We start from the raw sequence: 56,139 nt of genomic DNA, 5'->3' as shown, positions 1-56,139 counted from the left end.
GCCGCCCTGGAGCCGGCCCTCCACAAGCTGGCGGAGTGGGCCAAGGCCCACCTGCCGGAGGTGTCGGGATGCCCCGAGACCAGCCTGGAACCGCCGGCCGGGGCGCGGAGCTAGGAGCACGGGCAAGAGGCGGAACTCGACCGGGCCCTCGACACCGTCCTCACCCCCGGGCGCACCCGCCGGCTGAAGGGCCTGATCATCGACCTGCGCGTGAACGGCGGCGGCTCCGACGCCCTCGGCCTCCGCATCCGCACGGCTGGCCGACACGCCGTACACCGCCTACGCCGAACGCGTCCGCGACGACCCGGCCGACCCCGCCCGGCACACCCGCCCCGAACCCGTGCCCGTCGTCCCCGCCGACGCGCCCCGGTACACCGGCCCGGTCGCCGTCCTCACCGGCGGATCGGTCAGCGCCGGCGAGACCTTCACCAGGCCCTGCTCGACCGGTCCGGGCGCACCGTGCGGATCGGCCGGCCCACCCGGGGCGTCTTCTCGGACGTGATGGTGCGGCCCTGGCCGGCGGCATGCTCGTCGCCCTCCCGGACGAGGAGTACCTGACCCGCACCGGCCGCACCTTCGACGGCACGGGCATCCCGCCGCGGCTGACCGAACCGGTCCGCACCGAGGAGGAGTTGCCCCACGACCGCGACTCGGCGTTCGACAGGGCGGTCAGCGTGCTACGACCGCGCGGCTGAGCCCCGTCAGTCCACCGGCCAGGTGTGCACCGGCGCGTTGAGGTGCATGTAGTCGATGTACACCTGGGTCATCCGGCGCAGCGCCTCGTGCCGGCCGGCGTGCGTGGTGCCGGCGACGTGATGGAACATCTCCTTCTGCCACACCGCTCCGTTGCGTGCCGTCACACAGCGCTGCTCGATGACGCCGAGCAGCGGCTCCCGCCACGCCGCGTCCATGCCCGAGTGCTCCAGGCCGCGGTGCGCCAGCGGCAGCAGCCGCCGCAGCACCAGCTCCGGCGCCGGCACCTCACCCATCCCGGGCCAGTACAGCAGCGCGTCGATCCCGTGCCGGGCGGCGGCGTGCAGATTGTCCTCGGCGGCCGAGAAGGACATCCGCGACCACACCGGCCGGTCCTCCTCCACGAGGGCCCGGGTGAGGCCGTAGTAGAAGGCGCCGTTGGCGAGGGTGTCGGCCACGGTCGGGCCGGCGGGCAGCACCCGGTTCTCCACCCGGACGTGCGGCCGGTCGTGGGCGACGGCGTAGACCGGCCGGTTCCAGCGGTAGATCGTGCCGTTGTGCAGGGTCAGTTCGGACAGCTCGGGGATGTCGCCGCGGTCCAGCGTCTCCGCCGGGTCCTGCTCGTCGCAGAGGGGCAGGAGGGCCGGGAAGTACCGCAGGTTCTCCTCGAACAGATCGAAGACACTGGTGATCCACCGCTCCCCGAACCACACCCGGGGCCGTACCCCCTGCACCTTGATCTCCTCCGGGCGGGTGTCGGTGGCCTGCTCGAACAGCGGTATCCGCGTCTCGTGCCACAGCTCCTTGCCGAACAGGAACGGGGAGTTGGCCGCGAGCGCCACCTGGACCCCGGCGATGGCCTGCGCCGCGTTCCAGTAGCCGGCGAACTCCTCCGGGGACACCTGTAGATGGAACTGCGTGCTGGTGCACGCGGCCTCCGGGGTGATCGTGTCCGCGTAGGTGCGCAGCCGGTCGGCTCCGTCGATCTCGATGCGCAGATCCTCGCCGCGGGCCGCGAAGACCTGGTCGTTGAGCAGGCGGTAGCGGGGGTTCTCCGACAGGGTGTCCTCGCCGATGTCCTCCTGCCGCAGGGTCGGCAGGATCCCGACCATGAGCAGGCGGGTGCCGACCGAGCGGGCCCGCTGTTCGGCGTGGTTCAGCGCGGCCCGGATCTCCGACTCCCAGGCGTCGGGACCACCGGCCGTCAGCCGTCGGGGCGGGACGTTGATCTCCAGGTTGAACCGGCCCAGCTCGGTGGACCAGGCGGGGTCGGAGATCGCCTCCAGCACATCGGTGTTCCGCATGGCCGGCTCGGCGTCGTCGTCCACCAGGTTCAGCTCGATCTCCAGGCCGACCTGCGGCCGCTCCGACTCGAACCGTGCGTCGCGCAGCATCTGTGCCAACGCGTCCAGGCACTCCTGCATCTTGATCCGATACCGGCGGCGGTCCTCGCGGGTGAAGACGAGCGCCGGGACGTCACGCCCCATCGACCCTCCAGGGTCCCTCATCGAACACCTTCCCTCCCAGCGTGGCACCAGCGACCGAGGGCCACCAAGCGGACGGGGTGGGGGTGGAGCGGAGGATCGGGGGATCGGGAGTGGGGAGGGGTGGTGTAGGGCTGGGGTTGGTCCGGCGAGAAGATGCGTCGCCACCCCCTGCCGTCGGCCCGCGCACACCGCGAGGCTCGTGCGCGGGCCCGTCGGTCAGGACGTCTTGCGGGCCACGCCGCCGTAGAAGCCGATCTCTTCCGAGTGGGCCGGCGGCGGGGTGTCCGGGCGCCAGAAGGGGACCTGGGCCAGGCCCGGCTCGACGAGGTCGAAGCCCTCGAAGAAGCGCTCCACCTCGGCGTGGGTGCGCAGGTTCAGAGAGGCGGTCGCGTTGGAGTACACGGCCTGCGCGGCGCTGCGGTCGGCGAAGTCGCCCGTGGCGTGCGAGAGCACCAGGAAGCTGCCGGCCGGCAACGCGTCGCGCAGCGTGGCGACGATCTCGGCGGGCCGGTCCGCATCGGTGAGGAAGTGCAGGATGGCGACGAGGAGCAGGGCGACCGGCTGGTCGAAGTCGATGAGCTGGCGGACGTCGGGGTGGTCCAGGACGGACTGCGGCTCCCGCAGGTCGCCGAGGATGATGCGGGTCGTACCGGACCGGCTGAGGAGCGCGTTGCCGTGCGCGGCCACGATCGGGTCGTTGTCGACGTAGGCCACGCGGACGTCCGGAGCCACCGACTGGGCGACCTCGTGCACGTTCGGCGACGTGGGCAGCCCGGTGCCGATGTCCAGGATCTGGCGGACCCCGCTGCCGACGACGTACCGGACGGCGCGTTGCAGGAACGCCCGGTTGGCCCGTACGCCGATCCGCGCCTCGGGTGCCGCGGTGGCGAGCCGGTCACCGGCGAGCTGATCGACCTCGTAGTTGTCCTTGCCGCCCAGCAGATAGTCGTAGATCCGCGCGGGATGCGGTTTGCTGGTGTCGATGTTCACGGCCTCGAAGCCGTCCTGTGTCACGCTGAGCTCCTCTCGACGACCGTCACGGCCTAGGTCCGCACACGGCCGCGCACAGCTTCCCACACCACCGCTCAACTTCCGTCGCCGCGTCCGGAGTTCCCGCAGGCCGTCGGCCTCGCGGGGCGAGCGGGCCGCGTGTGCCGAGCGTGGGCCGCCTGTTCCGGGGCTGGGCCATCGGTGCGTCGCCTCACCCGGCCGGGCCCCTCCGGATGGCCAGCGCGTGCCCGGCGCCGCAGGGTCGGAACAGGATCGGAATCCGGACACGTCCGCTGAGGTCGTACCCCCTGGAACTCCCTGGACCGGCACGTCGCCTAGCCGCCCGGCGGCGGCGGGCCGACCGGCGGTGGCGGGGAACGGTGAATCCATGCGCTCGGGCCGTTCCCCGCCCCGCCGGACACTGCCGGCTCACGCCTGGCCGCTCCGGGGCCCGGGCGGCGCTCGGCGCACCGCTGTGCCGCGGAGCATCCCCTTCCCACCGGAAAGCCCGCCGATGGATCGAGCCCGATGGATCGAGCGCTCGATGGCGACCCGCTCCTCCCCGCCACCCCAGGCCGGGGTCATCCAGGCTTGCCGCGTGAAACCGATCGGTTTACAGTCGGCGTATACCGATCGGTTTCCCATTCTGGAGATACACATGACGTCGATCAAGAACTCTGTCGCGCTGGTCACCGGCGGCAGCCGCGGCCTGGGCAAGGCACTGGTGGAGGAGCTGTACGAGCGCGGCGCCGCCAAGGTGTACGCCACCGCCCGCGACCCGCGCACCGTGACGCACCCCGACGCCGAACCTCTCGCGCTGGAGGTCACCGACCCCGCGTCCGTCGAGGCCGCGGCGGCCCAGGCCCAGGACGTCACCATTGTGGTCAACAATGCCGGCATCGCCCTCGGCGCGAACTCCTTCCTCGACGCCGCGGTGGACGACGTACGCCGGGAGTTCGAGACCAACTTCTACGGGCCGTTGCTGGTCACCCGCGCATTCGTGCCGGTCATCGAGCGCAACGGCGGTGGACACCTCCTCAACGTCCACTCCGTCCTCTCCTGGCTCGGCGTCGCCGGCTCCTACAGCGCCACCAAGGCGGCCCTGTGGTCGCAGACGAACACCCTCCGCCTGGAGCTGAGCGCCCGGCGCATCGGGGTGACCGGCCTGCACGTCGGCTACATCGACACCGACATGGCGGCGGACGTGGACGCGCCCAAGTCCGCCCCTCGGGACGTCGCCGCGCTCGCCCTCGACGGCATCGAGGCCGGGGCGTACGAGGTGCTGGCGGACGACATCAGCCGGCAGGTCAAGGCAGGGCTCTCCGGAGACCTGGCCGCGCTGTACCCCCAGCTGGCGGCCTGACCCGAGGCCTGAGGACGAGGCGCCCGCCCCGCGCTGCCGGAAAAACGGCATGCGCCGGAGCGGGCGTCTGCGCGCCGGTGCCCACCTTCTGCTCGAAGGCTGCACGGCGAGGAGGCCGTCGACGCGCTGCGACCGGGCCTGGTGACCCTCGCCTGACACCTGGAGCGCTCTTGGTCCCGGGCCGGTCCCGGGGTCCGGGGTGATTGTCAGTGGGTGCCCTTACGGTGAGAAGCAGTTGAGGACCTGCTGGAACGGCCGCGGGTCCGTCTGGGGGAGGGGTCTGCCATGTCCACGGCGTCCGCGGTGTCGACGACGTACCTGGAGCTGTCGCAGGAGGGCGGCGGCGCCCACAAGTTCTACGAAGTCACCGTCGACGGTCAGGTGGTGACGGTGCGGTACGGCAGGATCGGCGCCGCCGGGCAGACGCAGACGACGACGTTCCCGACCGCGGAGAAGGCGCGGGCCGCCGCCGCGAGAAAGGTGGGCGAGAAGGTCCGCAAGGGATACGCCCCGGCCGTCCAGGGACAGCGGGCGCCCCGCGCGGTGACCCGCCGTCAGGTCAGCTCCGCGCCGTCCACCGCCCGCGCCGTCGCCCCGGTGCTGTGGCGCTTCCGCACCGGTTCCGCCGCCTTCGGCATCCATGTGGACGACGACCGCTGCTGGGTGGGCAACCAGGCCGGTGACGTCTACACCCTGGACCACCACGGCGCCGTCCTGGCCCGGTTCAGCCTGCCCGACGGGGTGAAGTGCCTGGTCGCCGACGACTTCTGGATCTACGCCGGCTGCGACGACGGCAAGGTCTACGACCTGTCCTCCAAGCTCCCCTTCGCGGCCTACGACATCGCCGCCGACGTCGACATCTTCTGGCTGGACATCCACGAGGGCGTCCTGGACGTCTCGGACCGTGCGGGCCGGCTCACCGTCATCGACCACGAGGACGAACACCAGTGGTCCCGCCGCAGCCAGGGCGAGCACGCCTGGATGGTCCGCGCCGACGACCGGGCCGTCTACCACGGTCACCACCGGGGCGTCACCGCCTACGCCCCGGACGGCGGCGGCGAGCTGTGGCACACCCCGACGAAGGGCGGCGTGCTGTTCGGCTGGCAGGAGGAGGACGCGGTGTACGCGGGCACCGCGCACCGCGTGGTCCAGCGGCTGTCGAAGGACACCGGCGCCATCGAGGCGACGTACGCGTGCGACAGCGCGGTCTACTCGTGCGCCACTTCGCCCGGCGGCCGGTTCGTCTTCGCCGGGGACGCGGCCTCGTCCGTCTACTGCTTCGACCAGGACGGCACCCGTCTGTGGAAGCTCGGCACGGGCAGCGGTTCGGCACTGTCGATGCAGTACCGCGACGAGCGGCTGTACCTGGTCACCACCGACGGTTCGCTGGTGTGCGTCGACGCGAGCGAGGCGGCGGTCTCGGCGGCCCAGCAGGGCACGGTGCCGGTGGTGCGGGACGTCAAGCTCGCCGCCGCCACGCCGACGTACGCCCCGGCCACGGCGGTCGCCGCGGTGGCCACGGTCGCCCAGGCACCCGCCGGCGCGGTGGTGGTCGAGTGCGTCCAGGACAGCGGCCGGCTGCGTGTGCACGTGGTCTCCGACGGCTACGACTCCTCCTGGAACGTCCAGTTCCCGCGCGCGATACGCGAACCCGGCGCGCGGTACGTCGTGGACGCCCTGCACCCGGCGGCGGGCGGCTTCTACCGCGTCCGCGGCGACATCCGCCGCCTGCTCTGACGGCGGATCACGCGGCCGTACCGAGCGGGCGACAGGGCACCGGGTGCTCGTGGACACGGCCCGGCTCCCCGGGCGTCCCCGGCCTGCCCGGCGTCCCCGGCTCGACCCGATCCCCCGGCGCCCCCGCCTTCCCAGGCTCCACCCGGTAAAGCCGGGCCCCCGGTCTCCGTGTCACCGCCTCCATCAGGCGCCCGTCCATGAACAGGGCGCCCACGCCGTCCTCCAGCGCCCAGCCGCCGGGCAGCCTTCCCTCGGCGACGGCTTGCCGGTAGGCGGGGCGGCGGCGCGGCTCGCTGTCGTAGTGCGGGCACACGGAACCCGGCAGCAGGCCGAGCCCGTCCCGCAGGGAGGCGAGCGGACCGAAGGAGTCGGTGTGCGAGGCGTCGGCCCAGCAGTTGGCGCCGGCGCTGATCCCGCACAGCAGGGTCCCCCGGTCGTAGGCCTCCCGCAGCAGCCGGTCCACCCCGTGTACGCGCCAGACGGCCAGCATGTTCGCGGTGTTGCCGCCGCCGACGTACACCACGTCCTGGGCGAGCAGGAACGCGCGCAGCGCGTCGCCGTCCAGCTCGCGCCGGAACAGCGGCAGTACGGCGGGCGCGCAGTCACGGGGGCGGAACGCGCTCAGAAACTGGTCGACGTATCCGGGGGCGTCGCCGCTCGCCGTGGGCACGAAGCACACCCTGGGGCGGGGGTTCCTCGCATGGGTGAGCAGCCAGTCGTCCAGCAGTCCGTCCTCGTCCATGGAGAATCCTCCGCCGAGGAGCACCACACGACGACCGGGAACGAGCACCACGGGACGACCTCCTTCGGCGGACCGGTGGTACGGGACGTGCCGAACGATGCCGGGACTGGGGGGCCCAGCGCAATCGAATACCGGGCGGGCAGGTGTCCCGCCCGGGCGCCCGGGTCAGGGACGCACCGGCGCCGCCCTGCCGAGGATCTCCCGGGCCGCGGGAAGCGCCTGGACGCGGTCGTCCGGGACCAGGCCGATGCGGGTGCGGCGGTCCAGGAGGTCGGACTCGTCCAGGGCGCCCTCGTGGCGCACCGCCCAGAGGAGTTCGGCGCGGGTGACGGGGTGGCCGGGGAGCACCGGCTCGGCCAGGGCGGGGTCCTGGGCGGCGAGGGCGTGGACCGCCGTGGCCTCGGTGCCGTAGCGGCGGACCAGCCGGCGCGGTGCGGGCAGCGCGCGCAGGCGTTCGGGGGCGGCGGCGCCGATCAGGGGCAGTGCGGCCGTGGGGGAGGGGGTAGCGCGCAGGCCCCGGGCCTCGGCGGCGGCGTCCACGGCGTCCTGCGCCATCCGCCGGTAGGTGGTGAGCTTGCCGCCGACCACCGTGGTGACACCGTCGGGCGAGGTCAGCACCGCGTGCCGGCGGGAGATGTCGGAGGTGCGGGCCGCCCCCTCGGTGCCCGCGTGCGCGGAGGTGTCCAGCAGCGGACGCAGTCCGGCGAAGGCACCGACGACCTCGTCCCGGGACACGGGGATGTCGAGCACCGATCCGAGCACGTCCAGGAGGAAGCCGATGTCGGTCTCGGGGGCCTCCGGTACGTCCGGTGTCCCGCCGTCGACGGGTTCGTCGGTGAGGCCGACGTAGACCCGGCCGTCCCCTTGCGGCAGGACCAGCACGAAGCGGTTGGTCTCGCCGGGGATCGGGACGTGGAGTCCGGCCGGCAGGGCGCCGAGCCGTTCCGAGCGCAGCACGAGGTGGGTGCCGCGGGACGGCCGTATCCGGATGCCGTCGGCGAGGGCGCCCGCCCACACGCCGGTCGCGTTGATCACGGCACGGGCCCTGATCTCGCCCTCCTCGCCGGTGAGTTCGTCGCGGATCCGGCCGCCCGTCCCGGTCAGCTCCAGCGCCCGCACCCGGGTCAGCACCCGGGCGCCGTGCGCGGCGGCCGTCCGGGCCAGCGCGGTCACCAGACGGGCGTCGTCGGTCACCTTGCCGTCCCAGGACAGCAGCCCGCCGCGCAGCCCCGCCGCGCGGACCGAGGGCGCGAGGTGCCGCGCCTCCGTCGCCGAGAGTCGGCGGGGCGCGGGCAGCAGCTGCCTGGGGGTCCGGGCGGCCAGCCGCAGCATGTCCCCGGCCCGGAGCCCGGCCCAGGCCAGCGAGGCCTGCGCCCGGGACACCAGCGGGGTCAGCGGCAGCACGAACGGCTGGGCGGCCACCAGGTGCGGGGCCGTACGGGTCATCAGCACCCCGCGCTCGACCGCGCTCTCGTGGGCGACGTCGAACTGCGCGGAGGCCAGATAGCGCAGCCCGCCGTGGATCAGCTTCGAACTCCAGCGGGAGGTGCCGAAGGCCAGGTCATGGGCGTCCACCGCGACGACGTCCAGCCCGCGGGCCGCCGCGTCCAGCGCGGCTCCGGCGCCCGTGGCGCCCAGCCCGACGACCAGGACGTCGACCGTCCGGCCGTCGGCGGCCTCGGCCAGTTCCCGGCCGCGCCGGTGTGCGCTGAGGGACGAGCCGGGCGCGGCCTCGGTGTGGCTCATGGCGTCAGGGTCCTCTCCAGAAGGGTGCGCAGCTCGCCGAGGAACGCGGCGGAGTCCAGCTCCGGATCGTCCTCGTCGGTCATCGTGCGCAGGGACAGGGCGAAGGACTGCACGGTCAACAGCAGGACGCGCGCCTGCCGTTGGGTGTGGCCGGGGCGCACGGACCCGTCCGCGTGGCCCTCGCGCAGCGCGGCGGCGAGCAGCGCCAGCAGCGCCTCCTGGCTCGCGCCGCGCCGGTCGAGCACGTAGGGGAGGAGCAGTTCCGGATCGACGTCGACGATCTTGCGGAACAGAGGGTGCCCCCGGAACGCCTCGACCCCGGCCACCAGCCCGTCCACGATCCGGGAGCGCGTGGCGGTGCCGGGCGCGGGCTCCGGTATGGCCCGGGTGGCCACGTCGATCCACTCCCGGGTCATCAGATCGCCCACCAGGGTCCGCAGGTCCGGCCAGCGCCGGTACAGGGTCATCCGGGAGACGCCGGCGCGGCGGGCCACATCGGCGAGCGTGGTGCGCCGTACGCCGACGGCCAGCACACAGTCGCGTACCGCGTCGAGCACGTGATCGTTGTCCGAGCCGTTGCCCGAACCATTGTGACGAATGGGCGTCATGTGTCACAGTGTAACGCCCCGAGGCCCGCGCGGAAGCGGCCAGGCCCCGGAGACGGCAGCCGAGCCGTGCGGACCGAGCACCCCGACCAGCACACCGACCAGCACACCGACCTGTGAGGACGACCGTTCAATGGACATGCTGTGGAACGGCTGGGGCGACCCGGCCAAGGCGGCGCCGCTGCCCGACTCGGTGACCGGGCTGCTGCGCGACCTGCTCGGCGTCAAGCCGCGCAGCACGCCCGCGCTCGGCCTGGAGGACATCCGCCTGCCCGCCCCCACGGCCCCCTCCGCCGCCCTGAAGGCGCTCGCCGCGGCCGTCGGCGGCGAGGAGCACGTCCGCACCGACACGGAGAGCCGCATCCGGCACACCCGCGGCAAGTCCACCCCGGACCTGCTGCGCCTCCGCGCCGGCGATGTCGCCGACGTCCCGCAGGCCGTCGTCCTGCCCGCCGGCCACGACGAGGTGCTCGCGGTCCTGCGCGCCTGCGCCGCGCACGGCCTGGCCGTCGTACCCTTCGGCGGCGGCACCTCGGTGGTCGGCGGACTGGCCCCGCAGCGCAGCGCGTTCGTCGCCCTCGACCTGCGCCGCATGGACGGCCTGCTCGACCTGGACCCCGTCTCGCGCACCGCCGTCCTCCAGCCCGGCCTGCGCGCCCCCGAGGCCGAAGCCCTGCTCGCCGGACACGGCTTCACCCTCGGCCACTTCCCGCAGTCCTTCGAGTGGGCCACCATCGGTGGCTTCGCGGCGGCCCGCTCCAGCGGACAGGCGTCCGCCGGGTACGGCCGCTTCGACGAGATGGTGCTCGGCCTCACCCTCGCCACCCCCGAGGGCACCATCGAGACCGGCCGCGCTCCCCGCTCCGCCGCCGGACCCGACCTGCGTCAGCTGATCCTCGGCTCCGAGGGCGCCTTCGGGGTCATCACCTCCGTCACCGTACGCATCCGCCCCCTGCCCGAGACGCGGGTGTACGAGGGCTGGCGGTTCGGCTCCTTCGAGGAGGGCGCCACCGCACTGCGCCGGCTCGCCCAGGACGGGCCCCGGCCGACCGTGCTGCGCCTGTCCGACGAGACCGAGACGCTCGTCGGCCTCGCCCAACCCGGTGCCATCGGCGCCGGCTTGACGCAGAGCGACGCCGGCTGTCTGGCGATCACCGGCTACGAGGGGACGGCCGAGGACACCGCACACCGCCGCGAACGGGCGGCGGCCGTCCTGACGGCCTGCGGCGGCACCCCGGCCGGCGCCGAGCCGGGCGAACGCTGGGCGCACGGCCGCTACTCCGCGCCCTATCTGCGCGACGCCCTGCTCGACGTCGGCGCCTTCGCCGAGACGCTGGAGACCGCCGCCTTCTGGTCCCGCGTCCCCGACCTCTACACGGCCGTCCGCACGGCGCTCACCGACACCCTCACCCAGGCCGGCACCCCGCCCCTGGTGATGTGTCACATCTCCCACGTGTACGAGAACGGCGCCTCGCTCTACTTCACCGTCGTCAGCGCCCAGGGCGAGGACCCGGTGGCCCACTGGACACCCGCCAAGCACGCGGCCAACGAAGCCGTGCTCGCCGCCGGCGGCACCATCTCCCACCACCACGGGGTCGGCACCGACCACCGCGACTGGTACGTCCGCGAGGCCGGCCCGCTCGGCGTCTCGGCCCTGCGCGCCGTCAAACGCCGCCTGGACCCCGAGGGGCTCCTCAACCCCGGCGTCCTGCTGCCCACCGACTGACCCCACCCGATCCGACCGCCTGCCTCGGAGGCCCACCGATGCGCCAGTTCACCGCCGTCGTCAACCCCACCGCGGGCGGCTCCACCGGGGCGGCGACCCTGCTCCGGCTGGCCCGGCTGCTCCGCGAGGCCGGGGCCGGACTGGAGACGGAGTACAGCCACAGCCTGGCCCACGCCCAGGACATCGCCCGCGCGGCCGGCGAGCGCGGCCGGATCGTGCTGGCCGTGGGCGGTGACGGCATCGCGGGCGGCATCGGCGGCGCGCTCAGCGGCACCGGAACCGTCCTGGGCCTCGTACCCGCCGGACGCGGCAACGACTTCGCCCGCGCGCTGAACCTGCCCGCCGACCCGGCCGCGCTCGCCGGCATCCTGCTGCACGCCGAGCCCCGGCCCGTCGACACCATCGAGGTGGAGTCGGCCGTCCATCCGCGCACGGTGGTCCTGGGCAGCGTGTACGCCGGCGTCGACGCGGAGGCCAACCGGCACGCCAACAACGCCCGGCTGCTGCGCGGCGCCGCCTCCTACTACGCGGGCGGCCTGCGCGCCGTCACCACCTGGCGACCGGCCGACTACCGCGTGACCGTCGACGGCGAGGAGCACACCCACCGCGGCTACACCGTCGTCGCGGCCAACTCCCCCTACTACGGCTCCGGCCGGCTCATAGCCCCCGGCGCGCGCGTCGACGACGGCCTGCTGGACGTCGTGCTGATCCGCGAGGCCCCGCGCCGGCTGTTCTTCGCCCTGATGAACGAACTCAGGTCCGGCGCCCACATCCACCGTCCCCAAGTACGCGTCCTCCAGGGCAGAGAGCTGCGCATCGAGGCTGCCCGGCCGGTCCCCTACGGCGCCGACGGCGAGGTCGAGGCCACCCTGCCGGTCACGCTACGGGTACGGCCCGGGGACCTGCCGGTGCTCTACTGACGCCCACGGTGCATCACCCGCTCACCCCTGGGTAGGCAAGGAGTGCCTGGGGAGGGGTGGTGGGCCATATGTCGCTGGAGCAGGCCGAGGGTGTGGTGCGGGCGGTCGTCGTGTACGACGGGCGGCTGCTGCTGGTGCCGGAGCCGGACGGCTGGGCACTGCCCTCGGGCACCCCGGAACCGGCCGAGACCGCCCAGGCCACGGCGGCGCGGATCGTCTACGAGGTCACCGGTTACCTGGTCGACGGCACCGAGCCGCTGGAGCCACGGGAAACAGCGGGGGAGACGGCCGTGGTCTGCCAGCTGCTGAGCGAGTCACCGTCGGACGGGGGCCGCTTCGCACCGGAGCGACTGCGCTGGGCACCGATAGAGGAGACCGCCGACACACCGCTGTCGGCGACCGTGCGCACGTACCTGCGGGGGCACACACCCGTGTGACCGTCCGAAGGACGGACCGATTCGACACCCGCCGCCGCGCCTGGCGGCGGCGCGAGACACGCTTCCGTTCCGTTTGCGGTGTCGTCCGTACGAGGGTTCAGTGATTACTGACCTCTCGGATTACCCACCTCTCGCGGACCCCCTCCGGGGATTGCTGTCTCTCCATGCGCCAGGAGCTCCCATGTCGATGTCGTTCGGTGCACCGTTCGGTTCGTCGGATCCGTTCAGTGAGCTGCTGAATCGTTTCTTCGGAATGTCGCCGGCGTCATCACCCCCCGCCGTGCAGCGCGTCCCCATCGGACGGCTGCTGACGGAGTCGTCGCGGCAACTGCTGAACCTGGCCGCGCAGCGGGCCGCCGCCGACGGCACCTCCGACCTGGACACCGAGCACCTGCTCTGGGCGGCCACCCAGGTCGACCCCTCGCGGCGGCTGCTCTCCCAGCTGGGCGTGGACCCCGACACGGTCGCCGCCGAGCTGGCCAAGATCCTGCCGCGCGAGTCCGGCGAGCCCTCCGCGCAACCGGGCCTCACCCCGGCGGCCAAACGCACTCTCGGCGCCGCCTACGCCCGGTCCCAGGCGGCCGGCGTCTCCTACATCGGTCCCGAGCACATCCTCAGCGCCCTGCTCGGCGACAGCGACACGGGCGCGGCCCGGATGCTGCGCGCCGAGGGCCTGGACACCCAGCGCCTCACGGGCCTGACCGAACAGGCGGCGCCGCGCGGCGAGGGAGCCCCCGCCGAACGGAAGAAGCCGGCCACGACCCTCGACGAATACGGCCGCGACCTGACCGAGGAGGCGAAGGCCGGCAAGCTGGACCCGGTGGTCGGGCGGGCCGAGGAGATCGAGCAGACCGTCGAGATCCTGTCCCGGCGCTCCAAGAACAACCCGGTGCTCATCGGCGAACCGGGAGTCGGCAAGACCGCCATCGTGGAGGGGCTCGCCCAGCGCATCGTGGCGGGTGAGGTCCCCGACGTCCTGAAGAACAAGCGGGTCGTCTCGCTGGACCTGTCGGGCATGGTGGCGGGCGCGCAGTACCGGGGACAGTTCGAGGAACGGCTGAAGAAGGTCATCGAGGACGTCCAGGCGGCGAGCGGCGACATCATCCTCTTCATCGACGAACTGCACACGGTGGTCGGCGCCGGTGCCGCCGGCGAGGGCGCCATGGACGCGGGCAACATGCTCAAGCCCGCTCTCGCGCGCGGTGAACTCCACGTCGTGGGCGCCACGACCATCGACGAGTACCGCAAGTACGTCGAGAAGGACGCCGCCCTGGAGCGCCGGTTCCAGCCGGTGATGGTCCCCGAGCCCACGGTCGAGGAGACGGTGCAGATCCTCGAAGGGCTGCGCGACTCCTACGAGGCGCACCACCAGGTCCGCTTCGACGACCAGGCGTTGGCGGCAGCCGCCGAACTGTCCGACCGCTACATCAGCGACCGCTTCCTGCCCGACAAGGCGATCGACGTGATGGACCAGGCCGGCGCGCGGGTACGGCTGCGCGGTGCCGGACGCTCCACCGAGATCGTCAGCCGCGAGGACCGTATCGCCAAGCTGCGCCGCGAACTCGAACAGGCCGTCTCCGCCGAGGACTTCGAGAAGGCCTCGGAGCTGAAGCGGGAGATCGCCGAGGTGGAGGGTGAACTGGCCGGCATCGAGGAGCGCCGGGAGGGCGTCGTCTGCGTCACGGCGTCCGACATCGCGGACGTCGTCTCCCGCCGTACCGGCATCCCGGTCTCCCAACTCACGGCCAGCGAGAAGGAGAAGCTGCTCCGGCTCGAAGAGGAGATGCACGCGCGGATCGTCGGCCAGGACGAGGCGGTCACCGCGGTCTCCCAGGCCGTACGCCGCAACCGCGCCGGCATGGGCGACCCCAACCGCCCCGTGGGCTCCTTCCTCTTCCTCGGCCCGACCGGTGTCGGCAAGACCGAACTCGCCAAGACCCTCGCCGCCCTGCTCTTCGGCGAGGAGGACCGCATGATCCGGTTCGACATGAGCGAGTTCCAGGAGAAGCACACCGTCGCCCGGCTGGTCGGTGCGCCTCCCGGATACGTCGGCTACGAGGAAGCGGGCCAGCTCACCGAGAAGGTCCGCCGCCAGCCGTACAGCGTGGTGCTCTTCGACGAGGTGGAGAAGGCGCACCCCGACGTCTTCAACACGCTGTTGCAGATCCTGGACGACGGACGGCTGACCGACGCGCAGGGCCGCACCGTCGACTTCCGGCACTGCGTGGTCATCATGACGTCCAACATCGGCGCGCGCCGCATCCTGGACCACAAGGGCGATGTCTCCGCGCTCAAGGACGAGTTGATGGACGACCTGCGCACGCGGTTCCTGCCGGAGTTCCTCAACCGGATCGACGACATCATCATCTTCCACGCCCTGACCGAGGACGACCTCGGGCAGATCGTGGACCACCTGCTGGACCAGAGCAGGCGCAAGGTGCGCGCGCAGGGCCTGGGCCTGGAGGTCACGGACGCGGCCAAGAAGCTCCTCATCGCCCACGGCCACCAGCCGGAGTTCGGTGCGCGCCCGCTGCGCCGCACGATCCAGGCGGAACTCGACAACCGCATCGCCACCCTCCTGCTCAGCGGCGAGGCCGGGCCCGGGGACACGATCGTCGCCGACGTCCGCGAGGACTCGCTGCACTGCTCGGTACGGAGGAGCGACTCCGGCGAGCCGCCGTCCCAGCAAGGCTGATACCGTACATACGCCGACATTCTCCGCATTCCAGGAGGAGGTACCCATGTCCTCGAAGCGACGCCGGAAGAAGAAGGGCCGCCGCAAGCACGCGGCCAACCACGGACGACGCCCCCAGTCCTGACAGGCGTCCCTCGGCGGCGGACATCGTCCGTGCCCTGAAGCAGCAGAAATGGCGCGTCACCATGTACGCCCCCGGAGCACATGCGCCGGGGGCGTCTCATGTTCAGCCGTCGGACCGCCCGGTGAGCGCCGGTGGGCCTCAGGGTGCTACTTCGGCAGATGGGCCGGGTCGGTCCCCCACCCGGTGTTGGGCTGTTCGGCCAGCCGGAAGTCGAGCGTGCCGCCCGAGAGCGTCAGGCCCGAGTCCGTCCAGGACCTCTGACCGGGGCGCCCGTCGAGGCGTACCGCGTCGACGTACATGTGCCTGTCGTCGGCCTCGGGTGCGGTGATCGTGATGTCCTTGCGGCCCGGCCGGTCCAGCACCGCCTTCGGGAAGACGGGGGCGCCCAGCAGCAGGTGCGCGCTGCCCGGGGTCTGGGGGTACAGACCCAGGGCGGAGAAGACGTACCAGGCGGACATGGTGCCCAGATCGTCGTTGCCGGGAAGGCCGGAGGGCCCGGTGCCGTACACCGTGTCGAGGATCTGACGGACCGTCGCCTGGGTCTTCCAGGGCTGTCCGAGCGCGTTGTAGAGCCAGGGGGCGTGAATGCCGGGCTCGTTGGTCGGGTCGTAGCGCAGGGCGTCGCCGCCGCGCACGGACCAGGAGCCGTCCGCCTTGTGGAAGAAGCCGTCCAGGCGGGCGGCGGCCACGTCCCGGCCGCCCATGGCATCCGCCAGGCCTTGCACGTCCTGCGGCACCATCCAGGTGTACGTGGCGCTGGTTCCCTGGGCGAAGCCGAGGTCGCTGCCCGGGCTGAAGGGCGTCACCCAGGAGCCGTCGAGCTTGCGTGCCTGGATGTAGCCGCCGTCGGCGGTGGCGTCCGGATGGAACACGTTGCGCCAGTAGGCGGCGCGTTCGGTGAAGACCTTGGCCTCCGCGTCCCGCCCCAGCAGCTTCGCCCACTTCGCGAGTGCGGAGTCGGCGACGGCGTCCTCCAGGGTCTCGGCGGCGCCGCCCCAGCAGTGGCACACATCCTGGGCGGCGTAGTGAGAGGTCAGATACTGCGCCAGGTTGGGGCGCTGTCCCACGCACTGGCCCGGGCAGCCCGCGTCCGAGAGTCCGTCCGGATGGGGCACGGTGGCCTGTCGGGCGAGCGAGTCGAAGGCGCCCTCGTAGTCGAAGTTGCGCACGCCCATGGCGTAGAAGGTGGCCAGTGTCGCCGCCGACGGGTCACCGGTCATGACGTGGGTGGCGCCACTGACGTGCACCCAGCGGTCCCAGATCCCGTCGTTCTGCCGTGCGAAGTTGTAGAGGGACTGGGCGAAGTCGCCCGCCACAGTGGGCTTGAGCAGGGCGAGCAGCTGTATCTGGGCCCGGTACTGGTCCCAGCCGGAGAAGTTGCTGTACTGGGCGCGCTGGCCGTGGGCCAGATGATGGACGGCCTGGTCCATGCCCCAGTAGCGGCCGTCGCCGTCGCTGATCAGGTTCGGCTGCATGAGGGCGTGGTAGAGCGCGGTGTAGAAGGTCCGGCGGCGGGCGGGGCTGCCGCCGTCGACCCGCACGGTGCGCAGTTCGCGGTCCCAGGCCCGTGCTCCCGCCTCGGCCACGTCGGCCACGCCCGCGTCCGGCTCGATCTCGTCACGGAGGTTGGCCTCGGCGCCGTCCAGGCTCACGTACGAGATGCCGATCCGCATGCGGACATCGTTGTCAGAGCGCGTGTCGAAGCCGACCCAGCCGCCGGAGCCGCGTCCCGCTCGGTCCGCGCCCGTCGCGTACCCCTCTCCGCCGGAGGCGGACGTCGCCCCCGGGGACAGCGTGCCGTCCTTCCAGGTGCCGACCGAGGAGAAGGCGCGGTCGAAGGACGCGCTGAAGTACAGCTTGTAGTAGCTCTTGCGGTTGTTGGTCCCGCCGTTGGCGCGGCGGCCGCAGAAGGCGCCGGTGAGCACCCAGCCGGTCACCTTGTTGCGGGCGGTGTCGATGTCGACGTGCGCGTCCTCGCTGCCGTTGAGGGAGTTCGAGACGCGGAAGAGCAGATTGGCCGGGCGGTCGCCCGGGAACGTGAAGTCGGCGACGCCCGCGCGCTTGCTGACGGCCAGGTCGGCCTTGGCGCCGGACTTCAGGCCGAGGGTGTAGCGGCCGGGCGCGGCCTTCTCGTCGGCGTGCGAGAAGTCGGCGGCGTAGACGGCGTCCTTGGTGTCCGCCGACGGCGAGGAGGTGACGTCACCGACGAACGGCATGATCGGAATGTCGCCCGCCGCGCCGGGGTTGCAGCCGGCGCCGTTGACATGCGTCAGGCTCAGGCCGCGGATGCGCGTGGTGTCGTACTGGTAGCCGTTGGCCGCCCCGGTGCTGGTCTGATCTCCTGTGGTGCTGGTCGGGGACCAGGCGATCATCCCGAACGGGAGGGTGGCACCGGGAAAGGTGTTGCCACCGTTCGCGGACCCGATCAGGGGGTCCACGAGTGAGGACGGCCGCTCCGGCGGGCCATCCGCCGCCACGGCGGGCAGGGGAGCGGCAAGCGTGAGCGCGGTGGTGACCAGCGCGGCGGCCGATCGGGTGGCGAACCGTCTTGGGACGCGCAGCCGATGAGAGGGCATGAGGGCAGTCGCCTTTCGACGAGGGGTCGGGTCGCGGACGGGACGCACCGAGCCGACAGCGCCTGCCGCTCGGAACGAGTTCGGACCGGCGTGAGGCTAGGAGGCCGCACGAAGGCAGGGAAGTGACCTTCGCGTCATGCCGGTGAAGGCGGGATGAACGATGCGGCCCCGAGCGGTCGTTGAGCGGCCCCGTGCACGGCGACGCGCACGGGCGGCGGCCCCGGGAAGCGGTGGGTGCCGCGTGAGCAGCGGACGCTCGATCGGTCGACCACGGTCGACAGCACCGCTGGGCTGCCACCGGCCGCGCGTCGGTGACCGGATCGTCTGCCTGTCCAGCGCACCGGCAGAGGGTTCCCCTTCGACCTCGCTCATGCGGCACGAAGCACGTCCAGGTCACCGTCCGTGCACGGCCTGGGCCGCCCGCTCAGCCCCGCACGGCGTCCTGGACGCTGGGATAGCAGGCGAGGAGGGGGGTGAGGCCGACGATCTCCAGCGTGCGCAGGACGGGGCGCCGTACGCCTGCCAGACGCAGCCAGCCCGCCGGACCATGGGCCTGATGGGCCGCGATGAGGACGTTGATGCCGCTGGAGTCCATGAACGGCACACCGCTGAGGTCCGCGACGGTGCGCCCCCCGACGGGGTCCGCCGGGGCGAGGGCCCGGCCAAGGACGCCGGAGGTGTGGTGGTCGACCTCGCCGGTCACCGTGACGACGGTGACACCGCCCACGTCGGTCCGGATGACCGACAGGGGTTCCGGCCCCGCCTCGTCGTTCGTGTCTGCCGTGTCTCCCACGCGTCCCTCGCCCACGCTCACCTGATCCTTACCCAGAGCTTCCCTCTCCGACAGGCTGCCCAGGATCGCCCGGAGGATGCGGGTCGACCCGCGACGCGCTCCGGCGCACACCCGGTGGCCGTCGGCGGCGAACGGAATGCCGCTCCCGGCCGTCTTGTCCCGCACCGCCCGACCCACTTCAATGCTCCCTACCCCCGCAGGAGAACACCTGTCCCACACCACCCAGTGAAGGGGTTCTTCTTGAGAGCCGTACGCGTCACCTCCGTCACCGCCGCCGCCTGCGCCACCGTGCTCGCCGCCGCGCTGCCCTCCTCCGCGATCAACTCGTACAACGCCACGCCCGCGCCCGAGCGCACCGAGGTCGGAGCCCTCGTGGCCGCCTGGGACGACGACGCCGATCCGGCGACCCCGGACCGCGTCGACTGGGTGTGCTCCGGCACGATGGTCGACGCCGACACCTTCCTGACCGCCGCCCACTGCACCAGCGACTGGCCGGCCGGTGTCCGCTTCTTCGTCTCGCTCGACCAGGACGTCCAGGCCGGACTCGACGCCGCCGCGAAGAAGTACCCGGGAGACCCGGCCGCCCAGGCGAACGCCGTCGCCGTCCAAGGCACCGCGCACACCCACCCCGACTACCCGGGCCCCGCCTCCGACCCGCACGACATCGCGGTCGTCGAACTGCCCGCCGCGAAGGTCGCCGCCCGCTGGTCCTTCACCCCGGCCGCCCTGCCGGCCGCGAACCAGCTCGGCGCCCTCGGCCCGCGGGGGCTGAACTCCACCGACTGGTTCGTCGCCGGGTACGGCACGCAGGAGGCCGCCAACGGGCCCGGCGGCCAGACCCACCCGGGCGGCGGCGTCCGTATGAAGGCCCCGGTGACGTTCGACGCCCTGAACGACTCCTGGGCCCGGCTGGCCATGACGGCTCCGCAGGGCAACGGCGGCGCCTGCTACGGCGACTCCGGCGGGCCCAACTTCGCCGTCATCGGCGGCAGAAACGTCCTCGCCGCCACGACCATCACCGGCGACACCCCCTGCTACGCCACGAACGTCACCTACCGTCTGGACACTCCCGGCGCCCGCGCCTTCCTGGCACCTTTCGTGACACTGCCGTAGTCCGGCGGGCCGGAACCCGGGGCAGCGGTCGAAGGGCCGCTGCCCGCTCCGCCCTCCCGGGACCCCCGCGACATCTTCCGCCACCGGCGGTTCGTCCGGCTCCCCGCGCACCCCCGGCGCGCTCGTCTGCCGTCCCGCCCACCGCCAGGCAGCCTCGACAGGTCGTACCGCATGGCGGAAGATGAGTGCCGCAATGTGGAAAACAGCAGAGCGGCAGGAGGGGTGGGACGTGCGACGGGCGGACGGTGGCCGGTGGCGGTGCAGGGGAGGCGGCGTCCGCTTCGTGCCGCCTTCGCTGCGCGGCGTCGCCCAGGTGATGTTCCTGGCCGATGCGCGCGCGGGCGCCGTCTTCTGTCTCGCCCTGTGCGCGGCCGACTGGCGCTACGGCGCCTACGCGCTCGGCGGCGCCGCCCTCGGTACCGGTACCGCGCGGCTGCCGCATGTGGTCCGCGACCGGATGGCGCCGGGTCTGGAGGGCCTCAACTCCTGCCTTCTCGCCCTGTGCCTCGCGGTGTTCCTGGACGCGGGCCGGCTGTCCACGGCGCTGCTCGCCGCCGTGGGCTGCGTCGTGACCGCCGTCGCCACGGCGGCCGTCGTGCGGCTGCTGCGCGTGTGGCACCTGCCGCCGCTGACCCTGCCGTACTGCCTGCTGGCGAGCGCGATCACGGTCGCGGCGCCCGCCTTCCGGCGGATCTGGCCGCACGGCGACAGCCTCGCCGCGCTGCCCCGCGTGGCCTCCGGGCCGACCGCGCTGCGCCCGGGCGACCTCTGGCGGGCGTTCTTCCGCAATGTGTCCCAGGTCTTCTTCATGGACGAGTGGTACGTGGGCGCGCTGCTCCTCGCGGGTGTCTTCCTGGCGAGCCGGGTGGCCGGGCTGGTGGCGTGCGCCGGCAGTGCGACCGGCATCCTGACCGCGTGGGCGCTCGGCGCGCCGGCCGAGCGGATCGCCGACGGCACGATGGGCTACAACGCGGTGCTCGTGGCCCTCGCCCTGTGCGGGGTGCTCCTGGCGGCAACCCCGGTCACGCTCCTGTACGCGCTGCTCGGCGCGGCGACGGCGACCGCCGTGACATCGGCCGTCACCCATCTGCCGGCCCCGTCCGGCGGGCACGCGTTCAGCTGGCCCTTCGTGCTGACGACGCTCGGCTTCCTCGCCGCCGCCCGTTCCTTTCCCCGGCTGACCGCCCGACCCCCCGCACGACGCGGCCCCGCGTGGCTCCGGCACCCCGGCGCCCGCCGGGTAGGACCGGACTTGCCCGCGTGTCCGCCGGTGCCCACTGGGCACGAGTACACCGGACTTGACTGTCGCCCTGCACAAGCGCGTGCCTCGGCGGCCAGGACCGGGTGCCTACACTGGGTGGGCGGGCGAACGTCGACGGTGACGAGGGTGGGGCGGGAGCGGCTGTGACGGAGAAGGGCGGGGGATTCCAGGACCCACCCGCCGAGGTGCTCGCCGAGGCCGCCGCCGCGTTCGGACTGCTCGCCGCCCCGGCCCGGCTGCATCTGATGTGGGTCCTGTCGCAGGGTGAGAGCGATGTCACGCGTCTCGCCGACCGCGTGGGCGGTGCGCTGCCCGCCGTCAGTCAGCACCTGGCGAAGCTCAAGCTCGCCGGCCTGGTCCGCTCCCGCCGCGAGGGCCGGCGGCAGATCTACTCCGTCGACGACCCGGACGTCGTGGCCCTCGTCCACGCCGTGGTGGGCAAGTTGACCGCGCGCTCAGGCCACGCCGCCATTCCGGCGCAGGACTCACGTCGGACCCTTACCAAGGGCACGTAGACTCCCGCTGCCGGTGCCGCCCGGGCGCGCGCGGCCCCGCGACGAGATGCCTCGTCTGTGAGTCGGCTGTGGATCTGTGCTGTTCCGGCAACGCGTTTGCTAGATTGCGCAACCACGCAACCGATGTGCCGCAGGCCCGACCTTTCAGCCGCAGGCCCGACCGTTCAGGGGAGTGGGAGATGAGCGACCCGTGGGACGGGCCGGCCGGCCAGGGCACGCGCAGCCGTGGCGCGCGGGTGCCCCGGCAGCGCGGGGCCGAGCCGGACGACGCGCGTCCGCCGGGCGGCCGGGCCGCGGCCCGGGCGGCCTCGCGGGCGCGCGGCGGCGGGCGGTCCCGCCGGGCCCGGCCGGTGCGGCGCGGCAGGCGGGCGCTGAAGATCCTCGGGATATGCCTGTCCGTCCTGATCGTGGTCACCGCCGGCGCGGGCTGGTGGTTCTACCAGCATCTGAACGGCAACATCCACAGCGTCTCGCTGGACGGCAAGGGCGGCGAGGAGAAGGCCGACGCCTTCGGCCGCACCCCCATCAACATCCTGGTCATGGGCTCCGACGGCCGTACCAGCAAGGCGGACTGCAAGCTCGGCGGCGGCTGCTCGAATACCGGGGTGCAGACCGGCAGCAACGCGGACGTGGAGATGGTGCTGCACATATCCGCCGACCGCTCCAACGCCACCGTGATGAGCATCCCCCGCGACACCATGACCAAGGTCCCGGCCTGCAAGGACAGTGCGTCGGGGCAGTCCACGAACGGCTACTACGGCCAGATCAACAGCGCCCTCCAGTACGGTCCCGCCTGCCAGGTCGCCACCGTCCACCAGCTCACCGGGATACCCATCGACCACTTCGTCAAGCTCGACTTCTCCGGTGTGGTCAAGATGTCCGACGCGGTCGGCGGCGTCTCCGTGTGCGTCAGCGACGACGTCTACGACACCTACTCGCACCTGAAGCTGTCCAAGGGCACCCACACCCTCAAGGGCGTCGCGGCCCTGGAGTTCGTCCGCTCCCGGCACGGCTTCGGCGACGGCAGCGACCTCGGCCGTACGATCTCGCAGCACATCTTCCTCAGCGCGATGATCCGCAAGTTCAAGAGCGCGGGCACGCTCACCGACCCCACCGCGGTCTACCACCTCGCCGACGCCGCCACCAAGGCGCTGACCGTGGACGACGGCCTCGGCACCGTGAAGAAGCTGATCTCGCTCGCCGACGACGTGAACAAGGTGCCCACCAAGCGGATCACCTTCACCACCATGCAGACGGCCCCCGATCCGGGCGACAGCGACCGGGTGGTGGTGGGTTCGGGAGCGAAGAGCCTGTTCGCCACCATCGCGAACGACCAGTCCCTGACCACCGGCTCCGGCAAGAAGTCCGCGGCGGCCTCCGCGACCGCCAAGGCGAAGGCCACGGCAACCGCCTCCGCCGTGCCCGCGGCCGACATCGCCGTGACGGTGGAGAACGGCACCGGCATCACCGGCCGCGCCTCCGCCCTCGCGACCGCCCTCACCAGTCAGGGCTTCAGTCCCGCCACGACCACGTCCAACGCCCCGAGCCCCGCCGGCAGCACCACCCTCACCTACGGCACCGGCGAGAAGGCCGCGGCCCGGACGGTCGCCAAGGCGCTCGGCCTGCCCTCCTCCCGTCTGAAGCAGGGCACCGGCAGCGGACTGACCCTGGTGGTCGGCACCGACTGGCCCAGCGGCACCAGCTACCCGGGCGGCTCGTCCTCGCCCGCGCCCGCCGACACCAAGGCCGCCGTCGGAGGCGCCCACGCCTCCACCGCCGACCAGGCCAAGACCTGCGCCAAGGTGAGCCCCTACAAGACGGTCACGTACGACGGCGTCTCCATGACACCGTCCCAGGCCTACGCGGCGGCGCGGAACAAGCCCGACTCCGACGCCTGAGCGCACTGAGGCCGGCCGTCGGGTCGTCGGGCCGTCGGGTCGTCGGTTCGGTTCGGTTCGGTTCGGGTCGGGTCGGGTCGGGTCGGGTCAGAGCTTGCGCCAGCGCGCGACGCACCAGGAGAAGACGCCGAACGCGGCCAGGCCGAGCGCGACCAGCGCGAGCAGCCAGGGCCCGGCCGGCAGATCCCGGAAACCCCGCAGCGTGTCGTCCATGCCCTTGGCCTTCCCCGGCTGGTGCTGGACGGCCGCGACGAGAGCGAACACGCCGGCCGCGGCGAAGACGACGCCGCGAGCCGCGCCGCCCGTCACCCCGAGGCCCTCCACGACCGGCCGGACCCGGGCGGACATGGCGCTGGTCCGCAGGTTGTCGCGGAACTTCCGCTGGAGGGCCCGCACCGAGATCCAGATCCCGGCGATCACCACGGCGGCCCCCGCGACGCCGAGGAGCCATTGGCCGCCGGGCCAGTCCAGCACCCGTGCGGTGACGTCGTCGGTGTGCCGGTCGGAGGAACCGCTGCCGCTGCCCCGGTCCCCGGCCGCGTAGGAGAGCACCGAGTAGGACACGAAGCAGTAGAAGACGAAACGGAAGAGGGCCGCCGCCCGCCGGGAGATCCTGGACCCGTCGGGGCCGTAGCCGCCGAACACCGCCTCCGACAGCCGCCACAGCGCCATCCCGGCGAGGGCGACGCCCACGATCCACAGCATCGCCGACCCGAACGGCCGCCCGGCCAGCTGACCGAGGGCACCGCCGCGGTCGGCCTGGTGCCGTCCGCCGTCGCCGCCGAAGGCGATCTGCACCGCGATGACGCCCACGAGTACGTAGATCAGCCCACGTGCCGCGAAGCCCGCCCGGGCCGCCGCGTCCAAGACCGGGCTGTCCGCCACCCGCCGCGCCCGGAACCGTCCCCGCAGCGCCCATGTGTGTGCATCCATATTCCGCCGGTGCCCCGGGGTCCCGGTTCGATACCTGTCCGTGGGGGCGGGGAGAGGCATGCGGGCGGGTACCGGCCGGATGGTGAAGCCCGCCGACAGCGGGGCCGCGGGAACGACCCGCGCGCTCGACGCGGTGCCCGTGGCGAACTCGTCCAGCGCCGCCCGCGCTGACGGCCCCCTGAGTACCGGGACCGGCGGTTTGCGCTCCGCATGACGACCGGGCCCGGGATGCGAGGATGGCGCGCCATGACAGCAGGGTGGGGTGTGCGCACGGTACGGACCGCTGTGTTCGCGGCCGTCTGCGTCGTACTCGCCGCTCTCGGGCACGCCCTGATGTCCGGCCGTACGTCCCCGCGTGGGCGCTGCCCGCCGGCCTCGCCGCGACCGGCGGCGTGGGCTGGTGCGCCTCGGTACTCCCGTGTCAGCGTGCCGTCGCCCGCTGCCCGTGCGCGCGTCGTAGGGCCGTCTCCCCATGCACCGGACCGTCCGCGCTCAGGCGTCCCCCGGTCCGGTCAGGGTCGACCCGAGAAGGACACCAGGTGATCACTCCTGTCCTGCCCGCAGCACGAACCGCGTACGACCGGACGGCAACCGTCGATGAGCGGCGCAAAGGATTTTGATCAGCGCGCCTCCGCGTCGGCCCCCATGCCCCCGCGCAGACGTCCACCGACCAGCACCAGCCAAGCCCCAGCCGTCAGCAGTCCACCGGCCAAGAGGACCCCCCGGCGCACCGGTAGCGGCAGGATCAGCCCCCGGCCGCACCGGTCCCACCGCAACCGAATTGCGGGCCCGGTGCCACGCCCGGAGTGCCTGTGTCGGGCGCATGTGCCAACTCCGCGTCAACCGCCCTGGCCCACCTTTTCGTTGAGCGGCCGTGCGGTAGGGTACGAGCTGTTTGGTTTAATTTTCAGCTTGGGGGAGGGTCCATGGCTCAGCAGGAACGAGCTGTCCGGACCCGACGTGCTGTTCTGGAGGCGGCCGCCGCCGTCTTCGCGGAACGCGGATACGCGGCCGCCACCATCGCCGAGATCCTGAACCGGGCCGGCGTCACCAAGGGCGCCCTGTACTTCCACTTCGACTCCAAGGCGGCCCTCGCCCGGGGCGTGTTGCAGGAGCAGATGAGGACCGAGTACCACCTGCCCCGGGAACTGAAGTTGCAGGAGTGGGTGGACGCGGGCATGACCCTCGCCAAGCGGCTGCCCCAGGAGCCCATACTGCTCGCCGGTGTCCGGCTCTCGGCCGACCTCCAGGGCCGCGACGTGCTGGGCAGCGCCTGGCCGGCCTGGGCCCGGATGACCTCGTGCGTCCTGACGGAGGCGAAGGAACGCGGCGAGGTGCTGCCGCACGTGGACCCCGAGGAGACCGCCCAGGTCTTCCTCGGCGCCTGGATCGGCGTGCAGTTCGTGTCGCAGGCCGTGGCCGGCTGGGCCGACCTGGACGACCGCATGTCGGCGCTGTACGGCCACCTCCTCCCGGCCATCGCGGCCCCGGCCGTCCTGGTCCGGCTGGACACCGCGCCGGACCGGGGTGCCCGGGTGATCGCCGAGGTCCAGCAGAAGTCTGCGGCGTTCGCCGGCGTCTCCGCCTGACACGGACCATCGCGTCCGATTCCCGCGTGCGGCCGTCTCTCGGGCGGCGCGGGCGGGACACGTACAAGCGTGTATCAAACCGCTGAGACGGTTTATGACAGGGGGTGGATGGTGTCCATCGTGGCGGTGGCCTGAATACCCCCGGAGCCTCGTCGTCGGGGACCCGCTCGCTCCGGCACCCCTTCACGCGCGGTCGGCCGCGGGGACGAGGCCCGGGGCGAACCGGAAGGAGACCGCCTCCATCAGCGGCTTGCGCTTGGTGTTGTGGAAGGCGGCGATCCGCCACGCGTCGTCCGCCTCCCGCACCAGCGTGTACGTCTGCACCTTGCCGAGCCGGCGGGGCCGCCTGCCCTTGTACGTGTCGCCGCGCCCGCTGACCACCGCCGTGTCCGGCCCGAGGAAGCGGATGCCGACGACCTCGTCCGCGAGCCGGGTGTCCTTGAGGAAGGTCGTGAACAGCACGCGGTGGCTCTCGGTGATGTCCCGGCGCCCCTGGTAGAGGGTGCCGACATAGGTGGCGTAGGTGGCGTCCTCGGTGAACAGACGGCCGTAGGCGTCGGCGTCGTGCCGGTTCCAGGCGGCGACCAGGGCGTCCAGGACGGCGGTGACGGCGGCGGTGTCGTGAGACGTGGGCATGACGGAGGTCTTCCCCTCGTGGTTAGACTGGCGCAGAGTCTTACTGAAAACAGTATCTGCATGTGTGCAGCTATTTGGAAAGGGGTCCATCGTGCCGAATCCCGGGAACGGCAGGGACGACGAACACGTGGTCTTCCGTCAGTACCTGGACGCCGTGGGCCTTCAGGGCCTGGCCAGCGCCGAGGCCGCGGGGCTGCACACCTCGGAGTGGTACGCGCTCAGCCTGCTCACCCGCGAGGGCAGCCTGACCTCGGGCGAACTCGCCACCCGCACCGGCCTGACCACCGGTGCCACCACCCGCCTCATCGACCGCCTGGAGCGCGCCGGATACGCCCGCCGGACGCCCGACCCCACGGACCGCCGGCGCGTGCACGTCGAACCCGTCCCGGACGCGCTCGACCGCGTGGAGGAGGTCGTGGGTCCGGCCCGCCACCGTCTGGCCGAGGTCCTGGCCCACTACACACCCGACCAACGCGCCCTGATCTTCGACTACTTCGCCCGCGCGGCGCCCGCGTTCCGCGCCGCGACCGAGGAGATCCGGGCGGCGGCCCCGCGCAGGCGGACCAGGAAGTCCGGCTGAGCCGAGCGGACCGACGACCCGGACGGCTGGGCACACACCGCCCGCTCCCGGGCCCTGACATCATCACCGTCGTCCGTACGACCGCTCCCCACCGGAAGGGCACAGGCCACGATGACCGACTGGGAGTGGGACGAGACCCTCTTCGCGGGCGCCGCCCCCTACTACCAGCAGGGCCGGCTGCCCTACGCCCCCGGACTGGTGCCACGGCTCGCCGAGGTGCTCGCATCCGACGGCACCGGACGCCTCCTCGACGTGGGCTGCGGACCCGGCACCGTCACCCTCCCCCTGGCCCCCCTGTTCCGCGAGGCCGTCGGTGTGGACCCGGACCCCGGCATGATCGCCGAGGCCACGCGCCGGGCCGCCGCCGCGGGACTGACCGCGAGGACCCGCTGGCTACGGCTGCGCGCCGAGCATCTCCCGGCCGGTCTCGGCACGTTCGGCGTGGTGGTCTTCGCCCAGTCCTTCCACTGGACGGACCGCGAGCGGGTGGCGCGGACCGTCCACGGCATGCTCCGGCCCGGCGGAGCACTGGTGCACCTGGCCGACCTGAAGACCGAGCACCGTACGACCGCGGGCCTGCCGCACCCGGCCGTGCCGTACGCCGGCATCGCCGACCTGGTCCAGCGGTACCTCGGCCCCGTCCGCCGCGCCGGCCGGAGCCTGCTGCCGCAGGGCACCCCGGGCGGCGAGGCGGCGGTGCTCTCCGGGGCCGGATTCACGGGCCCCGAGCGGCACGTCGTCCCCGGCGGACAGGCGCTGGTGCGCACCACGGACGACGTCGTCGCCTGGACGTTCTCGATGTCCTTCTCCGCCCCGCACCTGTTCGGCCCGCACCGCGCGTCCTTCGAGACGGACCTGCGCCGTCTGCTCGGCAGCGCCTCCCCGGCCGACCGGTTCGCCGAACGGGTCCCGAGCACCGAGGTGTTCGTCTGGCGCCGGCCGTGGCGTGCGGGGTCACAGGACGGCGGCACTGGGTGACGCCGGATCAGGTCAGGGCTGTCCGCCGCGCTCCAGAGGGATGCGCTCGCCCGCCTCGATCGCGACCGGCAGCCGGTTCTCGGCGGGCGGCAGCGGGCAGGTCGCCAGGTCGGTGTAGGCGCACGGCAGGTTCGTCGCACGGTTGAAGTCGAGGACGACCGTGCCGTCGGGGCCGGGTGCGGCGATCTGGAGGGAGCGGTTCGCGGCGTACGTCGTCACGCCCGAGGTGCTGTCGGTGAACAGCACCATGAGACCACCGGGACCCTTGCCGTTGAACGCGGTGAGGCGGTGCCGTGTGCCGTTCAGCTCGAACTCCACCTGGCCGGGGGAGTCGTAGACGTGCTCCAGTCCCTCCACGGCGGCGCCGACCGTGACGGGCCGCGGCTCCTCGAACGGCAGGAAACGGCCGGTGACGGCCCAGCGCGGGTCCGGGGCGTAGGCGGGCGTGTACCGGAAGGAGGTGCGCAGCGCGTTGCCGGGGTGGCGGGGGCGCAGGATGTCGTGGCCGCCGCGCCGGGCGACTTCGAGCACGGCGTCGCCCCAGCCGGCGTACCGGCTGCCCCGCTCGGGGACGACCCCGAACGCGTACCGGCCGCGTACCACCGTGCCGTCCACGGTCAGCTCCTCGCCCTCCGCCAGCTCGACCACCACTCCGCCGGCGGTGGCCGACCAGTCGCCGGGAGCGTCCTCGAAGCGGGCCGGTTCGGGACTCAGCCAGTGCAGGCCGGTGATGGCGAGGAAGCCGTGCGGTCCGGCCAGGGCCTCCTCCTTGGCCCGGTGCCACTCCTCCCACTCCTTGACGAAGTCCACCCGGTCGATGTCCTGGACGGTCATGTCCGCTCCCTCGGTACGGCGCTGCCGGTCGGGTCCCGCCCTTGTGTCAACGACCGCGATCTCTCCGCTCATCCCGCCCTCGTCCGGAAAGTCGGCCGGTTTCCGTGTCCGGCCGGGGCCGCGTATATCCGAGGAGAAGATGTATGTCCACGGTCACTAGGATGTGAGGCCAAGACAACCATGCGACCGGCCGTTCGTTGCGGGCCGGTCGGGGTCGCCGATGCCAGGGACCGCTCCCCGGGCTGCGGTGATCTTCCTTCCCAGGAGGACCCTCCGCATGTTCCGACGAATAGGCAACGCCGTCGTCCGTCATCCCATTTGGACGATCGTGGCGTGGCTGATCGCCGCGGTGGCCATCGTCGCCACCGCTCCGAGCCTGCCCTCGAACAGTGACGAGAGCAGCTTTCTGCCCAAGAGTTATGAGTCCATCCAAGCGGCGCAGCTCCAGGAGAAGGCGTTCCCCAGCGCCTTCACCCCGTCAGCGATCGTGCTCTACCAGCGCACCGACGGCGGCAAGCTGACCGCCGCCGACCTGCGCGACGTCGCCCGGATCACCTCCGAGCTGAGTGAGAAGCACATCGACCAGGTACAGAAGGTCGTCCCCGGCCAGCCGTCCAAGGACGGCAGGTATGACCTGACCCTGGTCCAGATGGACAGCAAGAACGCCGGTCAGCCCAAACAGGCCGACGCGGCCAAGGAGTTGCGTGACGAGGCCAAGAAACTGGCCAAGGGCACGGATCTCGACGCCAAGCTCGGCGGCTCCGCCGCGCAGGCGCTCGATCAGCAGGACTCGTCCAAGCGTGGCGAGGCGTTGATCGGCCTCGGCACCTTCGCGATCATCCTGGTGACACTGCTGATCATCTTCCGGGCGCCGATCCTCGCCGTACTGCCCCTGGTGCTGATCGGCCTGGTGTCCGCCGTCGCCAACGGGCTGATCGCCTACGCCACCAAGCTGTTCGGCCTGGAGGCCAACAGCTCGATCTCGTCCATCCTGATCGTCGTGCTCTTCGGTGTGGGCACGGACTACTTCCTGTTCCTGATATTCCGTTACCGCGAGAGTCTGCGGGCCGGCGACGAGCCCAAGGAGGCCATGGTCAACGCGGTCGGCCGGGTCGGCGAGGCCATCGCCTCGGCGGCCGGAGCGGTCATCATCGCGTTCCTCGCCCTGGTGCTGTCCACGCTGGGCTTCCTCAAGCAGATGGGCCCGGCGCTCGCCATCGCGGTCGGCGCCACGCTGGTCGCGGGTCTGACCCTGATCCCGGCCGTGGTCTCGCTCATCGGCCCGAAGGTGTTCTGGCCCTCCAAGTCCTGGAAGACGGAGCCCGAGAACGCCCGCTTCGCCGCCCTCGGCCGGGGCGTCCAGCGCCGCCCGGCGCTGACCGCCGTCGTCTCCGGTCTCGTCCTGCTCGTGCTGTCGCTCGGCACCCTCGGCTACAAGGCCACCTTCGACCTGGCGTCGGGCTCCATGCCCAAGACCAAGGAGTCCATGGTCGTCCAGGACGAGATGCAGAAGGCGTACTCGGCGGGCGCCGCGGCACCCACCGACGTCTACCTGTCCAGCACCGACGGCAAGCCGCTGGACAAGTCCGCCTTCGACGCGTACGCGAAGAAGCTCGGCGCCGTGGACGGCGTCGCGAACGCTCGCTTGACCCAGGTGAACAAGGCGGGCACCACCGCGGACTTCACCGTCACGCTCAAGTACGAGGCGTCGACGGACAAGGCGATCGATGCCGTGGGCCGGGTCCGCGACGTCGCGCACTCCACGGCGCCCGAGGGCACCAAGGCGCTCGTCGGCGGCATGTCCTCGATCTACAAGGACATCAACGCGGCGGTCAACCACGACTACCGGACGGTCTTCCCCGTCGCCGCCGCCCTGATCATGGTCATCCTGGGGCTGCTGCTGCGCAGTGTGGTCGCGCCCTGGTATCTGATCGCCTCCGTGGGCCTCGGCTTCGGCGCCACCCTCGGTGCCACCGTGTGGATCTTCCAGGACGCGCAGGGGCACCCGGGCCTGATGTTCATGCTGCCGGTGATCATGTATCTCTTCGTGGTCGCGATCGGCACCGACTACAACATCCTGATGATCGCCCGGCTGCGTGAGGAGGCCCGCGAGGGCCGGGAGCCGCGCGAGGCGGCCGGCATGGCGCTCCGGCACGCGGGGCCGACCGTGGCCGCGGCGGGCTTCATCCTGGCGGCGACCTTCGCCACGATGATGCTGGCGGGCAACTCGCTGCTCTCGGAGATGGGCTTCGCGGTCTCCTTCGGTATCGCGGTGGCCGCGTTCGTCATGGCGATGTTCTTCACCCCGAGCCTCACGGCCCTGATCGGCCACGCGGCCTGGTGGCCGGGCCATGGGGACCGGGCGGAGACACCGGCCGCCGGGACGGGCGCCGGAGCCGTCAGCTCCGGGCCGGTACGGGGCGAGGACGACCGGGATACGGCCGGGCGCCGCCGTTAACGGCGGTCGGTGAGAACGGTCGGTTCCGCCGGGCGTCGCGACTGGCGGCGCTCGGTCTGATCCTCGGTCTGATCAATGGGTCCTGCCGGGCCGTGTGGCCCGGCAGGACCTTTTTCGTGTCCGGAGCGAGAACCGGCCGAGCTGGTCAGCCGGTGGTGGTGGCGGGGCCGTGGAAGTAGTGGCCCTTGTCCAGATCCGCGAGGAGGCCGGGCTGGACCGGTTCCCAGCCCAGCAGTTCGCGGGTCAGGGCGCTCGACGCGACGGCGTCGAGGCCGAGGGGGCCGCTCAGCCAGCCGAAGTGCTCGGCGACGGCCCCGGGTGCCACGGAGGCCACCGGCACCTCCAGATGACGGCCGATCACTTCCGCGAGGTCACGGAGCGCGACACCCTCCTCCGCCGAACCGTGCAGCACCGAGCCGGCGGGCGCCTTCTCGGTCGCCAGCCGGAACAGCCGTGCCGCGTCGAGGCGGTGCACGGCCGGCCAGCGGGTGGCGCCGTCGCCGGGGTAGCCGGAGACACCCTTGGCGCGGGCGATGGCGACCAGGCTCGCGACGAAACCGTTGTCCCCCTCGCCGTGGCAGGTGGGGGAGAGCCGCACCACGGACGAGCGGACGCCGTGCGCGGCGAGTGCCAGCGCCGCCTCGGCGGTGGTCTGCCGGATCGCGAAGTGCGAGCCCTGGAGCACGGGCCTGTCCCGCTCGGTCGCGAGCTGTCCGGGCGCGACCCCGAGCAGCCCGGAGGCCAGGACGAAGGGCCGGCCGGTGCCGGCGAGCGCGTCGCCGAAGGCGTCCACGGCACGGCGATCGGCCTCGGCCGCCTCCTGGAAGCCGCCGCTGAAGGCCAGGTCGTGCTTGAAGGCGAGGTGGATCACCCCGTCCGAGGCGGTGGCCGCGTCCCGCAGCACGTCCAGGTCGTCGACGGTGCCACGGACGACCTCGGCCCCGGCCGTGGTGAGCGCGGCGGCGGAGGCGTCGGACCGGGCCAGCCCGACGACCTGGTGTCCCGCCTCGATGAGGTCGGGCACGAGGGCGGAGCCGATCCAGCCGGACGCCCCGGTCACGAAGATGCGCATGGGAGAACCCCAGACTCTTGATGTCAGTAACTGTCATCGACCCTAGCATTCGATGTCAGTGACTGTCATCGCGTAGGATCTGCGCATGGGCAGATGGGAGCCGAACGCGCGCGAGCGCCTGGCGGAAGCGGCGTTGGAGCTCTACAGCGAGCGCGGGTACGAGCAGACCACCGTGGCGGAGATCGCCAAGCGGGCCGGGCTGACCGAGCGGACCTTCTTCCGCCACTACGCCGACAAGCGCGAGGTGCTGTTCGGCGGCTCCGGGGAGCTGGAGGAGCTGTTCGTGCGGGCGGTCGCCGGCGCACCGGCGCACGCCGCCCCGATCGAGGCGCTGGCGGCCGGACTCGACGCGGCCTCGGAGGTCTTCGCCGACCGCCGCGCGTACGCGCGCGCCCGGCACGCCGTGATCACGGCGAACGCGGAACTCAAGGAGCGCGAGCTGATCAAACTCGCCTCCCTGTCGGCGGCACTCGCCGGCACCCTGCGCGGACGCGGCGTGCCGGAGCCGGCCGCGAGCCTCGCCGCCGAAGCGGGTGTGGCCGTCTTCAAGATCGGCTACGAACGCTGGTTGGAGGCGGCCGAGGACCGCGACATGGCGCGACTCGTGCGGGAGGCGCTGACCGAGTTCAAGGCGGTGGCGAGGGGCGGCTGAGGACCCGCCGGTACTGCCGGACACATCGGAGCGGCCCGGCCCGTACGGCTCAGGGGGCGGCGTCCGCCAGACCCCGGAGGATGTCCATCGCGCGCTCGGCCTGCTCGTAGGGCACGAAGAGGTGGTCGTGGTGGAAGCCCGCCACGACATTGCAGCTCAGGCCCGCGTCGGCGAGCGCCCGGGCGACCGCGGCGGTCAGTCCGACCGCGTCCAGCGCGGAGTGGACGCGCAAGGTGATCCACCCGGCCACGTAGTCGTACGCCATCCCGGCCGCGTCCGCGTCCGCCTGCGGCAGCACGAGGGTGAGGCCCTCCTGCTCGGCGACCGTGACCACCGGGGAGCAACCGGAGGGTACGCCGCCCTCGGCCATGGTGAAGACATAGCGGCCCGGGTTCAGCTCCGGCCGCATGCCGCTGAGCAGCGTGCGCAGATCGGTTTCGCCTGTCACATGTCCCACCCTACGGGCCGTGCCGACGGTCGGCCGCTCAGCCAGGTGGCCCCCGGGCGGCCCCGGTACGGCGACGGTGCCGAGCGCGCGGCGCATGCACGTGTGAGCCCTGTACGCGCCCCCGTCCGTGCGACAAGACTGCGCTGTCGGCGGGCAGCGGCCGGGCGCCGCCCGCTCATCGTCCGAGTCCAGGAAAGGCAGGTCGGCCGCTGTGCTGTTGCGTCTGCCCACGTCCGTGACGGAAGCCCAGGAATGCCTGGCCGAGGGGGCCGTGCCGATAGGCGGGGCGACACTCGTGTGGGCGACCTGGCAGCGGGACGGATTCCCCGGACTGGCCATGTCCCTTCGTGAGTTGCCGGAGGCCAACGTCCTGGGCCGGGAGACCGTGGGCGGCGCCGTGATCCTGCACCGGATCGACGAGCGGGTGCCGGACGTCCTGCGGCTGGCCGCCGCCACGGTCGGCACCGGCGCCGTACGGCGGACGGCGACGGTCGGCGGCAACCTCGTCGGCAGCACGCTGCGCTGCCTGCTGCCCGCCGCGCTCGTGCTGGACGCCCGCGCGACGGTCCTGGAATCCGACGGCGTCCGCGAGGCGGACCTGACCGAGGTGGTCGCCAAGCGTCCCGTGCTGCTCAGCCTGCGCTGGCGCACCCCGATCGCCTCGGCGTACCGCAAGCTGCCCGGCGCGGCGGGCGGCGCGCCACCCCTCGTCGTCGCCTCCGCCCTGCACGCCGGGCACGGGGCGCCCCACCGCGTGCGTGTCGCCGTACGGGACGTCTACGAGGTGCTCAGCGGCACCGCCCCCGGTGACACCGACGCCGAAGCGGCCCTCGCCGCACTGCGCGGTACGGCCCTCGGCGAGCTGCCGGCCGACGCGTGGGACGTCGTACGCCCTCAGGTCGTCGGCCTGATGGAGAGCCACGGTACGGACTGAGGAGACCACTGCCCCCGCAGTCGTGAGCGTCGGTGGCGTGTCATCGTGGTGGGTATGGCGACGGAACCGGACGTGGCGGTGCTGGTCGGGTTGCAGGCTTCCGGCAAGTCCACCTTCTACGCGCAGCGCCTGGCCGACCGGTACGCGCTGGTCAGCAAGGACCTGTTCCCGCGTGGTGCCCGGAACAAGCAGGGCCGGCAGATGCGGCTGGTGGCGGAGCACCTGGCGGCCGGACGGGCCGTGGCCGTGGACAACACGAATCCGTCGCCGGAGGAATGGGGCCCGTTGGTGGAGGCGGCCCACGCCCATGGGGCGACGGCGACGGCCTACTGGTTCCCACCGGACGTGACGGGCTCCCTGCGGCGCAACGCCACCCGCGAGGGCCGTGACCGGGTCCCCGACATCGGTGTCCTGGCAACGCTCAAGCGGCTGCGCAGGCCGTCGCCGCGGGACGGCTTCGACGCGGTGCGCGAGGTCCGGTTCGACGGGCGGGGCGGCTTCGATGTACGGGCCTGAGCCCCGGGCCCACGGCCGACGGGACACCCCTGGAAAGGCGGTCTCCGCCGAGGCCGCACCCCGTGGAAGGAGTCCAGCGGTGGACGGATGGTACGTGGACGACCGCTGCGTCAACTGCGACGTGGCCCGGCAGTTCGCGCCCGAGCTGATCGACGAGGCCGACGGCAGGTCGCGGATTCTGCGCGCACCGGCCGACGAGGCGGAGAACCGGCGGTTGCACGCCGCCGTCTTCGCCTGCCCCACCCGCTCGATCCGGCCGGTGACCGGCCGCGCGGACCCGGCGCTGGACCCGTTCCCGCTGGCCCTGGACGACGGGGTGCTGATCTGCGGGCACAACTCGCCGCACACGGCGGGCGCCAACTCGTACCTGCTCCGGCGTCCGTCCGGCAGCATGATGATCGACACGCCCCGCTGGAGCCGTGAACTGGCCGAGCGCTGCGCGGCGTACGGCCCCGTCACCGATGTGCTGCTCACCCACCGCGACCACGCCGCGCACGGCCGCCGCTACGCCGGCCACTTCGGCGCCCGGCTGTGGATCCACGAGGGCGACCTGGACGCCGCACCGGACGCCGACCAGGTGATCCGCGGACTCGAACCGCTGGAGATCGCCGCGGGCGTCACCGTCCACCCGCTCCCGGGACACACCCGGGGCAGCGTCCTGTATCTCGCCGACGACCGGTACTGCTTCAGCGGCGACAGCTTCTACTGGTCGCGTACGACCGGTGATCTGGAGGTCGCCGAGAGCGTGACCTGGTACTCCATCGAGGCCCTGGCCGACTCCCTGGCCAGGACGGCGGGGCGGCTGCGGTTCGAGTGGGTCCTGCCGGGCCACGGAGACCGGCGCCGCCTGCCGGCCGACGAGATGTCCCGGCGGCTCCACGGCCTGACGGAACGCACACGCCTGCTGCGGCCCCGCCCGATCGACTTCACGGGCGTCCGCTGGTGACCGGACGCCGCACTGTTCCCTGACAGGCAACACCCGGGGCGCTGTCAGGATCACCGCCCCCGCGCCGGGTCCCTACCTTTGCGGTGCACAGGGTCCGACCGAAGGGGACGGGAATGAAGCGCAAGGCGACGGCATGGGTGCTGCCCGCGTTACTGGTGGCGTTCAGCGTGGTGGGCTCCGGGGCTCCGTCCTTGGCGCAGAACGAGAGCCGGGCGGCGGCCACGTCGACCACCGCGGTCGGTCCGCAGTACGACACCACGCACGTCTACGTCACCCCCGGCTCCACGGACGCGTTCGTCGCCAGTTGGGAGGCGACCTTCGGCGGGACCCACACGGCCAAGGTCCTCACGACCGTCACCCCGACGCCCAGCACGACCGAGTCCGAGCTGGTCTTCTCGCCGGTCGGCACCCTGTCCGTCTTCGACTTCAAGACGCCCGTCCCCTATCCGTTCGGCACCGAACGGACGGGCTGGCTCATGACCGACTTCGACACGGGTGTCCGCCTGGCCCGCAAGAGCGGGGCACAGGTCGTCGTCGCGCCCTTCGACGACCCCGTCGGGCGGGACGCGGTCGTCCAGTTCCCGGGCGGGATCAACGCCCAGCTGTACTGGCACACCAAGGTTCCGTCGTACGCGCCCCTGGAGTCGGTGCCGGACAACCGTGTCTATCTGACGCCGGACTCGGTGGACGCCTTCCTCCGCTCCTACCTGCGGTTCACCGGCGGCCGGATCGTCTCCGACCAGCGGGCGGCGGACGGCGGTGACCTCGGCCGGCCCGGCGAGACCTACCGCCGTATCGCCCTCCGGTCCCCGTTCGGCAACACGGTCGTCAGCGTCACCGACGGGCACCTTCCCCACCCGTTCGGCCGGGAGACCACCGGCTACGCGGTGAAGGACCTCACGGCGACGCTGCGCAAGGCCGAGGCGGCGGGCGCGAAGGTGCTGGCGGAACCGTACGCTGCGAGCGGCCGGTCCTCCGCGATGGTGGAGTTCCCCGGTGGTTATGTGGCCGAACTGCATGAAGGAGGGGAGCGCGGGTGACCGACGCGACGATGGGCGACGAGGTGTACCAGCCGGACGGATCGGAGGTGCAGGACGACGCCGGCCTGCTGGACGCGTCCGACACGCTGGACTACCGGAGCGGCGAGGAGGCCCTGGACGAGGGTTACTCACCCCCGGAGCGGCCCTGGGGCGTGGAGCACAGCGGCGTCACGGCGGCGGAGCGGTGGCGGGGGGAGAGCCTGGACGAGCGTCTCGCCGAGGAAGTGCCGGACCTCGGTGTCCCGGAGGGCGACGGCATCGGCGACACCTGGGGCACGGACGGTGAACTCATCGACGACGAGGTCGGCGACGAGCGCGCCGGACGGCTCGTCGCGCCGGACGAGGGCAGCCATGAGAACACCGAGTCCGACCTGTTCGCCTCCGACCGCGGACTGGACGGCGCCGGGGCCTCGGCGGAGGAGGCCGCGATGCATGTGATCCCCGAGTCCGAGAGTTACTGACGCCCACCGCGGCCCGATACGGAGGACCACCGAATGAGCACTGCTGAACCGGGGCCGGACCACAGCCACCACCTGCGGCACCTCAGGGAGCGGATGGCCGAGCATCACCGTCGTGCTGAGGCCGGGCGTGCGCAGTCCGCGCTGGAGGACGCGATCGACGGGGCGGCCTTCGACCTGGCGGCCGACATCGCCCACCCCACCGCCGGTGGGCCGGAGCCCGGCTACGACGTCGACACGGACCTCGGCGTCGACCGGCGGTAGCGGCATCCCGCACCTGACCACTCCCGGCCGGTCTCACTTCGAGGCCGGCCGGCGTCACTTGAGGGCTCCGCCGGTGATCCCGGCGGCCACATGGCGCTGGGCGACCACGAGCAGCGCCGCCGCCGGGACGGACGCCAGGACGGCGGTGGCCATGATGGCGTTCCACTGGTTCGTGTGGGCGCCGACGTACTCGTAGATGCCGACGGTGACCGGCCGCACCGAGTCCGTGGTGTTCAGGGTGAGCGCGAAGAGGAAGTCGCTCCAGGCGAACAGGAAGGTGAAGAGGCCGGCGGTGATCAGCGCGTTGCGGCTCACCGGGAGCACCACGGACCACAGGACGCGGAGCCGGCCGGCGCCGTCCACGCGGGCGGCCTCGATGATCTCCCGGGGGATGCTCCGCATGAACGCGCGCAGGACGAGGATCGCGAAGGGCACGCCCGTGGTGGAGTCGGCGAGGATCAGCCCGCCGTAGGAGTTCAGGAGTCCCAGGTCGGTGTAGGCGCCGTACAGCGCGTTGGCCACGACGATGCCCGGCACCGTCTGGGTGACCAGGATGCCGAACAGCACGACCGTCGTTCCCCGCAGGCGGAACCGCGCCAGCGCGTAGGCCGCCGGTACGGCGAGTCCGAGGCTCAGCACCACACTGCCGAGGGCCACGACGAGGCTGGTGACCAGATGGCGTCCCTGATCGCGCAGGGCGGTGGCGTAGCCGCCGAAGTCCGGGTGGAGCGGGAACCAGCCTGCCCGCAGGACGTTGCCCGCCGGTTGCAGGGAGGCGTTCACCATCCAGTACACCGGGAACAGCATCAGCGCGAGCAGGACGATGCCCACGACCGTTGACAGCCGGCCCCGTGCGGGTCTGCGCTTCACAGAAGGCCCCTCAGGGGTTCCGGGCGCGCCGGCGGGCGCGCAGGTGGACGAGGGCGAAGGCGAGCGAGACGAGGACGAGTACGTTGCCCATCGCGGCGCCGCGCCCGAACTCGAACTGCTGGAAGGACAGTTCGTACGACCGGGTGGCCAGGGTCTGTGTCGCGCCGGCCGGTCCGCCGCCCGTCACCACGAGGATGACGTCGAGCACCTTCACCGTGTAGACGACGCCCAGCACCAGCACCACTGCGGCCACGGGCCGCAGCAGCGGCCAGGTGACATGCCGGAACGACGCGATACGGCCGGCGCCGTCCAGCTCCGCCGCCTCGTACAGCTGGGACGGGATGTCCTGGAGGCCGCCGTACAGGATCGCGGTGTTGAAGGGGATGCCCACCCAGATGTTGACCAGGATCACCGACACGAGGGCCTGGGAGGTGCCGGTCAGCCAGGGGATGCCCGAGGACAGCAGGTGCAGGTCGCGCAGCGCCTGATTGACGACTCCGCCGTCCGTGTCGAGCATCCACCTCCACGTCGTCCCGGAGACGACCAGGGGCAGCAGCCACGGCAGCAGCAGGAGCGACCGCAGCAGGCCGCCGAGCGGGAACTTCCGCTGGAAGAACAGGGCGAGGGCCAGCCCGAGCACGAACTGTCCGACGATGGAACCGACCGTGAACAGGACCGTGGTCAGCAGGGCCTGCCAGAACACGTCCGTCGACAGGATCTTCGTGTAGTTCCGCAGGCCCACGAAGGGCGCGGCACCGGTGTAGAACGTCGTCGCCGAGTACTGCTGGAAGCTCATCACGACGTTCTTGACGATCGGGTAGCCGAAGAACAGCAGCAGGTGGACCAGGGCGGGCAGCAGGTACAGCCACCGGGAGACCCGCGCCCACAGCCGGGCCCGGGTCACCGCCCGGGCCTCCGGGGACCGGTCAGGAATCGGTCGCGATCCGCTGCGCATGCCTGAGCGCTTCCTCCGGCGTCTGCGCACCCGTCAGCGCGGCCTGTACGGCGGTGTAGATCCCGGTCGCCGCTTGCGGCCACCTGACGCCGAGCTTGCCGGTACGCGCCCGGGCCCGCTCCACGCTCTGGACGAAGGCGGCCATCGACGGGACCTGCTCGGCATACCGGGACGCCACCGAGGAGCGGGAGGGCACGGTGTGGTACTGCTCGGCCAGGGCCAGCATGTGCGAGGAGTCGTTCAGGCAGGCGAGGACGCGGGCGGCCTTCCGCTGCCGGGCCTCGGAGGAGTTCTGCGGGACCGTCCACACCTCACCGCCGAGCGGGGTGACCAGGGTCTGACCCGGCCGGCGGACGGGGAGGGGGGCCACACCCCAGTGCAGGTTCTCGGTCTTGTTCATCTCCGATATCCGCCAGGGGCCGTTGACCATCATGGCCGTCCTGCCGGCGACGAACTGGTCGTGGACATCGGCCTGCGTCCAGTTCAGCACCGACTTCGACATGGACCCGCTCCTGACCAGGTCCACCCAGAGCTGGAGGGCCTGCGCGGCCTGCGGGGTGTCCAGCCGGGTCTCGTCCCCGCCGTTGGACCACAGGAAGGGCATGAACTGCCAGGTGCCCTCGAAGGTGGCGTTGGCGTCCACCGCCATGCCGTAGCGGCCCGGGCGGGTCAGCTCGGCCGCGGCCGTCTTCAGCTCGTCCCAGGTCTTCGGGACGGCGACACCGGCCTCGGCGAGCATGTCCTTGTTGTAGAAGAGGGCGACCGTGCTGACCGTGGGCGCCAGCCCGTACACCTTGCCCTGGTACGTGCCCGCCGAGCGGATGCCCTCGGTGTAGCCGCCGGCGTCGATGCCGTACCGGTCCAGCGGGGTCAGCGCGCCGGTCCGCGCGATCTGCTGGAGGTCGGGGTTGTCGAGCATCAGCAGATCGGGCAGGGTCCGCGACGAAGCCTGCCGCAGCACCTGCGGGACGAGCGACGCCCCCGGCACGCTCCTGTGCTCGACGGTGACACCGGCGGCCTTGCCGCAGGCGGTGAGCCGCTCGCCCCATTGGGCGTGCTCGGTCGCGTCGGTGTAGTAGTCGAGGGCGGTGATGGAGGTCACCTTGCCGTCGGCGGATCCGGAGCCGGTTCCTCCACCGCACCCGGCGGCGGCCAGTACGAGGGCGACGGTTCCGGAGAGGGCGATGATCCGCCGCGCCGACGGTCTGGCCGCTGCGTTCATGGGGTGGTGCCTTCCCGAGCGATGTCTGGAGTTTCGGACTGTCGACCCGGGGGTTGGGCGAGGTGACCCAAACCGGCCTGTTCCGGTCCGAGCAGGGATGCTACCGGAAACAAACGATCGGAAGAGCAGCACATTTCCAGAAGTCAGTACCGGTACCCGTGATCACCGCACCGGTCCGCGGCTTCCCGGATCATCGCCGCCACGTCGTCGGGCCGTGACAGGACCACGGCGTGCGAACCGTCCACGACGTGTTCGGTGGCCGCCATGCGCTGGGCCATGAAGCGCTGAGCGGTCGGGTTGAGCATCCGGTCGGCGGCGGCGATGGCGTACCAGGACCGCTTGCGGGCCCACGCGGGCGGACCCGATCTCGCCGTCAGCGCGCTCCGCGCGATCGGACGCTGCGTCACGGACAGCACGCCGCCGACGCGGGGTGACAGATCGGAGGCGTACACGTCGAGGAAGCGGTCGCGGTGGATGTACAGCTCGCTGTCCGGATCCGCGGGAGACCGCGCGGGGATACCGGCGGCGACGGTCGGATCCGCCCCCGGCATGGGGGAGAAGCGGCTCGTGACGTCGAGGAGGCACTCGCCGGCGTCCAGCCCGAACCCCGCGACGTAGCACAGCGCCACGACGTCGTCGGTGTCGGCCTCGGTGATGACCGCGCCACCGTAGCCGTGGCCGGCCAGCACGACCGGGGTGCCGATCTGGCGCACCACGCTCCTGATGTAGGCGGCGTCGTGCGCCAGGCCGCGCAGCGGGTTCGCCGGGGCATGCGCCCTCAGCCCGGCCGCGTGCAGACGCCGGATGACCCCCGCCCACGACGAGGCGTCGGTGAACGCCCCGTGCACGAGCAGGACGGTCGGTGGTAAGGGCGTGCGTCCGGACACGTCGGCGACCTCCGGGTGGGTGGGGTTCCCAGCCAAGCCCATCCAGGTCACGCCGGCATCGCGCGAACGTACCAGGAGGCCGCTCACTCGTCGGGCCAGGCCATGACCAGGTTGGCCAGCTGCACCCGGGAGTTGACCGACAGCTTGCGGAAGGCGGACGTCAGATGCGTGTTGACGGTGTGCGGGGAGACGACCAGCACCTCCGCCGCCGTACGGTTGGTGTGCCCCTCGGCGACCAGCCGCGCGACCTTCTTCTCCGACGCCGTGAGGGCCTCCCAGCCCTGGACGGGGCGCTGCCCGCCCGCCCCCCGGCCGCGGCCCGCCCCCGCACGCCGCAGATCGCGCTGGACGTGGGCCGCGGCGGCGTGCGCGCCCGACGCGGCGAACACGGCCTGGGCCTCGGTCAGGGCGGCCACCGCCGCGGGCCGCCGGCCCGACGCCAGCAGCGCCCGTCCGAGGTCGGCGGAGGCCGCGGCCCGGACCAGCGGACGCGGGCTTTCCTTGAGCAGTTCGACGGACCGTTCCAGCAGGACCGGGTCGTCGCGCAGCAGCCCCCGGGCGCGCGCCGCGACACCCGTGGCGGTCGGAACCGCCGGGTTGCGCGCGGCGTGGGCCTCGGCCTGCGCGGCGAGATCCTCGGCGAGTTCCCGGTCCGCGCCGCGCAGGGCCATGCGGACCGCGGCGCCGACCCATGTGCGCAACAGCCGCCAGCGCAGGAAGGGCCCCTCCCGCTGCACCTCCCGGATCCTGTCGACGGCGATTTTCGCGTCCCCGTCCGCCTCGGCATGAACCGCCTCCAGGAAGCGCACCGCGGCCCTGTTGCCCGGGTTCGGCTTGACCGACAGCCGCTCCCGCGCCTCCGCCAGATGCTGCCGCGCCGCCTCCCGGTCGCCGCGCAGCAGCGCGATCCGGGAGCGGATCACCCGGCCGTTCACCTGCTGGACGTGCGCCTGTACGTCGTCCTCCAGGCGCTCCATCGTCACGAGGTCGGCCTCGGCGTCGTCCAGCCGGCCCAGCCCCAGATGCTGCTGTCCCTGCGCCCACAACAGCATCGCCTCACGGATACCGCCGGCGTCGTCAGCCGCCTTCGCCAGCAGCCGCTCGCTCATGACGAAGTCGTCCATGTGCTGGTACGCGACGATCTCCTCGGGGAAGAAGGCGGGGTCGACGGCGCTCAGCGCCGTGAAGCGTTCCAGCGCGAGGGCGTTCTCCCCCGCGTTCAGCGCGATCTCCCCGAGCGCGAACAGGGCCTGGACATGGGCCTCCCGGTCGCCGATCGCCACGGCGGCACGCAGCGCGTCCTCGCCGGCCTCCCGCGCCGGTACCAGGTCGTGCGCCCGGGACAGCGCCAGCGCGCGCAGGGCGGCCAGCCGCGCCCCCACCTCCGGGGCCGCGCCGCCCACCGTGAGGGCCGCCTCGGTCCGGCGGCGCAGCTCCTCGGCGAGGTCCAGATTCCACAGCGTGCCCCCGAGGGCGGCCTGGAGCCGGGCGAACGTCTCCATGGACGGCCGGCCGGCCAGCAGCCGGTCGCCGGTCGCGAGCGCCTCCCGGTCCCGGCCGGCCCGGGTCAGGGACACGACCGCCTGCTCACCCACGGCGAACCACAACGGCCGTGCCACCGGAACCAGTTCCAGCGCGCGCGTCACCAGGTCGGCCGCGAGGCCCGGCGTGACCGGCAGCACGTCGGCGGCGGCGCGCCTCAGCAACGCCACCGCCTCCTCGTCCCCGGGCTGGGCGCCCCTGAGGATGTGCGACACCACGTCGATCGGCTGGTGTCCCCCGGCGACGAGCCGGCCCGCCGCCTCCCGGTGCAGCGCCTTCCGGGCCGAGGGCGGGATGTCCACGTACACCGCCTGGCGCAGCAGGTCGTGCCGGAAGACGAGCTGGTCGCCGTCGTCGTCCAGAAGCCCCGCGCGCACCGCCTCCTCCAGCGCCGGGAGCAACGCGACGGAGGGGCGGCCGCAGAGCGCGGCGGCGTCGTGGAAGCCGAAACGGCGTCCCAGCACCGCTCCCATCTGAAGGAAACGCAGCGTGTCCGGGTGCAGGGAGCTGAGTCTGCCCCGGACGCCCACCACCAGCCCCGGGGGCACGGGCTCACCGGCGGCGTCGGCGGTCCGCAGTCCCGCGAGCATCTCGACGGCCAGAAACGGGTTCCCGCCCGCTCCGGCGAGCAGCTCGCGTACCCGCTCGTCGACGGCGGCCCCCAGGGTGTCACCGGCCAGCCGGCCGATGGCCGCGCCGGACAGCGGGCCCAAGGACACGGTCCGCACCGGGAGTTCGTCCCGCACGGCCGCGACGATCTCCTCCGCCGGCCCTCCGCCGCCCTGCCGCACGGTCAGCAGCCACAGCACGGGCGAGGTCCGCAGGCGGCTCGGCAACTGCTTGAGAGCGAACCGGCTCAGCGGGTCGGCCCACTGCGCGTCGTCCAGCGCGATCAGCATCGGTGCGCCGCCGGCTCGCTCCTCGATCACCTCCGCCAGGCGCTCCACCAGCCAGATCCGCTGATCGTGCCGGCGTGCGAGATCGACCAGCACGTCGCCGGACAACAACGGCCGGTCGCCGTGCAGGACGCACGTCGCCAACGACGACAGCGGCACGAGGTGGTGCAGCTCGTCGGCCTTGCCGAGACCGACGTTGAATCCCGCCGCCTCGGCCCTGGCGACGGCTTCGGTGAGGAGCGTGGTCTTGCCGATGCCCGGTTCCCCGCGGATCACGGCGAGTGCGCCGCCGCCGGTTCGGGCCACCGCGTCGATGAGCGTCCGCAGCTCCTCGACCTCGGCCTCCCGGCCGCGCAGACCGCGGCGCGACAGCGGTCCGCCTGACGCCGCCACCTAGGCCCTCCCTGTCCGCACCCGCCGGTCACAGGCCGGCGCCCCCCACTATGGCAAAAACGGCAGCTCGGCGCATATGTGGAAGCGGTGATGAGTGACCCAGCTCATGCCGGCGCGGCCGGTCCGACCGAAAGCGAAGCGGGGCCCTGGGCCGTCCGGCCCCAAAACAGCGGAGACCGCTCACGCAGGGCGGAGTGCCGCCACTGGGCGGGGGAGACCCCGTAGGCGGCCCGGAACACCCGGCTGAAGTGGGAGGCGCTGGTGAACCCCCAGCGGTGCGCCACCGCGGCGACGGTCAGGTCCGCCGACCCCCGGCGGGCCAGGTCGCGGCGGCACTGCTCCAGCCGGCGCTGCTGGATCCACCGGCTGACGGTGATGTCCTCCAGTTCGAACAGCTTGTGCAGACAGCGCACGGAGATGTGGTGTGCCCGGGCGATGGAGTCCGGCGGCAGATCCGGACGCGCGAGGTGCCGGTCGATGTATGCCCGGATCCGCACCAACGACGTCCGGGCGCCGCTCGCCGAGTCGTCGGCCCCCCGCCGAGCCGCTCCTCGGCCAGGGTCCGCACCAGGTCCACCACATTGCGGGCGATCAGCTCGCCCGTCCGCTGCGGATACGCCGCCGCGGTGTCCACCAGCCGGGACAGGAGCGGCGTCAGCAGGCCGCCGACCGCCGAGTCCGAGCCGAGAGGGGACGCCGTGATCTGCCGCAGTTCCGACTCGCTCAGCCCCAGGACCTCCCGGGGCAGCACGAGGGACTTCGTCCGGAAGCGCTCGGGGAGCGTCAGCCGGACGGGCCGCGCCATGTCGTGGACGAAGAGCTGCCCCGGCCGTAGGCAGGCCTCACGGTCGTCCTGCTCGATGCGGGCGACGCCGCTGCTCAGCAGCTTCACCACCACGTAGTCGTCGTTGTCGCTCCCCGCGATGAGCCGCTGGGTGCGCCGAGCCCGCAGCGGATCGCCGTCCACCGTGACGGCCTGCACCGGGCCCAGCGGCGACGCACGGACCGCGCCGCAGTCGACCTCGTCGGGAACCCCCATGTCCACGGCGCCGAACGCCTGGGACAGGGCCTCGCGCCAGTACGCCCGTCGTCGGCGCGGGGTGTCGATGGGTCCGACGCCACGATCTCCGCCCTTCGGCCGGTGCGCTTTCGAAAACGCAGTGAATGCGTGGGACCATGGTGTGGGTCGGGGACGGAGCGGTTCCGCCGGGGATCGTTGTCAGGACGGCCGGTTCAGCGGGCGCCCGCCCAGGTGCGCCGGGCCCAGTCCGCGAAGCGGGTCCAGGGGATCTGTGGGTGGGCGGCGTGCAGTGCGGGGATGTCGACGCGATAGCCGGGTCCGTTCAGGAACGCCCACATCGCGTGCATGTCCGGATTTCCGATCGCCGCCAGCGGAACCTGCTCGTGCCGCACCTCGCGCCCGAGCGCCGCACCGAGCGCGGTCGCCATCTGCGCGGGAGTGGGCTCGTCACCGGCCAGCTCGATGCGCTGTCCGGTGTAGGGAGCGGGGTCGAGCAGCACCTCCGCCGCGAACGCGCCGAGGTCGGGACGGGCCAGCTGCTGCAACGGCCGCTCGGGCGGCAGCGGCAGATCGAGTACGCCGTCCAGGATGCGCTCCGCACCGCCCAGCGCGTTGTCGAAGAAGTAGGTCGGCCCCAGGATCGTGTACGGCACGTCGCCGGCGGTCAGCTCGGCCTCGATGCGCGCCTTGCTCTGGAAATGCGGCACCCCGCTGTCCTGGTCGGCCCCGGCCACGGAGCTGAACACGAGATGCGGAACGCGTTTCTCCGTCGCGGCGGCGAGGATGGCCCGCCCCTGGTCCACCTCCGCGTCGACTCCGGCCTCGAAGGGAGTGGTGAACGCGAAGACACCCGCCACCCCGCTCATCGCCGCCGCCAGCGACTCACGGTCGCTCAGCGATCCCGCCACCACCTCGACGCCCCGCTCGGCCAGTTCCCGGGCGGATCTCCGGCCCGGGTCACGCACCAGCGCGCGGACCCGGGCCCGGCGGCCCAGCAGCGCGTCGGTCACTGCCCCGCCCTGCCCGCCGGTCGCCGCGAGCACCAGAACCGGTTGGTCGGTCATCGAAGATCTCCCTCTCTCGTATGCGGTGACGAAGCGTCGGCCGGAGTGAGCCGGCCCTCCGGCAACCTTCCCTCCCGGATGCCGTACCCGGCGTCACGGCGCGCGGGAAGCCGTGGCGGTACGCGACGACGCCACGGCGGCGAGGTCGTCCCCGAGGCGGACGACCTCGGTCGGTGCCCGGTCAAGCAGGTCGACGTCCTGGTCCTGGAGCGCGATCACCAGCGAGGTGTCGGGCAGCGCCCGGGGCAGCGCGGCCAGCACGGCCCGGGCGGTGGGGCGGTCCAGACCGGCGACGGGTTCGTCCAGGAGCAGGACCGGAGGACGTCTCAGTACGGCCCGCGCGAGGGCGAGGCGCCTGCGCTGCCCCTGGGACAGCAGGCGCCCGCCGGGGCCCACGGAGGCGTCGAGCGGCAGGACCGACAGGCCGACCACGTCCAGTGCGGCCCGTAGGGCGGCGGTGCCGGCCGAGGGCGCCGCCTGCCGCAGATTGGCGGCCACCGTGTCGTCGGCCAGCCAGTCGTCGGCCTCCACGAGGGTGACGGTCTCGGCGACGGCCCCGGCCGACAGCTCGTGCACCGGGGTGCCGTCGAGCAGGACCGTGCCGGCGGGCACCGGGAGCCGCCCGGCGAGCAGGCCGAGCAGCGTCGACTTCCCGCTGCCGTTGGGACCGGTGATCAGCGTCAGGCCAGGACCCGACAGGGTCGTGGTGAGGGTCGCGGACGAACCGAGCAGCGGGAGACCGGACGCTTCCAGACAGCGGGCGGCCGACCGCCGCCGGTCCATGGGCTGGTCCACGGGCTGCTCCAGCCGGTCCACGGGCCGGTCCATGGGCTGGTCCACGGGCCGGTCCAGGGGCTGCGCCATGGGCCGCTTCGCAGGTCGCTCGTCGCCCGCGAGCGGTGCGAGGCGTGCGGCGGCGTCACCGGCCCGGGCCAGGTGTTGCAACAACCGAGGCAGTCGCTCCAGCAGTTCCCATCCGGCGGCCAGCAGCAGGACCTCGCCCACCACCACCGCGACCGGCTGGGCCGGGGCCGTGCGCAGGGCGATGACCAGCACCGCCGCCTGGCCCACGGCGGCCAGGAGACGTAGCGTCAGCCGGCCCAGCCGTTCGGCCCGGGCGGCGGCCCACTCGGCCGACTCGACGGCTGTCACGGCGGTCGTCGCCACCCGGCGTGCCTGGGGAACGGCGTCCAGGCAGCGCAGTTCGTTGAAGGCGGCCCGGTTGCCGAGCAGCACGGTACGCAGTGCCGCCCTGGCCTCGGCGGCGCCGGCCAGCTGGGCCCGCGCCCGCCGGTGGGCGCGCCGCGCGCACCAGAGGCCGGCCGCCCAGACGACCAGTTCGGCCAGCCCGAGCCGGGGCATCGCCGCCAGCAGCAGGATCTCCACCAGGCACCCGGTGGTGACCGCCGCCACCAGCGGCGCGCAGACGTTCGCGGGCAGGCCCGCCACGGTCTCCACGTCGGTGGTGAGCCGGGCGAGCAGCGTCCCGTCGCGCTGGGCGCGCAGCTCACGCGCGGTGAGCCGGGCGGCACCCCGGGCCAGCCGGGCGCGCAGGGCCACCTGGGCGGACAGCAGAGCCCGGTGGCTGACCAGGCGTTCCTGGTACCGCAGACCGGTACGGCCCAGGGCCAGCGCTCGCACGGCACCGGACGGATACATCCATGACCAGGTCGTGTTGGCCTGGAGCGTCACCACGGCGCAGGTCGTCAGGAACCACCCGGAGACACCCAGCAGCGCGGCACCGGCGAGTTCTCCGGCGGTGGCCAGCAGCATGCCGGTGACCAGAGCCCGGCGCGGCACGGCCGTCCGCAGCAGCCGCCAGGCGGAGTCCGGCCTCATCGGGAGCAGTGGCCTGGCGGAGTCCGGTCTCGCGGGGAGCAGTCGCCAGGCGCGGTCCGGCTTCATCGGGAGCAGTGGCCTGGCGGAGTCCGGTCTCGCGGGGAGCAGTCGCCAGGCGCGGTCCGGCTTCATCGGGAGCAGTCGCCCGGCGCGGTCCCGCCGCGTCACGAGCAGTTGCCCGGCGCCGTCCCGCCTCAGCGGGCTCTTCCGTGGTCGCCTCATCGGGCTCTCCCATGGTCGAGCGTGATCACCTGGTCGGCGAGGGCCAGCAGGGCGGGGCTGTGGGTGGCGAGCAGGACCGTCCGGTCGCGGGTCAGGGTGCGCAGGGCGGACATGACGCGCCGCTCCGCCTCGGGGTCGAGGTGGGCGGTGGGCTCGTCCAGGCACAGCAGGGGAGCGTCCCGCAGCAACGCGCGGGCGAGGGCGAGTCGCTGCGACTGCCCGGAGGACAGGCCGGTGCCGCGCTCGCCCACCGGTGTGTCCAGCCCCTGGGGCAGTACGGCCAGGAGATCGGTGAAGCCGAGCGAGGCGAGGGCGTCCAGCAGGTCGTGGTCGCTCGCGGTGGGCCGGGCCATCAGCAGGTTCTCGCGGACGGTGCCGGGCAGCAGGTGTGCCGGCTGGCCCACCCAGGCGACCCGGCCGGGCTCGGCGGGGACGGGCCGCCCGTCGTACACGTGGAGCGCGCGTCCGCTGTGCGGTGCGTACAGCCCGGCCGCCACGGCCAGCAGGGTGGACTTGCCCGCCCCGCTGGGACCGGTGACGGCCAGGCACCTCCCGGGCGCCAGGTGCACGCTCACCCCGTCCAACGCCGGGGTGGTGCGGGCGGGGTGACGGACCGTCACGGAGTCCAGGCGCACCCCCGGTGGCGCCGCCGCCGACCGCGCTGGTGGTCCGGCCGGTGTTGCCGTCTCGTCGTGCGCGTCCAGGAGCGGGGCCAGCAGCCCGGCGGCGGCGGTCGCCCGGGCCCGGGCGTGGTAGCCGGCGGCCAGGTCGCGGGCGGGCGCGAAGTAGGCGGGCACCAGGACCAGGACGAACAGCGCGGCCGACAGGCTCATGTAGTCCGGTACGAGGGGTAGCCGCAGGTAGTCCAGGAGGGCCAGTCCGCAGTAGGTGGCCACCACGGCGAGGGTGCCGGTGATGAGCAGTTCGACCCAGGCGGTCGACAGGAAGGCGATTCGCAGCACCTTCTCGGTGCGGCCGGCGACCTCCCGGTCGGAGCGGGCCAGCGCCCCGGCCGCCTCGTCGTGCGCGCCGAGCCCGACCAGGGTGGGCAGCCCGCGCAGATGGTCCAGCAGCCGTGCCCGGTGGGTGCGGATGGCCGACAGCTGGGCGCGTACGGCGGTCTGCGTGCCCAGGCCGATGACCTTCAGGTTGGCCGGCAGCAGCGGCGTCGCGGCCAGCACGAGCAGGGCGACGAACCAGCTGCGCCAGGCGATGGCGGCCATGGTGAGGCCGCTGCCGAGCAGCATGGTGGTCCGCGCGGGCACGTACTCGGTGAGCCAGTCGCTCAGCTCGTCGACCTCGCCGTCGACCGCCTCGGCCGGCGCCGTGTCCTCCACGTCGGTCCGGGCCGGGCCGTGGATGGGCAGCGCCGCCGCGATGAGTCGGGCGCGCAGGGCCTCACGCACGGCGCGGGCACCCCGGGCGGCGGCGGCCTCGCCCGCGGACAGCAGTACGGCCCGCAGGGCGACCCCGGCCGCCGTCACCAGGGCGGGCGCCAGTACGGCGGACGCGGGCGCGCCGTGCAGCGCGTCCAGTCCGGGCTGGGCCGCCCAGGCCAGACCGCCCGCCCAGACGACGGTGCCCGCCTGGGCCGCGCCGCGCAGGAGTCCCGCGCGGCGCAGCTCCGGCCGGCCGACGCAGGCCCATTCCCGCAGCCGTTCGGCCACCGGGGTGCCCGTGCGGTCGGTGGCCAGTTCGTCCAGCAGCACGGTGGTCGCGGTGCTCACGGGGTGCGCTCCGCCTCCGCGTCGAAACAGCCGGCCCGCAGGTCACGGCGGTCCCCGGCGATCCACGCGGCCAGCGCCGCGCCGGCCAGCGCGGTGACGCCGAGCGGGCCGATCCACTCGGCCACCCCGCCGAACACGTCCTGCGACAGGGCCGTCGCCAGGATGCCGAGCACCACCAGCAGGGTCCGGCGCAGGACAGTCCGCGCGGTGCTGGAGGGCGCGGGAGGGGCCACCGGCGTGCGCGGCACGGCCCGCAGCGGCGGAAGGACCTGCTCCACCGGCTCGGTGTACTTGCCCCGGAAGCTGCGCCACGCGTACACGTTGTAGGCCAGGACGAACGGCATGCACAGTCCCACGCCCAGCACCAGGAAGAGCTGGGAGGAGTGCGGACTCGCCACCTGGTGGACCGTCGAGGCGGGCGGGACGACGACCGGGGCGGTGAGCGCCACCAGGGCCGACAGACCCGCGGCCGTCAGGGTGGCCACGGCGGCGAACGGCCGCCAGTCCGGGGCCCGGCCGAAGCCGGACCAGGCGACGGCACCGGCCCCGACGGCCACCGCGACCGCGAGCCAGAACGGCACGGCCCGCAGCGGCTCGTCCAGCTGAAGGTGCTGCGGGTCGGCACCCGGCAGCAGCAGGCCGAGCACGACCGCCAGCGCCGCCGTGGCCGCGAGCAGCGCCCGCCCGGTGCGGCGGGTCCGCGACCGGGACCAGCCCTCGGTCTTGTCCTGCAACCAGGCGGCCCCGGCCAGCAGATAGACGACGACCAGACCGAGCGCGCACAGCAGGCTGTAGGGGCTGAGCCAGTCGAAGGTCCCGCCCGTGAAGCGTCCGCCCGCCTGCCGGGGGCCGGTGAGCACGGCGCCGAGCACGAGGCCCTGGCAGACGGCCGCCGTGAGCGACGCCCCGCCGAACAGGAGCGCCCAGCCGCGCCGGTAGCCGCCGGCCGCGCTGTGCATCTCGAGGCCGAGCCCGCGCAGGATGACGGCGATCAGCATGCCGACGAGCGGCAGGTAGACGGCGGGCAGTACGACGGCGTAGGCGCCCGGCAGACCGGCCCACAGGACGACACCGGCGAGGATGATCCAGCTCTCGTTGGCGTCCCAGGCGGTCGCGACGATCTCGCCGTACTCCCTTCGGCGTTCGGGCCCGGCGGCCAGGCTGAGCATGCCCACCCCGAGGTCGTAGCCGTCGAGGACGACGTACATGCCGAGCGAGAAGAGGGCGAGGGCGTAGGCGGCGTACTCAAGCAACGAGGGCCTCCGGGACGTCGGGCGCGGCGGGTCCGGTGGGCAGTGGCTCGGGGCCGGCCTTGACCGTACGGACGATGTAGCGGGCCCAGATGGCCAGCAGGGTGAGGTAGAGCAGCACGAAACCGGCCAGGGTGGCGCCGACTTCGAGGGTGCTGAGGTGGGAGACCGCGTCGGCGGTGCGCAACTGGCCGTAGACGACCCAGGGTTGGCGGCCGGTCTCGGCGACGATCCAGCCGCCGGTGATGGCGATGATCCCGGCCGGGGTCATCCACACCATCCAGCGCAGGAAGCGGGGTGAGTCGAACAGGCGCCGCCGCAGGCGCAGGACCACACCGGCGAAGGCCGTGGCGAACATGAGCAGCGCGGCGAAGTACATGGCGCGGAAGCCGTAGAACGTCGTCCACATGTTGGGGCGTTCGTCGGGCGGGGTCTGGAGCAGTCCGGGCGTGTTCGTCTTCCCGCTGAGGTCCTGGGCGATGACCGAGCCGAGGTAGGGGACCTCGACGTGCAGCCGGTTCTCGCCCTGCTCGGGGTCGGGGACGACGAGGAGGTTGTAGCCGTTGTTGTCGCTCTTCCAGTTGCCCTCGAACGCCTCCAGCTTGGGCAGTTGGTGCCGGCCCATGAAGACCGCCGTGCCGTCTCCCACGTACAGCTGGATCGGCATCAGCACCCCGAGCACCCCGAGGGCGACGGACAGGCACCGGCGCGCCATGGGCTGTGCGGACACGCGGTTCCTGACCAGGTACCAGGCGGAGATGCCGCCGACGAACCAGGCGGCGCTGATCAGCACGGCCAGCAGCATGTGCGGGAAGCGGTGGGCGAAGGCGGGGTTGAGCAGCACCCGGGCCCAGTCCTCGGCGTGGAACTGGCCGTCCACCTTCCGGTAGCCGACCGGGTCCTGCATCCAGCTGTTCGCCGACAGGATCCAGGTGGTGGACAGCAGCGTGCCGAAGGCGACCATCCAGCAGGCCAGGGCCATGGTGCGGGGGCGGATCCGCCCGTCGCCGTAGAGCATCAGGCCGATGAAGCCGGCCTCCAGGAAGAAGGCCGTGATCACTTCCATCCCGATGGTGACCCCGATGACCGGCCCGACCGCGTGGGCGTACGTCCCCCAGTTGAGGCCGAACTCGAACGTCATCACGGTGCCCGCGACGACCCCGAGGCCGAAGCCGACGGCGAAGATCTTCTTCCAGAACCGGAAGATCTGAAGGTAGAGCGGGTTTCCCGTGCGGACGTACACCGTGTAGACGACGGCGAGGAGCACGGACAGCCCGACGGTGAGCGCGGGGAAGGTCATATGGAAGACCGCGGTGATCGCGAACTGCCAGCGGGACAGCTCGACGACGGCAGGCGAGGCCATGGGTTCTCCGGGGAGCGGTGCTGACGGGGGTGTGGGGCGGGCGGGGGCGCGCGGACGCGCGCAGCGGGATCGCGGTCACGCGCTGACGGACGCCCCCGCCCGTTCCGCCGTGGGCGGTCCCCGCCGGAATCAGGAGCGGACGAGCGGGGTGTCCACCAGGTGTTCAGCCAGGAACCAGGCCTGGAGTTCGCCGGTCCGTATGATCTGCGACACCAGCAGGTCGTTGGTGCCGTCGTCACCCAGCTCGGCGGTGCGGGCGGCCGCGTCGTGGGCCTCGGTCAGGATGGTCTCGTGGGCCTCCAGCAGCCGCGAGAGCATCGCCGGGACCTCCTCCACACCGTCCGGCGGGCGCGGGATCGACGTGATCTCGGCGACGTGCCGGGGATCGCCCACCGCGACGCCGCCCAGGGTCTGGACGCGCTCGGCGAGGGTGTCGACCAGTTCCAGCTGCTCGCCGGCGTGCTTGTCCAGGAGCAGGTGCAGCTGGTAGAAGGTCGCGCCCCGCATGATCCAGTGGTGCTTCTTGTAGAGGCCGTAGAGGATCTGGGTGTCGGCCAGCACCTTGTTCAGGCGCTGGCAGGAGTACATGCGCGCCTCGTAGGACAGGGCGATGGGGAACTGCTTGACGGTTCCGAACTCCTGGATGACCGCGCCCTTCTGGTGCAGCCAGGGCTGGCTGCTCGGGGGCTGGGTGCCGGTGGTCATGACGTGCCTCCTGCGGATGTCGTGTTTGCGTACGCGGTCGACGCTAGGTGCCGGACCGGGAGGCGCGTTGCCCGGGAGCGCACGCGTTGGTGCTCGTCAGTGCACCGGGCGTCACGCCGGGCGGGTCACTCGCTGCCGGCCGTGAGCTGTTCCACGACACGGTCCAGGTCGATGTGCCGGTGCTCGGTGCCCGGCGGCACCAGCACCTCGGTGCGGTGCAGGAAGGCAGTGACGGAGGCGCTCGCCAGCTCCAGGAGGGCCGCACCGGCACGGGTCCTGAGCAGGACGCGGATCGAGTCCGGCCGGCCCTGGCGCCGCGGGAACACCACCACGTCCCCGGACCCGCTGGGCCGGCGCAGCCCCTGGGCGAGGAGCGACCGGGCGAAGACCCACTCGACACAGAGCGTGGAGGGGGCGCCCAGGGACAGGCGGACGGCGTAGGGGTCCGCCGCGGAGTACCGGAGTTCGGCCGGGACCGGTATCGGCAGTTCGTCGGCCACGGTGACGCGGACGCTGGTCTTGCATACGATCGGGTCCTCGTCCCCGGCCCCGGCAGGATCGTTTCTCATGCCGTCCCCCTGTCTGCGACGGTTCGGTGCGTCGGCCCGCGCTGTGACGGGCCATGGTGCTGATGACCGTACGGCGGGTCCGGGGGAGTGGCTTGCCGACGAGTGCACGGGTTGTTGCCCGAAGAAGAAGCGCTCCGGCAGTCCGCCTGTGCGCCTGGCCTCCGGCCGGTACGCCTGGCACTGGGGCTCTGTCCGCCTGGCCTCCGGCCGGTTCGGCCGGATGGTGGTTGAATGTAGAACAATTACTGGGTGGAGAGGTGGTCCCCGATGAGCAATGTCGAGACGGAGCCCGTCGAAGTGCGCTGCGGCGCCGAGGCGGACGGCGAGCCGCCGGCCGGGACGCCACGGGTCGACGTACTGACCCCGCGCGACGTACCCCTGGGCGGCCCGCGCGCGATGACCGTGCGGCGCACGCTGCCGCAGCGCGCCCGGACCCTGATCGGCGCCTGGTGCTTCGCCGACCACTACGGCCCCGACGACGTCGCCGAGACCGGCGGCATGGACGTCGCCCCGCACCCCCACACCGGGCTCCAGACCGTGAGCTGGCTCTTCAGCGGGGAGATCGAGCACCGGGACAGCCTGGGCAGCCACGCCCTCGTACGGCCCGGCGAGCTGAACCTCATGACCGGCGGGTACGGCATCAGCCACTCCGAGGTCTCCACGCCGCGCACCACCGTCCTGCACGGCGTCCAGCTGTGGGTGGCGCTGCCGGAGGAGCACCGCGCGACCGCCCGGGACTTCCGGCACCACGTCCCCGAGCCCGTACGGACCGACGGCGCCGAGATCCGGGTATTCCTCGGCTCCCTCGCCGGCGTCGACTCCCCGGTGCCGACCTTCACGCCCCTGCTCGGTGCCGAGATCGTCCTCGGGCCGCACGCGGCCGTCACGCTCGCCGTGGACCCCGGCTTCGAGCACGGTCTCCTGGTCGACCAGGGCGCCGTCCGCCTCGCCGACGTCCTCCTGAAACCCGCCGAGCTGGGCTACGTCCACCCGGGCCCCGGCACGCTGACCCTGACCAACGAGTCGGACGACATCGCGCGGACGGTCCTCCTCGGCGGAACACCCTTCGAGGAGGAGATCGTCATGTGGTGGAATTTCATCGGCCGGAGCCACGAGGATATTGTCAGGGCGCGCGAGGACTGGCAGAACTCCTCCGATCGCTTCGGCGCCGTCGAAGGATATCCGGGAGACCGTCTTCCCGCCCCCGTCCTGCCGAATGCCACCATCACTCCGCGCAGGAATCCGCCGCGTCACTGACGCCATTCGAAAGGCACCCCATGAGCCAGCCTTCCGCCGCCCCGGTCGTCGAGCGTGTGGACGCCAGGAATCGCTACGAAATACTCGTCGACGGCAAGCGCGCCGGGCTGACCGCCTACCGCGACCGCGACGCGCAGCGCGTCTTCTACCACACCGAGATCGACGACGCCTTCGCCGGACAGGGCCTGGCCTCCCGGCTCGTCCAGGAGGCGCTCACCGACGTGCGGGAGTCCGGGAAGCGGATCGTGCCCGTCTGCCCGTACGTGGCCAAGTTCCTCAAGCGGCACGAGGAGTTCGCCGACCTGGTCGACCCGGTGACGCCCGACGTCCTGCGGTGGCTCGAGACAGAACTGGGCTGACCGGTCACGCACCGGCCGCCGGCCGTCCGGACCCGGCGGCCGGCTGTGCGCGCAGCGCACCGCCTCTGATCCCACAGCGCACACTGCCTGTGTCTCCCTCGCCCCGCAGCCGCCATAGCGGTTAGTGTCCGAGCAGTCGAATTCCACCGGCGTGGGGGGGGGGGGGGGGGGGGGGGGGGGGGGGGGGGGGGGGGGGGGGGGGGGGGGGGGGGGGGGGGGGGGGGGGGGGGGGGGGGGGG

Annotated in this window: 51 protein-coding genes and 1 pseudogene (1 of these 52 only partly in view); 26 read left to right on the top strand and 26 right to left on the bottom strand. The window is 72.8% G+C overall.

Annotation, left to right across the window (positions count from 1 at the left end; all coding sequences use genetic code 11):
• Together ACZ4WH_RS34810 and ACZ4WH_RS34805 are read left to right on the top strand one after the other, a co-directional pair.
• Positions 1-114, top strand: partial view of a winged helix-turn-helix transcriptional regulator gene (locus ACZ4WH_RS34810; protein ID WP_468188354.1) — the 3' end only. Its footprint begins 279 nt before the window's first position; 114 of the gene's 393 nt are visible here — the last part of the coding sequence; the start codon falls outside the window, past its left edge; the stop codon is at positions 112-114.
• Positions 115-123: 9 nt separating this feature from the next.
• Positions 124-695: pseudogene (locus ACZ4WH_RS34805) on the top strand (S41 family peptidase); the annotation flags it as partial.
• A 6-nt stretch (positions 696-701) separates the two neighbouring features.
• Here the strand turns inward: ACZ4WH_RS34805 and ACZ4WH_RS34800 are convergent.
• Together ACZ4WH_RS34800 and ACZ4WH_RS34795 are read right to left on the bottom strand one after the other, a co-directional pair.
• The gene (locus tag ACZ4WH_RS34800; protein WP_468188352.1) at positions 702-2,180 is read right to left on the bottom strand and encodes a glutamate-cysteine ligase family protein; all 1,479 of its coding nucleotides are present in this window, start codon (positions 2,178-2,180) and stop codon (positions 702-704) included.
• A gap of 216 nt (positions 2,181-2,396) precedes the next feature.
• Entirely contained in the window at positions 2,397-3,194 is a 798-nt protein-coding gene (locus tag ACZ4WH_RS34795) for an SAM-dependent methyltransferase (RefSeq protein ID WP_468188350.1), read from the bottom strand.
• 634 nt (positions 3,195-3,828) lie between these two features.
• Between ACZ4WH_RS34795 and ACZ4WH_RS34790 the strand changes: the two genes are divergently transcribed.
• Together ACZ4WH_RS34790 and ACZ4WH_RS34785 are read left to right on the top strand one after the other, a co-directional pair.
• Positions 3,829-4,533: an SDR family oxidoreductase gene (locus ACZ4WH_RS34790; protein WP_468188348.1), complete on the top strand. Its 705-nt coding sequence runs from the start codon at positions 3,829-3,831 to the stop codon at positions 4,531-4,533.
• Positions 4,534-4,818: 285 nt separating this feature from the next.
• On the top strand, positions 4,819-6,270 hold the full coding sequence (locus ACZ4WH_RS34785) for a WGR domain-containing protein (protein ID WP_468188347.1): 1,452 nt from the start codon (positions 4,819-4,821) through the stop codon (positions 6,268-6,270).
• A gap of 7 nt (positions 6,271-6,277) precedes the next feature.
• Here ACZ4WH_RS34785 and ACZ4WH_RS34780 read toward each other — a convergent pair whose 3' ends face one another.
• The 3 genes from ACZ4WH_RS34780 to ACZ4WH_RS34770 form a co-directional block, all read right to left on the bottom strand.
• Complete coding sequence (locus tag ACZ4WH_RS34780; RefSeq protein WP_468188368.1) at positions 6,278-7,012, bottom strand: Type 1 glutamine amidotransferase-like domain-containing protein; 735 nt, start codon at positions 7,010-7,012, stop codon at positions 6,278-6,280.
• A gap of 165 nt (positions 7,013-7,177) precedes the next feature.
• Complete coding sequence (locus ACZ4WH_RS34775) at positions 7,178-8,758, bottom strand: glycerol-3-phosphate dehydrogenase/oxidase (RefSeq protein WP_468188345.1); 1,581 nt, start codon at positions 8,756-8,758, stop codon at positions 7,178-7,180.
• Complete coding sequence (locus ACZ4WH_RS34770) at positions 8,755-9,366, bottom strand: TetR/AcrR family transcriptional regulator (protein ID WP_468188343.1); 612 nt, start codon at positions 9,364-9,366, stop codon at positions 8,755-8,757. Before ACZ4WH_RS34770 ends, ACZ4WH_RS34775 begins: the two co-directional genes overlap by 4 nt.
• 130 nt (positions 9,367-9,496) lie before the next feature.
• On the opposite strand from ACZ4WH_RS34770, the gene ACZ4WH_RS34765 reads away from it, so the two are divergent.
• From ACZ4WH_RS34765 to ACZ4WH_RS34745, 5 genes are all read left to right on the top strand, one after another.
• On the top strand, positions 9,497-11,089 hold the full coding sequence (locus tag ACZ4WH_RS34765) for an FAD-binding oxidoreductase (RefSeq protein ID WP_468188341.1): 1,593 nt from the start codon (positions 9,497-9,499) through the stop codon (positions 11,087-11,089).
• A 38-nt stretch (positions 11,090-11,127) separates the two neighbouring features.
• Positions 11,128-12,009 (top strand): diacylglycerol kinase family protein, encoded by an 882-nt coding sequence (locus ACZ4WH_RS34760; protein ID WP_468188339.1) that lies wholly within the window; start codon positions 11,128-11,130, stop codon positions 12,007-12,009.
• A gap of 68 nt (positions 12,010-12,077) precedes the next feature.
• Positions 12,078-12,446, top strand: coding sequence for an NUDIX hydrolase (locus ACZ4WH_RS34755; RefSeq protein ID WP_468188337.1), 369 nt, complete (start codon positions 12,078-12,080; stop codon positions 12,444-12,446).
• Positions 12,447-12,627: 181 nt separating this feature from the next.
• Complete coding sequence (locus tag ACZ4WH_RS34750; protein ID WP_468188335.1) at positions 12,628-15,141, top strand: ATP-dependent Clp protease ATP-binding subunit; 2,514 nt, start codon at positions 12,628-12,630, stop codon at positions 15,139-15,141.
• Between the two features lie 46 nt (positions 15,142-15,187).
• Complete coding sequence (locus ACZ4WH_RS34745; RefSeq protein WP_466338761.1) at positions 15,188-15,265, top strand: 50S ribosomal protein bL37; 78 nt, start codon at positions 15,188-15,190, stop codon at positions 15,263-15,265.
• Positions 15,266-15,411: 146 nt separating this feature from the next.
• Here ACZ4WH_RS34745 and ACZ4WH_RS34740 read toward each other — a convergent pair whose 3' ends face one another.
• Positions 15,412-17,841 carry a GH92 family glycosyl hydrolase gene (locus ACZ4WH_RS34740; RefSeq protein WP_468188333.1) on the bottom strand — a complete coding sequence of 810 codons (2,430 nt, stop codon included), beginning with the start codon at positions 17,839-17,841 and terminating at the stop codon, positions 15,412-15,414.
• 424 nt (positions 17,842-18,265) lie between these two features.
• Positions 18,266-18,634 (bottom strand): STAS domain-containing protein, encoded by a 369-nt coding sequence (locus ACZ4WH_RS34735; protein ID WP_468188331.1) that lies wholly within the window; start codon positions 18,632-18,634, stop codon positions 18,266-18,268.
• 240 nt (positions 18,635-18,874) lie between these two features.
• Between ACZ4WH_RS34735 and ACZ4WH_RS34730 the strand changes: the two genes are divergently transcribed.
• The 4 genes from ACZ4WH_RS34730 (at position 18,875) to ACZ4WH_RS34715 (ending at position 23,421) form a co-directional block, all read left to right on the top strand.
• A complete protein-coding gene (locus ACZ4WH_RS34730; RefSeq protein WP_468188329.1) occupies positions 18,875-19,747 on the top strand; it encodes a trypsin-like serine protease in 873 nt (290 codons plus the stop codon).
• A gap of 283 nt (positions 19,748-20,030) precedes the next feature.
• A complete protein-coding gene (locus ACZ4WH_RS34725) occupies positions 20,031-21,155 on the top strand; it encodes an urea transporter (protein ID WP_468188327.1) in 1,125 nt (374 codons plus the stop codon).
• Positions 21,152-21,523, top strand: a complete 372-nt coding sequence (locus ACZ4WH_RS34720; RefSeq protein ID WP_468188325.1) for an ArsR/SmtB family transcription factor — start codon at positions 21,152-21,154, stop codon at positions 21,521-21,523. The genes ACZ4WH_RS34725 and ACZ4WH_RS34720 overlap by 4 nt, the downstream gene beginning before the upstream one ends.
• A gap of 179 nt (positions 21,524-21,702) precedes the next feature.
• A complete protein-coding gene (locus ACZ4WH_RS34715; RefSeq protein WP_468188323.1) occupies positions 21,703-23,421 on the top strand; it encodes an LCP family protein in 1,719 nt (572 codons plus the stop codon).
• A gap of 87 nt (positions 23,422-23,508) precedes the next feature.
• Here ACZ4WH_RS34715 and ACZ4WH_RS34710 read toward each other — a convergent pair whose 3' ends face one another.
• Positions 23,509-24,354, bottom strand: coding sequence for a DUF1206 domain-containing protein (locus ACZ4WH_RS34710; RefSeq protein WP_468188321.1), 846 nt, complete (start codon positions 24,352-24,354; stop codon positions 23,509-23,511).
• Between the two features lie 926 nt (positions 24,355-25,280).
• Here ACZ4WH_RS34710 and ACZ4WH_RS34705 point away from each other — a divergent pair.
• A complete protein-coding gene (locus tag ACZ4WH_RS34705; protein WP_468188319.1) occupies positions 25,281-25,943 on the top strand; it encodes a ScbR family autoregulator-binding transcription factor in 663 nt (220 codons plus the stop codon).
• A 183-nt stretch (positions 25,944-26,126) separates the two neighbouring features.
• Here the strand turns inward: ACZ4WH_RS34705 and ACZ4WH_RS34700 are convergent, their stop codons facing one another.
• Complete coding sequence (locus tag ACZ4WH_RS34700) at positions 26,127-26,579, bottom strand: SgcJ/EcaC family oxidoreductase (protein ID WP_468188317.1); 453 nt, start codon at positions 26,577-26,579, stop codon at positions 26,127-26,129.
• 91 nt (positions 26,580-26,670) lie between these two features.
• Between ACZ4WH_RS34700 and ACZ4WH_RS34695 the strand changes: the two genes are divergently transcribed.
• Positions 26,671-27,159 (top strand): MarR family winged helix-turn-helix transcriptional regulator, encoded by a 489-nt coding sequence (locus tag ACZ4WH_RS34695; RefSeq protein ID WP_468188316.1) that lies wholly within the window; start codon positions 26,671-26,673, stop codon positions 27,157-27,159.
• Positions 27,160-27,270: 111 nt separating this feature from the next.
• Positions 27,271-28,137 carry a class I SAM-dependent methyltransferase gene (locus ACZ4WH_RS34690; protein WP_468188314.1) on the top strand — a complete coding sequence of 289 codons (867 nt, stop codon included), beginning with the start codon at positions 27,271-27,273 and terminating at the stop codon, positions 28,135-28,137.
• A 12-nt stretch (positions 28,138-28,149) separates the two neighbouring features.
• Here ACZ4WH_RS34690 and ACZ4WH_RS34685 read toward each other — a convergent pair whose 3' ends face one another.
• Positions 28,150-28,971 (bottom strand): DUF1684 domain-containing protein, encoded by an 822-nt coding sequence (locus ACZ4WH_RS34685; RefSeq protein WP_468188313.1) that lies wholly within the window; start codon positions 28,969-28,971, stop codon positions 28,150-28,152.
• Positions 28,972-29,248: 277 nt separating this feature from the next.
• Here ACZ4WH_RS34685 and ACZ4WH_RS34680 point away from each other — a divergent pair, with 277 nt between their 5' ends.
• Positions 29,249-31,429, top strand: a complete 2,181-nt coding sequence (locus ACZ4WH_RS34680; RefSeq protein WP_468188311.1) for an MMPL family transporter — start codon at positions 29,249-29,251, stop codon at positions 31,427-31,429.
• Positions 31,430-31,574: 145 nt separating this feature from the next.
• On the opposite strand, the gene ACZ4WH_RS34675 is transcribed toward ACZ4WH_RS34680, so the two are convergent.
• Positions 31,575-32,501 (bottom strand): SDR family oxidoreductase, encoded by a 927-nt coding sequence (locus ACZ4WH_RS34675; RefSeq protein WP_468188310.1) that lies wholly within the window; start codon positions 32,499-32,501, stop codon positions 31,575-31,577.
• 85 nt (positions 32,502-32,586) lie between these two features.
• Here ACZ4WH_RS34675 and ACZ4WH_RS34670 point away from each other — a divergent pair, with 85 nt between their 5' ends.
• A complete protein-coding gene (locus tag ACZ4WH_RS34670; RefSeq protein WP_468188309.1) occupies positions 32,587-33,153 on the top strand; it encodes a TetR/AcrR family transcriptional regulator in 567 nt (188 codons plus the stop codon).
• A 49-nt stretch (positions 33,154-33,202) separates the two neighbouring features.
• On the opposite strand, the gene ACZ4WH_RS34665 is transcribed toward ACZ4WH_RS34670, so the two are convergent.
• Positions 33,203-33,601 carry an ACT domain-containing protein gene (locus ACZ4WH_RS34665; RefSeq protein ID WP_468188308.1) on the bottom strand — a complete coding sequence of 133 codons (399 nt, stop codon included), beginning with the start codon at positions 33,599-33,601 and terminating at the stop codon, positions 33,203-33,205.
• 211 nt (positions 33,602-33,812) lie between these two features.
• Here ACZ4WH_RS34665 and ACZ4WH_RS34660 point away from each other — a divergent pair, with 211 nt between their 5' ends.
• The 6 genes from ACZ4WH_RS34660 to ACZ4WH_RS34635 all read left to right on the top strand — a co-directional run bounded on the left by ACZ4WH_RS34660 (position 33,813) and on the right by ACZ4WH_RS34635 (position 37,759).
• Positions 33,813-34,535: an FAD binding domain-containing protein gene (locus ACZ4WH_RS34660; protein ID WP_468188307.1), complete on the top strand. Its 723-nt coding sequence runs from the start codon at positions 33,813-33,815 to the stop codon at positions 34,533-34,535.
• A gap of 54 nt (positions 34,536-34,589) precedes the next feature.
• A complete protein-coding gene (locus ACZ4WH_RS34655) occupies positions 34,590-35,051 on the top strand; it encodes an AAA family ATPase (protein WP_468188306.1) in 462 nt (153 codons plus the stop codon).
• 79 nt (positions 35,052-35,130) lie between these two features.
• Positions 35,131-35,997 (top strand): MBL fold metallo-hydrolase, encoded by an 867-nt coding sequence (locus ACZ4WH_RS34650; RefSeq protein WP_468188305.1) that lies wholly within the window; start codon positions 35,131-35,133, stop codon positions 35,995-35,997.
• Between the two features lie 113 nt (positions 35,998-36,110).
• On the top strand, positions 36,111-37,037 hold the full coding sequence (locus tag ACZ4WH_RS34645) for a VOC family protein (RefSeq protein ID WP_468188304.1): 927 nt from the start codon (positions 36,111-36,113) through the stop codon (positions 37,035-37,037).
• A gap of 11 nt (positions 37,038-37,048) precedes the next feature.
• Positions 37,049-37,498 carry a DUF5709 domain-containing protein gene (locus ACZ4WH_RS34640; RefSeq protein WP_468188366.1) on the top strand — a complete coding sequence of 150 codons (450 nt, stop codon included), beginning with the start codon at positions 37,049-37,051 and terminating at the stop codon, positions 37,496-37,498.
• A gap of 33 nt (positions 37,499-37,531) precedes the next feature.
• Positions 37,532-37,759: a hypothetical protein gene (locus ACZ4WH_RS34635; RefSeq protein WP_468188303.1), complete on the top strand. Its 228-nt coding sequence runs from the start codon at positions 37,532-37,534 to the stop codon at positions 37,757-37,759.
• 54 nt (positions 37,760-37,813) lie between these two features.
• On the opposite strand, the gene ACZ4WH_RS34630 is transcribed toward ACZ4WH_RS34635, so the two are convergent.
• The 14 genes from ACZ4WH_RS34630 to ACZ4WH_RS34565 form a co-directional block, all read right to left on the bottom strand.
• Entirely contained in the window at positions 37,814-38,629 is an 816-nt protein-coding gene (locus ACZ4WH_RS34630) for a carbohydrate ABC transporter permease (protein ID WP_468188301.1), read from the bottom strand.
• 10 nt (positions 38,630-38,639) lie between these two features.
• The gene (locus ACZ4WH_RS34625; protein ID WP_468188300.1) at positions 38,640-39,584 is read right to left on the bottom strand and encodes a carbohydrate ABC transporter permease; all 945 of its coding nucleotides are present in this window, start codon (positions 39,582-39,584) and stop codon (positions 38,640-38,642) included.
• Entirely contained in the window at positions 39,556-40,806 is a 1,251-nt protein-coding gene (locus ACZ4WH_RS34620) for a sugar ABC transporter substrate-binding protein (protein WP_468188298.1), read from the bottom strand. The genes ACZ4WH_RS34625 and ACZ4WH_RS34620 overlap by 29 nt, the downstream gene beginning before the upstream one ends.
• A gap of 143 nt (positions 40,807-40,949) precedes the next feature.
• Positions 40,950-41,729: an alpha/beta hydrolase gene (locus tag ACZ4WH_RS34615; RefSeq protein ID WP_468188296.1), complete on the bottom strand. Its 780-nt coding sequence runs from the start codon at positions 41,727-41,729 to the stop codon at positions 40,950-40,952.
• A gap of 47 nt (positions 41,730-41,776) precedes the next feature.
• Positions 41,777-44,524 (bottom strand): ATP-binding protein, encoded by a 2,748-nt coding sequence (locus tag ACZ4WH_RS34610; RefSeq protein ID WP_468188295.1) that lies wholly within the window; start codon positions 44,522-44,524, stop codon positions 41,777-41,779.
• A 104-nt stretch (positions 44,525-44,628) separates the two neighbouring features.
• On the bottom strand, positions 44,629-44,937 hold the full coding sequence (locus ACZ4WH_RS34605; protein WP_468188293.1) for a helix-turn-helix transcriptional regulator: 309 nt from the start codon (positions 44,935-44,937) through the stop codon (positions 44,629-44,631).
• Positions 44,820-45,563: an AraC-like ligand-binding domain-containing protein gene (locus tag ACZ4WH_RS34600; protein ID WP_468188364.1), complete on the bottom strand. Its 744-nt coding sequence runs from the start codon at positions 45,561-45,563 to the stop codon at positions 44,820-44,822. Before ACZ4WH_RS34600 ends, ACZ4WH_RS34605 begins: the two co-directional genes overlap by 118 nt.
• Before the next feature lie 194 nt (positions 45,564-45,757).
• Complete coding sequence (locus ACZ4WH_RS34595) at positions 45,758-46,609, bottom strand: NmrA/HSCARG family protein (RefSeq protein ID WP_468188291.1); 852 nt, start codon at positions 46,607-46,609, stop codon at positions 45,758-45,760.
• A gap of 93 nt (positions 46,610-46,702) precedes the next feature.
• A complete protein-coding gene (locus ACZ4WH_RS34590; protein ID WP_468188289.1) occupies positions 46,703-48,670 on the bottom strand; it encodes an ATP-binding cassette domain-containing protein in 1,968 nt (655 codons plus the stop codon).
• On the bottom strand, positions 48,667-50,397 hold the full coding sequence (locus tag ACZ4WH_RS34585; RefSeq protein ID WP_468188287.1) for an ATP-binding cassette domain-containing protein: 1,731 nt from the start codon (positions 50,395-50,397) through the stop codon (positions 48,667-48,669). The genes ACZ4WH_RS34590 and ACZ4WH_RS34585 overlap by 4 nt, the downstream gene beginning before the upstream one ends.
• On the bottom strand, positions 50,394-51,650 hold the full coding sequence (locus tag ACZ4WH_RS34580) for a cytochrome d ubiquinol oxidase subunit II (protein WP_468188285.1): 1,257 nt from the start codon (positions 51,648-51,650) through the stop codon (positions 50,394-50,396). Before ACZ4WH_RS34580 ends, ACZ4WH_RS34585 begins: the two co-directional genes overlap by 4 nt.
• Positions 51,643-53,010 (bottom strand): cytochrome ubiquinol oxidase subunit I, encoded by a 1,368-nt coding sequence (locus ACZ4WH_RS34575; protein WP_468188283.1) that lies wholly within the window; start codon positions 53,008-53,010, stop codon positions 51,643-51,645. The genes ACZ4WH_RS34580 and ACZ4WH_RS34575 overlap by 8 nt, the downstream gene beginning before the upstream one ends.
• 129 nt (positions 53,011-53,139) lie before the next feature.
• Positions 53,140-53,715, bottom strand: a complete 576-nt coding sequence (locus tag ACZ4WH_RS34570; RefSeq protein ID WP_030640487.1) for a Dps family protein — start codon at positions 53,713-53,715, stop codon at positions 53,140-53,142.
• 125 nt (positions 53,716-53,840) lie between these two features.
• Positions 53,841-54,284: an SsgA family sporulation/cell division regulator gene (locus ACZ4WH_RS34565; RefSeq protein WP_468188281.1), complete on the bottom strand. Its 444-nt coding sequence runs from the start codon at positions 54,282-54,284 to the stop codon at positions 53,841-53,843.
• Between the two features lie 267 nt (positions 54,285-54,551).
• Between ACZ4WH_RS34565 and ACZ4WH_RS34560 the strand changes: the two genes are divergently transcribed.
• Together ACZ4WH_RS34560 and ACZ4WH_RS34555 are read left to right on the top strand one after the other, a co-directional pair.
• Positions 54,552-55,541 carry a pirin family protein gene (locus ACZ4WH_RS34560; protein WP_468188279.1) on the top strand — a complete coding sequence of 330 codons (990 nt, stop codon included), beginning with the start codon at positions 54,552-54,554 and terminating at the stop codon, positions 55,539-55,541.
• Between the two features lie 20 nt (positions 55,542-55,561).
• Positions 55,562-55,900, top strand: a complete 339-nt coding sequence (locus ACZ4WH_RS34555; protein ID WP_467412252.1) for a GNAT family N-acetyltransferase — start codon at positions 55,562-55,564, stop codon at positions 55,898-55,900.
• Positions 55,901-56,139 lie beyond the last annotated feature (239 nt).

It is taken from the genome of Streptomyces sp. NPDC029138, assembly GCF_055564375.1.
This window is presented reverse-complemented; position numbering and strand designations above follow the sequence as displayed.

Excerpts from the sequence above, each read along its gene's own strand:
- ACZ4WH_RS34670 (WP_468188309.1), top strand. The coding sequence starts at position 32,587 with ATGGGCAGATGGGAGCCGAACGCGCGCGAGCGCCTGGCGGAAGCGGCG.
- ACZ4WH_RS34565 (WP_468188281.1), bottom strand. The coding sequence starts at position 54,284 with ATGAGAAACGATCCTGCCGGGGCCGGGGACGAGGACCCGATCGTATGC.
- ACZ4WH_RS34775 (WP_468188345.1), bottom strand. The coding sequence starts at position 8,758 with ATGAGCCACACCGAGGCCGCGCCCGGCTCGTCCCTCAGCGCACACCGG.
- ACZ4WH_RS34590 (WP_468188289.1), bottom strand. The coding sequence starts at position 48,670 with ATGAGGCGACCACGGAAGAGCCCGCTGAGGCGGGACGGCGCCGGGCAA.
- ACZ4WH_RS34560 (WP_468188279.1), top strand. The coding sequence starts at position 54,552 with ATGAGCAATGTCGAGACGGAGCCCGTCGAAGTGCGCTGCGGCGCCGAG.
- ACZ4WH_RS34555 (WP_467412252.1), top strand. The coding sequence starts at position 55,562 with ATGAGCCAGCCTTCCGCCGCCCCGGTCGTCGAGCGTGTGGACGCCAGG.
- ACZ4WH_RS34745 (WP_466338761.1), top strand. The coding sequence starts at position 15,188 with ATGTCCTCGAAGCGACGCCGGAAGAAGAAGGGCCGCCGCAAGCACGCG.
- ACZ4WH_RS34635 (WP_468188303.1), top strand. The coding sequence starts at position 37,532 with ATGAGCACTGCTGAACCGGGGCCGGACCACAGCCACCACCTGCGGCAC.
- ACZ4WH_RS34640 (WP_468188366.1), top strand. The coding sequence starts at position 37,049 with ATGGGCGACGAGGTGTACCAGCCGGACGGATCGGAGGTGCAGGACGAC.
- ACZ4WH_RS34760 (WP_468188339.1), top strand. The coding sequence starts at position 11,128 with ATGCGCCAGTTCACCGCCGTCGTCAACCCCACCGCGGGCGGCTCCACC.
- ACZ4WH_RS34715 (WP_468188323.1), top strand. The coding sequence starts at position 21,703 with ATGAGCGACCCGTGGGACGGGCCGGCCGGCCAGGGCACGCGCAGCCGT.
- ACZ4WH_RS34765 (WP_468188341.1), top strand. The coding sequence starts at position 9,497 with ATGGACATGCTGTGGAACGGCTGGGGCGACCCGGCCAAGGCGGCGCCG.
- ACZ4WH_RS34800 (WP_468188352.1), bottom strand. The coding sequence starts at position 2,180 with ATGGGGCGTGACGTCCCGGCGCTCGTCTTCACCCGCGAGGACCGCCGC.
- ACZ4WH_RS34785 (WP_468188347.1), top strand. The coding sequence starts at position 4,819 with ATGTCCACGGCGTCCGCGGTGTCGACGACGTACCTGGAGCTGTCGCAG.
- ACZ4WH_RS34705 (WP_468188319.1), top strand. The coding sequence starts at position 25,281 with ATGGCTCAGCAGGAACGAGCTGTCCGGACCCGACGTGCTGTTCTGGAG.
- ACZ4WH_RS34750 (WP_468188335.1), top strand. The coding sequence starts at position 12,628 with ATGTCGATGTCGTTCGGTGCACCGTTCGGTTCGTCGGATCCGTTCAGT.
- ACZ4WH_RS34690 (WP_468188314.1), top strand. The coding sequence starts at position 27,271 with ATGACCGACTGGGAGTGGGACGAGACCCTCTTCGCGGGCGCCGCCCCC.
- ACZ4WH_RS34680 (WP_468188311.1), top strand. The coding sequence starts at position 29,249 with ATGTTCCGACGAATAGGCAACGCCGTCGTCCGTCATCCCATTTGGACG.
- ACZ4WH_RS34645 (WP_468188304.1), top strand. The coding sequence starts at position 36,111 with ATGAAGCGCAAGGCGACGGCATGGGTGCTGCCCGCGTTACTGGTGGCG.
- ACZ4WH_RS34685 (WP_468188313.1), bottom strand. The coding sequence starts at position 28,971 with ATGACCGTCCAGGACATCGACCGGGTGGACTTCGTCAAGGAGTGGGAG.
- ACZ4WH_RS34600 (WP_468188364.1), bottom strand. The coding sequence starts at position 45,563 with ATGGGGGTTCCCGACGAGGTCGACTGCGGCGCGGTCCGTGCGTCGCCG.
- ACZ4WH_RS34625 (WP_468188300.1), bottom strand. The coding sequence starts at position 39,584 with ATGCGCAGCGGATCGCGACCGATTCCTGACCGGTCCCCGGAGGCCCGG.
- ACZ4WH_RS34700 (WP_468188317.1), bottom strand. The coding sequence starts at position 26,579 with ATGCCCACGTCTCACGACACCGCCGCCGTCACCGCCGTCCTGGACGCC.
- ACZ4WH_RS34620 (WP_468188298.1), bottom strand. The coding sequence starts at position 40,806 with ATGAACGCAGCGGCCAGACCGTCGGCGCGGCGGATCATCGCCCTCTCC.
- ACZ4WH_RS34575 (WP_468188283.1), bottom strand. The coding sequence starts at position 53,010 with ATGGCCTCGCCTGCCGTCGTCGAGCTGTCCCGCTGGCAGTTCGCGATC.
- ACZ4WH_RS34740 (WP_468188333.1), bottom strand. The coding sequence starts at position 17,841 with ATGCCCTCTCATCGGCTGCGCGTCCCAAGACGGTTCGCCACCCGATCG.
- ACZ4WH_RS34595 (WP_468188291.1), bottom strand. The coding sequence starts at position 46,609 with ATGACCGACCAACCGGTTCTGGTGCTCGCGGCGACCGGCGGGCAGGGC.
- ACZ4WH_RS34710 (WP_468188321.1), bottom strand. The coding sequence starts at position 24,354 with ATGGATGCACACACATGGGCGCTGCGGGGACGGTTCCGGGCGCGGCGG.
- ACZ4WH_RS34770 (WP_468188343.1), bottom strand. The coding sequence starts at position 9,366 with ATGACGCCCATTCGTCACAATGGTTCGGGCAACGGCTCGGACAACGAT.
- ACZ4WH_RS34570 (WP_030640487.1), bottom strand. The coding sequence starts at position 53,715 with ATGACCACCGGCACCCAGCCCCCGAGCAGCCAGCCCTGGCTGCACCAG.
- ACZ4WH_RS34675 (WP_468188310.1), bottom strand. The coding sequence starts at position 32,501 with ATGCGCATCTTCGTGACCGGGGCGTCCGGCTGGATCGGCTCCGCCCTC.
- ACZ4WH_RS34755 (WP_468188337.1), top strand. The coding sequence starts at position 12,078 with ATGTCGCTGGAGCAGGCCGAGGGTGTGGTGCGGGCGGTCGTCGTGTAC.
- ACZ4WH_RS34780 (WP_468188368.1), bottom strand. The coding sequence starts at position 7,012 with ATGGACGAGGACGGACTGCTGGACGACTGGCTGCTCACCCATGCGAGG.
- ACZ4WH_RS34790 (WP_468188348.1), top strand. The coding sequence starts at position 3,829 with ATGACGTCGATCAAGAACTCTGTCGCGCTGGTCACCGGCGGCAGCCGC.
- ACZ4WH_RS34655 (WP_468188306.1), top strand. The coding sequence starts at position 34,590 with ATGGCGACGGAACCGGACGTGGCGGTGCTGGTCGGGTTGCAGGCTTCC.